Genomic DNA, 57,671 nt, shown 5'->3' with positions numbered 1-57,671 from the left:
GAAGGCCCGCTGGGCTATCCGGTGGTGGGTATCGAGGTGACGCTGGTCGACGGGCAGACCCACGTCAAGGACTCCTCGGACATGGCCTTCCATCGCGCCGGCAGCGAGGCGGTGAAAGCGGCGCTGGCCCAAGCGGGCACGCAGCTGCTGGAGCCGGTGATGGAGATCGCCATCCACGCGCCGTCGGGCAATGTCGGCGATGTGGTGGGTGACCTCAACCGTCGCAGCGGACGGGTGGCCTCGATCGAGGACCAGGATGGGCAGGCGGAAGTGCTCGGCTATGCGCCGCTGGCGCGACTGGGTGGCTATACCACCTCGCTGCGTTCGCTGACCCAGGGGCGCGCGTCCAGCGACATGCGCTTGAATGGGTATGAGGCGGCGCAGACGGCCTGACCGTCGATGTGGAACGAGAAGAGGGCCGGGCAACCGGTCCTCTTTCTCCGTGTCAGCGTTGGTAGTCCGCACAGCGCCGGATGCCCGCCCGCAGCTAGAATGTCTGCCGCAATGTCGCACGCAGCCAACGGCCGCAGCGACCGGATTTCTCCTTGGAGTACGGCCATGAGCAACACGCATTTTTATCCGATCGGCACCCCCGGCCAGCCGTGGGGCGATGCCGAACGGGCCCAGTGGCGCGCCAATCAGCAGCGCCAGCGCAGCTACCACGACGATGTGGTGGCCGCGCTCGAGCGCCTGGGCGAGCGTTTCGATGTGGTGCAGTACGGCCAGCTGGACTACGCGCCGGATCATTACCCGCTGTTTGCGGTGGTCAGCCATGCGTGGGATCCGGCACTGCCGACCGCGCTGGTGACCGGCGGCGTGCATGGCTATGAAACCAGCGGCGTGCATGGCGCGCTGCAGTTCCTGGATCAGCGTGCCGAGGCGTATGCGGGCCGTATCAATCTGATCGTCGCGCCCTGCGTCAGCCCGTGGGGCTATGAGCGCATCCAGCGCTGGAATCCCGATACGATCGATCCCAACCGCAGCTTCCGCGGTGAGGGCCAGATCGAAGAAGCGGCCTCGTTGATGCGCTGGATGGCCGCGCGTGGCGATGATCTGCTGGTGCACCTGGACCTGCATGAAACGACCGACAGCGATCTGCATGAGTTCGATCCGGCGCGCTGCGCCCGCGATGGCATCGCCCTGGTGCCGGACATCATTCCCGATGGCTTCTACGTGATCGGCAACAGCGAAGATCCGCAGCCGGCGTTCCAGCAGGCGTTGATCGCCGCGGTGGAGAAGATCACGCACATCGCCCCCGCCGACGCCAATGGCGAGCTGATCGGCATGCCGCTGCAGTCACCGGGCGTGGTCTGGGGCGAATCGCGTTCGATCGGCGCCTGCGCCGGGTTCACCGACGCGCTGTACGCCACCACCACCGAGGTGTACCCGGACAGCCCGCGGACCTCGCCGCAGGAATGCAACGATGCACAGGTCGCGGCGGTATGCGCTGGCCTGGACTTCGCCCTGGCCCATCCGCGCGCCTGATCGCCCCCCGTTCCCGCCCCCCGCCGGCGCGCTGGTGCCAAGGCGCCCGTGCGCTATCATCGGCCATCAGGGACGGGGGCGTCTGGCCGGAGAGGCTGGCGTCTTGGGAGCGGGGATGATGAGTGGCGATGTCACGCAGTGGCTGCACCGGTGGCGGCGCGGGGATCCGCAGGCGCAGGCGCATCTGTTTGATCTGATCTATCCCGCGCTGCGCGAGATGGCAGCAGCCCGTATCGGCCAGCGCCATGCCGACGTGACCCTGCGGCCGACCGCGTTGATGCATGAAGCGCTGTTGCGGGTGATGGGCTCGGACGTGGAGTTCGTGGATCGCGCGCACTTCCTCGCGCTGGCGGCCTTGAAGATGCGCGCGGTGCTGGTGGATTTTGCGCGCAGTGGCGCGGCAGCCAAGCGCGGGGCCGGGGCGTGGAACCTGACCTTGTCGCATGCTGATCAGGACGTGCCCTATGCGCCGACCTGCGACTACGAGGTCCTGGCGCTGCACCAGGCGTTGATCCAGCTCGCCGGGCACGATGAGCGCGCCGCACGTGCGGTGGAATACATGTATTTCGGCGGGATGGACCGCCAGGAAATCGCGGTCGTGCTGGAGGTGTCGGTGCCGACGGTCGACCGCGATCTGCGCTTTGCGAAGGCTTGGCTCAATCAGCGCCTGGCCTAATCGGGGGCGTTATCGTGACAGGGGGATGGGGCAATGACGGATGACCGCTGGCAGCAGCTGCGCACGATGTTCGATGCGGCGTGCGAACTGCCGCCGACCGCGTGGCGCACCGAGCTGGGGCGGATGACCAACGATCCGGCCCTGCTGGATGAGGTGATCGAGCTGCTGGAAGCGCAGACCATGGCGCTGGACAGCGCGCAGCGCCCCCTGCGCGAGTTGATTGTCCAGCTTGCCGAGCCGGATGTGCAGGTAAGTGAACGGATCGGTCCTTGGCGGCTCACCCGGCGCGTGGCCAGTGGCGGCATGGGAGCGGTGTTCCTCGCCGAGCGCGCTGACGAGACCTACCAGCAACGGGTGGCGATCAAGTTGCTTCGCGGCTTGGCGACGACCGAGATCAGCCAGCGCCTGGCCGCCGAGCGGCAGATGCTGGCCGGGCTGGAGCACCCCAACATCGCCCGGTTGTACGACGGTGGCAGCACCCCTTCCGGCCAACCCTATCTGGTGATGGAGTACGTGGACGGCGAGCCACTGGACCGCGCCTGCTGTGACCGTCCGCTCGATCTTTCCCAGCGCCTGCAGCTGTTCGTTCGGATCTGCCGTACGGTGCAGGCCGCGCACGCACGCCTGGTCGTGCACTGCGATCTCAAGCCCAGCAATATCCTGGTGCGCGCGGACAACGAGCCGGTGCTGCTGGATTTCGGCATCGCACGCTGGCTGGACAGCGCAGCCGAGTCCCGCGCCGACCGTTTCTACACGCCGGTCTACGCCAGCCCTGAACTGATTGCGGGCGAGCCGGTGGGTGTCACCACCGACGTGTACAGCCTCGGTGTGATCCTGGTCGAGATGCTGGCCGATCGCCGGCTTGGCCATGATGGGCAGCCGGCGGGTGCCGCGGTTCCGTTGCCCAGCCGCTGGGCGCGGCCATCGTGCGCGTGGCGAAAGCACCTGGAGGGAGACCTCGATGCGATCGCGGCCAAGGCCAGCGCACGTGACCCCGCCCAGCGCTATGGCTCGGTGGAGGCGCTGGCGGATGACATCGAGCGCTGGCGGACGCATCACCCGGTGCGGGCGCGAGGCGGGCGAGCGGGCTACCGCACGCACCGGTGGCTGCGTCGGCACTGGCAGGCGGCCGGCGTGGCCGTCGCGGTGACGGCCATGGCGGGCGGCTTCGTCTGGCGATTGAGCGAATCCAGTGCGCGCGCTCAGGAAGAAGCGGCGATCGCCGAGCAGGTCAGCGAGTTCCTGGTCGCCGCCTTCGATGCCGCCGATCCGCGCGAGCGCGGTGCACGCGGCACCGAAGATGTCAGTGCACGCGCAGTGCTCGATGCCAGCGCGGCGCAGGTCGATGCGGAGCTGGCCGATTCGCCGGCGTTGCGGGCGCGCCTGCAGAGCGTGCTGGGGCGCGCGTACCAGAACATCGGCCTGCCCAAGCAGGCCGAGACGCTGCTGCGCAGCGCGGCTGAAGGCCTGGCATCGCCGTCGGTCGATCGCGCGCGCCTGGCGGCGCAGACCTACAGCGATCTGTCGGTGGAGATGAGCAACGGCAAGCGGGGCGAAGAAGGCCTGAAGTACGCCGAACGTGCGCTGCAGCTGCTTGATCGCGAAGACGATGCACGCACGCGCGCACATGTGCTGAACTCGCTGGGCCTGGCCTACAGCCAGCTGGAACGCTATCCCGAGAGCGAGGCGGCGTTCCAGCAGTCGCTGGCAATGCGCAGCACCGTCCGCGAGCCGGGCACGGAAGGCGGCACCGCCACGGTGATGCAGAACATGGGGCTGATGTACCGCAACCGCGGTGAGCTGGACAAGTCCGAGCAGCTGCTGCGCGACTCGCTGGAGATCAAACGGCGCCGCAGTGAGACCAGTGCCGATTACCAGCACGGACTGCACGCACTGGCCATGACCCTGCAGGAAGGCGGCAAGCCGAACGAGGCTGCACCGCTGCTGCTGCAGTCGCGCGATCTCAGCCTGCAGCTGTATGGACAGGACAGTTCCCGCACGGCCCTGGCGTACTGCGAGTTGGCCTTGCTGCACATGGATCTCGGTCGTTACACGGAGAGTGCGGAGGGCTTTGATACCTGTCTGCGCATCAGTGCGCTCACCAGTGGCGAAGACAGCATCGACCACGCGATCAACCTCAACAACTACGCCAACCTGGAAGAAGCCCGCGGCGATATGGGCAAGGCGGAGCAGCTGTACCGGCGCTCGCTGGCGATCCGCCGCCAGGTCCTGGGGCCGGACAAGCCTTCCAGCCTGCGGGCAGAGATGAACCTGGCGCGGCTGCTGATGCGCAGCGGTCGTGCCGACCAGGCCGGCCCGCTGATCCAGCGCGTGTTGCCGATCTGGCAGCGGATCAGCCCGGCCGACGCGCCGGATCTGCGCATTTCGCACCTGGGCGAGATCGAGTGGATGATCCACCGCGGGCAATCGGCGCAGGCAGAGCAGGCGCTGCTGGCGATGGCGCCGATCGTACCGTCGATGTCGCCGCCGTTGCAGCTGCGCTACCAGCAGATGCAGGCCGAAGCGGCGCTGCGTGCCGGGCAGGCCGCCTTGGCGGCGACCCGCTGGCGCGCGGTGCTGGAGGGCAATGTTGCGTTGTTCGGGGCAGAAGCGCCGTCCGTGGCACGCTACCGCGTACCGCTGGCCGAGGCGCTGCAGGCCAACGGCGAGCGGGAGGCTGCGCGCCGGCAGATCGCGCAGGCCAAGCCACTGCTGGAGGCAGAGCTGGTGCCCGGCGCACCCTATCTGCAGCGACTGCATGCGCTGGAGGAGCGCCTCAAGGGTTAGGCGACGCCCCGCATCAGCTTTTCAGCCACCCCTGGCAGCCCGCACTGCCGTCGTCCGAGGTGGCCGCCTTTGCGCACGTTGCGGTCATCCGCGCCTGCAGCCGGCTGAGGCTCTCCGCGCCGTGATGCTCGCGGCTCCACGCCTGCAATGCGGTACCGAGCCGTTCGAAGCGCTGGCGGGTGCGCTGGTGGTAGCCGGCCGGCTGCACGGCGAGATCGGCGATCACCTCGCCTGTGGCGGTCTCGATCGCCGCCGCATCATCCGGGCTCAGGCGCAGCAGGCCCTCCACGTACAGCACGCCCCACTGCACGCGGGTGGCCGGCCCCTGTGCGCCCTGGTAGGCCTTGTGCAGCCAGGCGATGGCCGAAGCCTTGTCGCCGCGTTCTTCGGCAAGGTCGGCCAATTCAGGCATGTAGTAGTACGGCGTCTCACTCCGATCAAGCTCGGCGAGCAGCAGTTTCTCTGCCGCAGCGTCGTCGTTGATCTGGCGCAGCACGTACACCGCGGTGCTGATCGTCGCTTGGCGCTCGTGCAGCGTGGTCGCGGCCGCATCGGCGGCCGCGACGCGTTGCGTCGCCCTTGTCTTCAGCGCGGCCGGAATGGCCTGGTCGGGGTGCTGCTGGCGCTGCAGGGCGAGTTCGGTGATCACCGTGCCCAGCCGCGCATCGGCCTTGTCGCCGAGTGCGTGGTCGGCGGCATCCAGCGCCTTGAGCAGCTGCACTCCCAGCTGCTGCGCCTGTTCCGGCGTGGCACTGGCCAGCGCCACCAGGGCAGGGCCTTGGTAGCCGAGCAGGTCACGATTGGCCCGGACCTCCGCGGGTGCTGCAAGAACGGCATCGAGCAGGGTGCGGGTGCGGGTGCGTTGCGCCGGTGTGGGTGTCTTGTCCGGCTTGCCGGCGCCGAGCGCCAGTAACGCGAACCGCCGCTGCAGCGCAGGCTCGGGCGCCGCCTTGGCCAGTTGCTGCAGCAATGACGCTGCATCACGATCACCGGCGAGGCGATTGGCATCCACTTCCCAGCCGTAATCGCCGAGCACGCGCCAGTCGTCGGCGCTGACGTCCCCGGGTGTGCTCAGGGCGTGCTGCAGCACCTCGCTGACGGCCGTGCGGCGGCCGGCGGCCAGGGTGAGTGCGCGGGTCAGCGCTTCACTGTCGTTGCCACCGGCCAGGCGGGTGAGCTCGTTGCGCTCGGGGTCGAGCACGATCAGCGTCGGGTAGCCGCGCACGCCGAAGCGCTCGCCCCAGGCCTGCGCGCCTTCTTCGTCGCCATCCAGATAGACGGGCACGTACTGCCGGGTCAGCGCGATGAAGGCCGGATCCTTGAACAGCGTGGCCTTGAGCTGGTTGCAGGGCGGGCACCACACCGCGCCCCAGTACAGCAGCACCGGTTTGCCGCTGTCGCGCGCCTCGGCGAAGGCGTCGTCCACGTCGCCGTGGCGCCAGGCAATTTCCGCAGGCGCCTGCCCGGTCGCAGCAGGCGTGGCGGTGGCAGCGGGGGCGGGGGCAGGGGTGCAGGCAGGTAGCAGGGTGACCACACCCAGCAGACCAAGGGACAGAGCAAGGCGCATTGAGGAATCCAGAAGGGGAGGCAGGGCAGGAGGCGTGCCTGATTGTAGGAAGCGTGGGCAGCTCCGGCCGCATCCCCTTGATTCGGATTGCTTATGACGGCAGGCCTTGCCGTGATAAGGCGCGTGCAGCCAGCCTGCGCGCTTCGCCTGCGTAGCGTTGCCATGCCGCTCGCGCGGTGACGAATGTCATGGTTGGGTCGCACGCGATATCGCCATCGGCGAACACGACATAACGCCTGCGCATTTCTGCATTGGGGCAGGAGCGGGATTAATGAAATCGCTTCCCCCACTACCGATTGCCCCACGATGACAATAGCTCGTTCTTCCCTGCGCCCGCACCTGCTGGCAGTGGCGGTGTTGCTCGCCACCGCATCTCCCTTGGTACATGCACAGTCCACCACCGGCGCGATCGCCGGTCAGGCGCCTGCATCGGCGCAGCGCATGTTCGTTCGCAGCGACACCGGCCTTACCCGTGAAGTGACGGTGGACGCGCGCGGTCGTTACACCATCCCCCAGCTGCCGCTTGGTCGTTACTCGGTGGAGGCGCGTGATGCCGACGGCAACGTGCTGCAGACCCGGCAGAACGTCGCGCTCACCGTCGGCACCAGCACCGAGGTCTCCTTCGCCGAGGTCACCCGGCTGGATGGCGTCCAGGTCAGCGCCGACCGCGCCGCGGCGGCCATCGATGTCAGCAGCGTGGATTCGCGCACCGTGATCACGGCCGAGCAGCTGCAACGGCTGCCGCTGGGCCGCTCGGCCGAGGCCATTGCCCAGCTCGCGCCCGGCGTGATCGGCAACAGCGGCAACGGCACGTATGCCGGCCCGACCGGCGCCCAGCTGGTGAGCTTCGGCGGTTCGTCTGCCGCAGAGAACGCGTACTACATCAACGGCTTCAACAGCACCGACCCACTGCGCGGCCTGGGCGGCCTGACATTGCCCTACGGCAGCATCGACCAGCAGGAAATCTATACCGGCGGCTACAGCGCCAAGTACGGCCGCTCCGATGGCGGCGTGATCAATGCGGTCGGCAAGCGCGGCACCAACGCGTGGCACTTCGGTGGCCAGGCGACCTGGGAACCGGCGTCAGCGCGTTCGGACAAAGATGACGTGCGGTATCCGGGTGACGGTGCGCTGTATGCGCCGGAGAGCAAGGACCGCGAGTGGGTCAGCACGCAGAGCATCTACGCTGGAGGCCCGCTGATCGAAGACCGGCTGTTCTTCTTTGGCTCCTACGAGCTGGAGCGCCGCGAGGGCACCGACGTCAAGAATGTCGAGGCCACCAATGCGTATTCCAATTACGAGTACGAGCGCCCGCGCTGGTACGCCAAGGTGGATTGGAACATCACCGACAACCACCTGCTCGAAGTGACCGGCGCCTCCAGTCGCAACGTCTTCCGGGGCGACATCTTCGCCTACGACTACGACACGCTCACCCGTGGCGCCCAGCGCGGCAAGGAAGACACCACCAAGACCGGTGGCGACCTGTGGACGGCCAAGTACACCGGGTACCTCACCGATCGGCTCACTGTCAGCGCGCAGTACGGCGAAATGCGCACGGATGACTACATCGGCAACCCGGCCTACGACGGCAGCCTGACGTACATCAACAGCCCCACGCTGCAGAACCCGGCCCTGACCGGTGGTGTGCCGATCACCAATGCGCAGACCACCTCGCTGCTGGTCAACCCGGACCGGGGCAACCGCAGCAACAACCTGCGGCTGGATGCCAACTACGTGTGGGGCGACCACAGCATCACCGTCGGCATCGACAACCAGAACGCCCGTGCCTTGAACCGTGGCTCGGTCGCCTCGGCCGATGGCTACTACTGGATCTACGGGCAGTCCAACCCGAACGTGCCGATCAACACCGGCCTGGGCGTGCCGGCCACCGGCGGCATCCGCAATGGCGAAGACGGCTACTACGTGCGGCAGTACATCTACAGTGCGCTGGCCTCGGTGCGTGCGTCGCAGCGGGCGCAGTACATCGAAGACAACTGGCAGGTGACCGATCGCCTGCTGCTCAACCTCGGCCTGCGCCTGGATCAGTTCACCAACTTCAACCGCGATGGCGATGCCTACATCAAGCAGACCAGCGGTCAGTGGGCGCCACGTCTTGGGTTCAGCTGGGACGTCGATGGCGATGGGCGGTTCAAGGTGTTCGGCAACGTGGGGCGCTACTACCTCGCACTGCCGCTGAACCCGGCCTTCAATGCGGCGGGTGCGACGCTTGCCACCTCGACGTACTACACCTACGGCGGCATCGACAGCAACGGCTACCCGACCGACCTCACCCAGTTCTCCGGCGCGGTGTCGGCCAACAACAACTACGGCCTGCTGCCGGATGCGAAGACGGTGGCGACCTCCGGCATCGAGCCGTCCTACCAGGACGAGTTCATCCTCGGCTTCAGCAAGGCACTGGGCCAGAACTGGGTGTACGGCGCCAAGGCGACCTACCGCGTGCTGCGCAGCGGCGTGGACGACTACTGCGATATCGATGCGGTGCTCGGCAAGGCCAGCAGCCTGGGCTACAACGTGACCAAGGACAGCAACCCGGTCAGCTGCTGGCTGATCAACCCCGGGCGCGCCAACACCTTCAATCTGGTCGACACCGGCGGCAATTACGTGACCGTCCCGCTGAGCAACGCGGAAATGGGCTTCCCGCAGTTCAAGCGTAACTACTACGCGGTGAACCTCTCGCTGGAGCATCCGTTTGATGGCCGCTGGTATGCCCGCGGCGACTACACCTGGTCGCGCAGCTACGGCACCACCGAAGGGCAGCTGCTCTCCGGCATCGGCCAGACCGCCGTGTCCACTACCCAGGCATGGGATTACGCCCAGCTGATGGAGCACACCAACGGACCGCAGAGCAACGATCACACCCATCAGTTCAAGCTGCACGGCTATTACCAGCTGACGCCGGAGTGGCTGCTCTCGGCCAATCTCAAGGTGCTCTCCGGCTCGCCGTTCAGTGCGCTGGGCTCGTATGGGCCGGACTACGAAGACCCTTCCGGCTATGGCATCGCGTATCACTTCTACAATGGGCAGCCGGCGCCTCCGGGCAGCCAGGGGCGCCTGCCGTGGCTGAAGCAGTTGGACCTGGGGGTGTCCTACCGCCCCGCGGTGGCCGAGGGGCGGCTGGGCTTCAATCTGGATGTCTTCAACGTGTTCAACAGTCAGGTGGCGCTGTGGGAGTCGCCGTACTCCGAGCTGGATCCGGGCCAGCCCGATCCGCTGTATGGCGCAGCGACCATCAGGCAGGCGCCGCGATCGCTGCGGGTCAGCGTGAGCTATGACTACTGAGCGGTGCCTCGCGAGCGGCGGTATGGCATGACGTTCACGGATCGCGAGGCAGTCTGGGGCCATTGTCAGGGGAGCCCCTTATGCAAAAGCAGATCCGGAACAGCGCAGGGTGGATGGCGGTCGGTTTGACGGCCCTGCTGTGTGCCTGTTCGCCGCAGGGCGAAGGCGTTGCCACAGCCGTGGTGCAGCCCAGCGGTGCGGACCCGGGGGCGGCGAAGGCCGCTGATCCGGGTCCCGCCGCGGCCACTGCCGGGCGCCCGTCACCGGTGTATCAGGACGCGGCGCCCGGCATAGCGGTTGGCCCGGTCGTCGGTACCCGGGTCGCCCGCGATTTCCAGCGCGATTACCTGGCGTCCCCGACCTGGAAGCTGTTCGCGCCGCCGGACAGCGTGGGCATGCCCTTGGTGGCGCTGGTGCTGGAAGGCTCGGATCGGGTCACTGCCGGGGAGTTGCGGATCGGACGCAGCGACAACGCCGCATCGGTCCGCACCTGCCTGGATACGCCAGCAGAAGCGAGCGGTCCTGCCGCCTCGGCACCGGTGGATATCGGCGGCGTCCCGTTCACGCACTTCACCGTGGGCGATGCGGCGATGAGCCACTACGTGTCGGCCGAGAGCTATCGTGCGGTTCACCACGGCAGCTGCTATGCGATCGACCTGGTCGTGGCTGGCACGCGCCCGGAGGTCTACGATCCGCCACGCGCGCCGCCGTTTACGCAGCAGGAGGCCGCGACACGGCTGGCCGACGCACTCACGGCGGTGTACTGGGTGCCGTGAAGGCGGTCATCCGCGTTGCTCAGGGAAGGCGAGCATGACCTTGGCGCCGCCCAGTGGCGATGTGCCGATGGACAGCGTGGCGCCGTGCCTGCCGGCGATCTCGGCGACGATCGCCAGGCCCAGCCCGCAACCATCGCCGCTGGCGTCCCCCCGCCAGAAGCGTTCGGTAACGCGGCCGCGCAGGGTGGGATCGATGCCGGGGCCGTTGTCATTGACGCTGATACGGATCTCGCCCTGGATCGTTTCCACGCTCACCGTGATCACGCCTTCAAGCGCGCCGTAACGCATCGCGTTGTCGACCAGGTTGCTGATCGCTTCGCGCAACAACTGCGGTTCTCCGATCAGTATCACACCGGCATCCGGCCCTTCGTACCCCAGGTCGACGCCTGCGATCACGGCGCCATCCATGAGGCGCTCCAATGCTTCGCGCGCCAGCTCGGCAATGTCCACCGGCCGCATCGCCAGCATCGCGCCGGCGCTGTCTTCGGAACGGCTCAAGATGAGCAGTTGATGGGTGAGGTGGCGCAGGCGCGTCAGCCCCCGCAGCAGGCCTGCCAGTGCGTCCCGCTGTGCGGCCGGATCCTGTTCGCGCAGCGCGCTCTCCAGCTCGATCTGCAGCCCGGCCAGCGGTGTGCGCAACTGGTGTGCCGCGTTGCTGATGAAGCGCTGCTGGGCATCCTGCATCGCCGAAAGCCGGCTCACGAGCTGGTTGAAGGCATCCACGGCGGGCCACAGCTCGCGCGGCGCGGCGTCCTGTGGGTCCAGGGGCATCAACGCATCAAGCGGAGCACTGGCCAGCCGCCGTGCGGCACCGTTGGTATGCCGCGCTGCGGCGCCGGTACCTGACCAGGCCAGCCACGCGGCAAGCAGCAGGATCGTGCCCTGCAGCGGAATGCTCGCCAGCAGCAGGCGATGCTCCAATCGAAGGCGTTTGGTACGGGTCTCGGCCACGCGGATCACAATCGGGGTGGCCGAGCCCGGCGGGGTCATCGCGACCTGCACGACGCGCACGTCGCGGCCGTCGATCACCGCGTCATAGTAGCTGCGCGCCGGGCTGTCATCGGCGTCCTCGGCCAGCACGGCGGTGGCCCTCGGCAGCGCGCCGGTACCGTAGAGTCGCGTGCCATCGGCGCGGGTCACGTCGCCATATATCCGATCCACCGTGTCCCAGGTGAACATGCGCGAGACGGCGGGGGAAATCTCCATGTGGACGGTGTCGCCGCGCACCTCGATCAACTGTGCCAGCGCCATCGCCGAATCCAGCAGCCAGCGGTCGTACACCTGTTCGGCGTAGTGCCGCGCCAACACGAACGAGCCCACCGCACTGGCCAGCAGCAGCACCAGCAGTGGCAGCCACAGGCGCCGCAGCAGGACGCCGCGCAGGCTGTACGGTGCCTCAGCCATCACTGGCCTCCAGGCGGTAGCCAAGACCACGGAGCATACGGATGCCGACTTTGGCATCGGCCAGTTGCAGCTTGCGGCGCAGGCGGCTGATGTGGACTTCGATCACCGACAGGCTGGCCTCGTGATCCCAGCTGTAGACCGCATCGAACAGGCGCTGCTTGGCCACGATGCGCCCCGGCTGCTGCAGCAGGATCTCCATCAGGGCCAGCTCGCGTGCAGTAAGTTCCAGCGGTTGATCGCCAACACGCAGTTCGCGGGTGCCGGTATCCAGGCGCAGGGCGCCCAGCTGGCGCAGGGCAGGGGCCGTGGACTGGCGACGGGCGAGCGCACGCAGGCGCGCTTCGAGTTCGCCGAGGGCGAAGGGCTTGGCGAGGTAGTCATCGCCGCCACTATCCAACCCGCGGATACGGTCCTCCACGCCATCGCGTGCGGTGAGAATCAGTACGGGGACGGAAAAGCCCTCCTGCCGTAACCGAGCCAGCAGATCCAATCCATCGATGTCGGGCAGGGAAAGATCCAGCACCACCAGGTCGTAGCTGACGCTGGCCAGCGCCGACGGCGCGGCCAGGCCACGGGCGAGATGATCGCAGGCATGACCGGCGCGGGTGAGTGCGCGCACCAGGCCATCGGCCAGCGCGGCATCGTCTTCAATCAGCAGAATGCGCATTGCAAGGTTGACGCAAGGTTCGGGAAAGTTTGACGAAAGCGCTGCACCTTACCGTGTCCGCAATGAATACCACCACCCGCTGTGCCGCCCTGATGGCCGCACTTCTGATTGTGCCGGGCACCGCTTCGGCACTGACGCTGGCCCAGGCGGAACAGGCCATGGCAGCGCATAACCCGGATCTGCTCGCGGCAGCGATCGCGCTGCGCGGCACGCAGGGCGATGCCGTGAGTGCATCGCGACGCCCCAGCCCGGAGCTGAGCGTGGGCACCTCCAAGATCAGCCGGCAGGAGGGCATCGGCCCGGGCCGATGGAAAGACAAGCGCGTGGATTCCACCCTCGGCCTGGGTTGGACCTGGGAGCGTGGTGGCAAGCGCGGTTGGCGCATGCGTCAGGCCGACGCCTTGGTCGAGGCGGCCAACCTCAGCCTGCTCGACGGGCGACGCCAACAGCAGGTGGCGCTCACCGAGGCGTACTTCGGGTTGAAGGCTGCGCAGGAACTGCAACGCATCGCGGCGGAGGACCGCCGTGCGTCGGCGGAGAGCCTGGCTGCAGCGGACAAGCAGGTGGCGACCGGCGCCCTGGCCCCGATCGAGCGCGCACGGTTGGCGGTGGATGACCTCAAGGTGGCCGATGCCGCCCGTGAGGCCGAGCGTGGCCTTCGCGAGGCACGCCATGTGCTTGCGCTGCTGTTGGGCAACGACATCGATGCTGCGCTCAGCGCCGACGATGCGTGGCCGCGCGCGGGCGCGACCGCGACACCCGCGACACCCGCACCGACCGCGTTGGAGGAGCGCGTTGATCTGCGTGCCGCCGAGGCGCGGGTGATCGCGGCGGACGCAGCACGTGCACTGGTCCGCAGTGAACGCCGGCGTGATGTGCAGTTCGGCCTCGAAGCCGAGCGCGAGCCAGCCGATATCGGCGGGGTGACCTGGGGCGTCTCGATGAGCGTGCCGCTGGGCGGTGCCAAGCGCTGGCGGGGCGAGCAGCAGCGAGCGGAGGCGGACTACGACGCCGCTGTCCTGGAACGGCAGCAGTTGCGGCGCGCAGCGACCGCCGAACTGGATCAGTTGCAGCACGCACTGGCCGCCGCCGCACAGCGCCGCACCGAGTACGAACAGCTGCAGGGACCGGCGGCAAGGCAGAGCCTGGACGGCCTGGAACTGGCCTATCGCCGAGGTGCCGCCACGTTGACGGATCTGCTGGATGCAAGGCGCAGCTGGCGCGAGTTCGAATCCGATCTGATCGATGCGCGGTTGGCGCATGTCTCCGCCCTGACGCGCTGGAATGCCGCCGTTACTGCTTCCGAAGGACACCCCCGATGATGTATTCCCGCACCGCCGGCTCGGCCCGGCTGCTTTCGTTGCTCGTGGCCGCCGTGCTGGCCGGTGGCTGCGCGCGCGATGCCGGACCTGTGGCCGTGCCGGCCCCGACGGTCGACGGCGCCACCATCCGCTTCGCTGCCGACAGCCCGCAACTGAAGGTGTTGCGAAGCGAAGCCGTGACCGATGGCTCGGCCTCGGTCCTGCAGCTGCCGGCGCGCATCACCTGGGATGACACGCGTTCCAGCCAGCTGCGCTCACCGCTGCCGGGCCAGGTGGCGCGTATCGAGGCGGCGCCCGGCGAGAAGATCAAGGCGGGTCAGGTGCTGGCGTGGGTGACCTCGCCTGAGTTCGGGCAGGTGCAGGCCGAGGGCGCCCGTGGCGCCGCCGAGCTTCGCCAGGCACGCAACGAACTGGCCCGCGTCCGCGAACTGCATGAGGCCGGCGTCGCCTCGGGGCGCGAACTGGACGAAGCCGAATCCGCACTGGCGGCCAACGAGGCCGAGCATGCCCGCCTGCGGGCGCTGACCCGCGGTTTCGGCAGCAGCCGCAGCATCGACCAGCGCATGCCGCTGCGTTCGCCCATCGACGGCATCCTGGTCGAGCGCCGGATGAGCCCGGGCATGAACGTGTCGCCGGATGCCGAGCTGCCGTTGGCGGTGGTGAGCGATCCGGACCGCCTATGGTTGATCGTCGATGTTCCCGAGGCGCTTGCGGGTCGCCTCAAGCCCGGGATGGCCGTCAGCCTCACGCCCGGCCAAGGCGAGGCAGCGCACGCCGTACTCGGCCATGTGGATGACTACATCGACACCGAGCGCCACGTGGTGCAGGCGCGTGCAGAGCTGGACAACCGTGAGCGCCGCTTCAAGGCGGGTCAGTACGTACGGGCTGCGATCACGGTGCCGATGGACGGTGGCGTATCGCTGCCGGAGGGGGCAGTGCTGCTGCTCGGGCGTGAGCAGGTGGTGTTCGTCGACGAGGGCAAGGGCCGGTTCGCGCGGCGCTCCGTGCAGGCCGAGGAGTTGGGCCAAGGGCGCTTGTGGGTGGGGCAGGGGCTGGCCGCCGGCGCGCGCGTGGTTGTGGACGGCGGTCTGCTGCTGCAGCAGGTGCTCGATCAAAACGTTGGCAGCGCTGAGTCACCCGCCGGTGGTGCGGCGGCAGCCAAGGCTGCCCCATGATCGATCGTCTGATTGCGTACTGCCTGCGTCAGCCGTTGATGGTGATGCTGGCGCTGCTGATCTTCATCGGCGCCTCGTTCGCCGCGTTCCGCGAGCTGCCGGTGGAAGCCTTCCCGGACGTCTCCGATACCCAGGTCACCGTGGTGACGCTGCACCCTGGGCGCGCGGCCGAAGAAGTTGAGCGCGAAGTCACGATGCCGCTGGAGGTGGCGCTGTCCGGTATCCCGCACTCGGTGCGCGTGTTCTCGCACACCCAGTTCGGGCTGTCGATGATCATCCTGACCTTCGATGACGGCGCCGACGACTATTTCGCGCGCGCCCAGGTAATGGAGCGCCTGCAGGGGGGTGGACCTGCCCGACGGTGTGCAGCCGGAGATGGAGGCGATGAGTTCGGCGGTGGGCGAGATCTACCGCTATGTCCTGCACGCGCCACACATGAGCTCCACTGAGCTGCGCACCGTGCAGGAATGGGTCATGGAGCGGCGCCTGCGTACGGTGCCGGGCGTGGCCGACGTGGTCAGTTTTGGCGGCTATGCACGGACCTTCCAGGTGGAGCCGGACCTGGGCAAGCTGCGTGACCGCGGGATCAGCCTGGAGGAATTTGCCGAGGCGCTGGAGCGGGGTAGTGCGAACGCCGGCGGCGGCTATGTAGAACGTGGGCAGCAGCAGTATCTGATCCGTGGTGTTGGGCTGATGCGTTCGCCGGCCGATATCGGCACCGTTGTGGTGGGGGAGCGGCAAGGCACACCGGTGCTGGTGCGCGACCTCGCCCGCATCGTCGATACCGGCCTGCCGCGGCAGGGCCTGGTTGGCCAGGATGACAACGACGACGCCGTGTTCGGCATGGTGCTGATGCGCAAGGGCGAGAACCCGTCCCTGGTGCTGGATGCGTTGCATGCGCGCGTGGCCGAGATCGAGGCCACTCACCTGCCGGACGGGGTCACGCTTGAACCGTTCTACGACCGTTCCTGGCTGGTCTCGACCACCCTGAAGACGGTGTTCCGCAACCTGGTGGAGGGTGCGGTGCTGGTGTTCCTGGTGCTGTGGCTGTTCCTCTACAACGCCCGTGCGGCGTTGATCGTGGCAGCGATGATGCCGCTGGCCTTGCTGTCGACCTTCCTCGGCCTGCACCTGTGGGGCGTGCCGGCCAATCTGCTCTCACTGGGCGCGATGGACTTCGGCATCATCATCGATGGTGCGGTGATCGTGACCGAGCACATCGTCTCGCGCATGTCGAAGATGCCGCCCGGCAGCACCCGGCGCGAGCGCATGGCGACGGTGTTGTCAGCCGCGTCGGAGGTGGGGCGGCCGACCTTCTTCTCGATGCTGATCATCATCGCCGCGCACATCCCGATCTTCACCCTGCAGCGCCAGGAAGGCCGGATGTTCGCCCCCATGGCCTATTCGGTGACGTCGGCGCTGATCGGCGCACTGATCCTTGCCCTGACCGTGGTGCCGCTGCTGTGCTTCTGGTGGCTGCGGCGCGAGCGGTTGAAAGGCGAGAACCCGGTGATGAACCGGCTGGTCGGCTGGTACCGCCCGTGGCTGGAGGGGGCGATGGCGCGGCCCCGTGCGGTGGTGCTTGCGGCAGTGGCCATGTTGGTGGTGACGCTGGCGTTGGGCACGCGGTTGGGGTCGGAATTCCTGCCCGAACTGGACGAAGGCTCGATCTGGCTGACCGCCACACTCGACCCCAGCACCAGCCTGGCCGAGGCGCAGGCCCAATCCCGGCGCATCCGTGACCTGGTGCGGACCCTGCCCGAGGTTTCGACGGTGGTGGCCAAGCTGGGTCGCCCCGAGGATGGCTCCGATGCCAAGGGCGCCAACCAGATCGAAGCGCTGGTTGCGCTCAGGCCCGAGTCCGAGTGGACCCGAAAGATCGACAAGCGCGAGCTGGTGGCGCAGATGCAGCGCATTCTGGAAGCGCGTATTCCCGGCCCCGAGTTCTCGATCTTCCAGCCGGTGCGCGACAACATCCTGGAGAGTATTTCCCAAATCAAGGGCCAGGTGGTGATCAAGGTCAGTGGCGAGGATCTGGACGTGCTGACCGGCCAGGCCCAGGCGATCCTGGCGCAGGTGAAGGGCGTGGACGGCGTGGAGAGCGCTTTCATCGACCGCGACGGCAGCCTGCCGCAGCTGCGCATCGATATCGATCGCGACCGCGCGGCGCGCTACGGCCTCAACGTGCAGGATATCGATGCCGTGATCGAGACCGCCATCGGCGGCCGCGAGGTCGGCCAACTGTGGGAGGGCGAGCGCCAGTTCCCGATCAGCCTGCGCCTGTCCGATGCCGACCGCGATCTGCAGCGCCTGCGCACCGTGCCGGTGGGGACGGCCTCAGGCCAGACAGTGACGCTGGGCGATGTAGCGGACTTCAACATGGCCAGCGGCGCGATCAACATCTCGCGTGAGAACGCCCAGCGCGTCAAAGCCGTGAGCATCTTCATCGCCGGCCGCGACATGGGCAGCGTCGTTGCCGATATGCGCAAGCAGGTGGATGCCACCATTCAATTGCCAGAAGGCTACCGCATCGACTGGTCCGGCGAGTTCGAGAACCAGCAGCGCGCCATGGCTCGCCTGGGCTGGGTGGTGCCCCTGTCGGTGCTGATCATCTTCGTGCTGCTGTTTGATGCCTTCAAGGACGTCACCAGCGCCGCGCTGATCCTGGCCAACGTTCCGCTGGCGATGATCGGCGGCATCCTGGCGCTGCTGCTGACCGGGACTCCGTTGTCGGTGTCGGCGGCGATCGGCTTCATTGCGTTGTTCGGGCAAGCGGTGCTCAACGGCGTGATCATGCTGACGCGCTTCGGGCAATTGCGCGAGCAGGGCATGGTGCTCTACGACGCCGTGGTGCAGGGCGCACTGCAGCGCCTGCGCACGGTGCTGATGACGGCGCTGTTGGCGATGTTCGGGTTGCTGCCGATGGCGACGTCGCATGCGATTGGCGCTGAGACCCAGAAGCCGCTGGCGGTGGTGGTGATTGGCGGGCTGCTCTCGGCGATGTTGCTAACCCTGCTGGTACTGCCGACGCTGTACTACTGGGTGCATCGGCGGCGGGAGCAGCGGCGGGGCGGGGTGGGGGCGGAGGCCGAAGCGGTGTAAAAGGCGCTGGCCGGCTGGCTGGGTAGGGCGCGGAGGCGTCGTTGCCCGGCCGGCGGTATGATCTGCGATCGCACGGAGAGCGGAGCTGATCAGGAATGGAGATGACCACGAACGCCGCAGCGCCTGGCGCACCTGAACCACGCGAAGCTTCTGCCCCTGGAATGGAGCTCAGTTTCTCCTGGTTACACGACAACGTTGCGGCCTACGTTGCCCGTAGCCGGGAGGCGAAGCCGTCGCGCGTGGAGCGCGCCTCCCTCTGGATCGGCTTGGGTGCGGCAGGCGTGGGGCTGCTCGCCGCTGCGTTGAGCCCACGCTTCATCGCTCCGCAGCCAGCGGCAATCACGTCATCCATCTGTCTGGTGGTGGAGCTGGCGGGGTTTGCCGTCCATCTGATCCTCACGGCAAAGCGTGAACTACCCCAGCTTCTCAGACTGCGGCGCTCGCACGCAGTAGAAATGGATGTCGATTTCGCCTACTGGCGCCGCCTTGTGGGTCAACTTCGGGCGTTCCCGAGCGAGCACTGCGAGGAAATGCTGCGATTCTCGAGTGGACTGCGCCAGCGCATGGATGAGCGCATGGGGTTTGCGTTTGGAGGTATTCAACGTCTCGGCATCTTCCCGGTCCTGGTTGCGCTCTATCTACAGTTCCGCAACTGGACCTGGGGAGACTGGGCTACAGCGTTCGATGTGAATCCAGTTGCGGGCCTGATCATCTGGATGATGGTGCTGCTTTACGCGGCTGGCTGGATGTTGATCGGGCTTCGAACCCGGCTGGATACGTACGTCAGCCTGCTTGAAGCTGCACTGCAGAAGCGGTGACGAAGCCATCACTCTCCTGGCTCGCCCGGCGGCACGCTTTCATCGCGTTCGTGCCATGGCGGCAACTCCAGCCCATGGCCCTTGAGCATGGCCTGTATACACGCACGCGCATGGTCCCTCTCCGCATTCGCGCATTGGTCGAGAATCTCGCCAGTCAGCTGTTCAAACTGCGGCCAGAACTGCGCCGGGTGGCGCACGCGCGCCACCCAGTGGTCCAGCTTGTCGGCCAGGGCATCGAGCTGCACCTGTATGTCGGGACGAACGTTCATCCCGGAGGTGCACCCAGATCAAGCGCGACACGGTAGTAATGACCGTCGTCGCGGAGCAGGACGTTGAGGTCCGGCTGCAGGACGTCATCCACATGCAGCGTCGGCTGGCCCTGCGCCGTGCGGGTCACCACGAACTCATACAGGCTGCGCCCGAAGCGGTAGCTCAGTTCGAAGGACGGCCAGTGATCGGGCAGGCACGGTTCAAGCGACAGACGATCGCCGTCGCGACGGATGCCGAGCAGGGATTCCACCAGCAGGCGATACATCCAGCCGGCCGAGCCGGTGTACCACGTCCAGCCGCCACGCCCGACATGCGGCGACACGGCGTAGACATCGGCGGCCAACACATAGGGTTCGACGCGGTAGGTCTGGACCGCCGCCGGGTCCAGTGCGTGGTTGAGGGGGTTGATCATGCCGGCCAGCTCCCAGGCACGTACCGCATCGCCCTGCTGTGCGAATGCCATCGCCGCCCACACCGCCGCGTGGGTGTACTGGCCGCCATTCTCGCGCACGCCGGGTACGTAACCCCGAATGTAACCGGGGTCCTCCGTGGTCTGGTCGAAGGGCGGGTCGAGGAGCTGGATCAGCTTGGCGTCCTTTCGCACCAGATGCGTGTACAGCGAATCCAGTGCTTGGCTGGCACGCTCAGGCGCGGCAACGCCCGACAGCACCGACCAGCTCTGGGAGATCGAGTCGATGCGGCATTCCTGGTTTTGTGACGAGCCCAACATGGCGCCGTTGTCGAACCAGGCACGGCGATACCATGCCCCGTCCCAGGCATGCTGCTCCAGGTTCTGACGCAGGCGTTCGGCCTGTTCTTCGCACCATTGCGCACGGGCGGCATCGCCGCGCGCGTTGGCCAGCCCGACGAAGCGGCGAAGCGTGTCATGCAGGAAGAACCCGAGCCAGACACTTTCACCGCGCTGTTGGTCGCCGACGCGGTTCATGCCGTCGTTCCAATCGCCGCTGCCCATCAACGGAAGCCCGCGTTCGCCGAGCAGCCGGCACCCGCGTTCCAGCGCGACGACGCAGTGCGCATAGAGTGTGCCGCGCTGTGCCGAAAGGGTGGGCATGTCGTAGTAGCCTTCCTCTTCCGTGGTCACCGCGCGCCCCTCGATGTAGCCGACCACTTCGTTCAGCACGCTGGCGTCGCCGGTGACCTCCAGGTAGCGGCATGCGCCCTGGGGCAACCACAGATAATCGTCCGAGCAGCGGGTGCGCACGCCGCGACCTTGCGGCGGGTGCCACCAGTGCATCACATCGCCTTCGGTGAACTGGTGTGCCGCGCAGAGCAGCAGGTGTTCGCGGGTCAGGTCCGGGCGCGCGTGTACGAGGGCGAGCGCGTCCTGCAGCTGGTCACGGAAGCCGAACGCGCCGCCGGATTGATAGTAGCCACTGCGTGCCAGGTAGCGGCAGCCCAAGGTCTGGTAGACCAGCCAGCCATTGGCCAGTGCGTCGAACGCCGGGTCCGGCGTGCGGACCTGCACCGTGGCCAGGACGTTGCGCCAGTGGATGCGCACGGCGTCCAGCGCATCGATGGCTTCCTGGTTGCCCTGGCGGCTTCGTGCCAACGCCAGCGTTTCCTCGCGGTCGCGCCCCGCGCCAAGGCGGAACGTGGTTTCACTGCGGTCGCCCGGCGCCAGCTCCAGCGGCACCTGGATCGCCGCGCAGGGATCCATGCCCGCACCGGCCCGTGCATCCAGACGCTCGCGACGCAGCGCCGCAGGTGCGTGCAGGCCACCGTTGCGGCCGATGAACTCCAGGCGATCACAGGTCCAGCCGCAGCCCTCGGCATCGGTGTCGAAGAAGGCCATCCGGCCGCCGAACTCGGTGCTGTAACTGTTGCGCGCCATCAGCGCCCCGGTCTGCGGGTCGCGTTCGGTGACCACATGCATGCGCGACTTCGGGCGCAGGTCACCCATGACCCATTCCACGTAGCCGATGGCCGACAGCCGCCGTGGCCGGCCCGAGAGGTTGTGCAACCGCAGGACCGAGAACTTCAGCGGGGCGGTGACGTCGACGAACACCCACAACTCACTGACGATGCCGTCATCGATGTGCTCGTAGACGGTGTAGCCGAATCCATGGCGCGTCCGGTACGCCCCGGTGCCCCGGCACGGCAGCGGCATCGGCGACCAGACACGGCCAGTGTCCTCGTCGCGCACGTAGAAGGCTTCGCCGCCGGTGTCGGACACCGGATCGTTGAGCCAGGGCGTCAAGCGGAATTCATGTGCATTTTCGAACCACGTATAGCCCGGTGCGCTCTCGCTGACGACCGTGCCCAGACGGGCGTTCGCGATCACGTTCGCCCACGGCGCCGGGGTCGGGGCACCCTCGCGCACCACCACCACGTATTCGCGGCCGTCCTCGCTGAAACTGCCGGTGCCGTTGTCGAACAGGCCGGCGCCGCGGTACGGAAGGAACGGCCACGGGTCGTCCACCACTTCGTCGTGCTCAACGCCCGGGGGCAGTCCGGGTTCGGGCCCGGGGTCGGCGACGATGGCCAGCCCGGGCGTCTCTTCCATAGCCAGGGCCAGCTCCTGCTGCTCCGCCTGCGGCACCAGGGCCGGAATCCGTCGCACAGGCAGCGGCTGGCGCCCCACCTGCGCCGCCAGCGTGCCGTCCTCGTCGCTGAGCACCACCCGTGCCACGGCCTGCAGCAGAACGCGGTCCTCGTGGCTCATGTTCTGCACCGGCCGCACGAAAATGCCGCCGGGGCGATCGAGCAGGCCGGTCTCCGAACTGGCCGCCACCATGCCCAGGATCTGGTCCTGCAGTTCCTGCCGATAGCCGGCCTTGCTGTCGTTCCAGATGACCAGGTCGGTGTTGAGTCCCTTCTGGCGCCAATACGCATGCGCCTGCACCAGCTGCCTGACCAGTTCTATGTTCTCCGCGTCGGTGACTTTGAGCAGGACGATGGGGAGGTCGCCCGAGATGGCATGGCCCCACAGCCCGGATTGTCCGCGCTGGTTCTGCTGCAGGACGGCGTCGCCCGCGCGCAGCAGCGGATTGGCATACAGCACGTGGCTGGCCAGGCGCTCGTACAACGATGCCTCGGCCTGGCTGGCGTTGATCTGCCGGCGCACCACCTGGCTGTGTGTCCAGGACAGGTCGAAGACACGGTCCGCCAGGCGACGATCACGGTATTTGTCGACCATCGCCTCGCACCCGGAGCGGTCGGCGCCAATGCCATACACCATGTCCAGCTGCACGGTCTGCTCGGGCTCCAGCACCACCCGCACGCGGATGGCCACGATCGGGTCGAGCACCGAGCCGTCCGTGCCGGAGAGGTCGGTATCGGTGGTCAACGCCTGTGGCGTCCGCGGCGTGTTGCCACGGCCCAGGAAGCGCGCACGGTCGGTTTCGTACGAGATCGATACCACCTCGGCGTCATGCACGGCGACCAGATGGAACATCCACGGTGGCACTTCGTCGTGCGAACGTGGCCGGCGCGTGCAGAGCACGGCCTGCTTGGCTGCCAGGATCTCGCTCTGCACGAAGAGGTTGCTGAAGGCCGGGTGCGCATCGTCGGAGGCTGCGGGCGCCAGCACCACTTCGGCATAGGTGGTGATCTCCACCGTGCGCTGGCGACGGCCGCGGTTGGTCAGGCGCAGGCGCCTGAGCTCGATGTCGTCCTCGGCGGAAATGGCGACCTGCAGATGACTCTCGCAGCCGCGGCGGGCACCACGGAACTCTGCCTTGGCGTCGGAGAAGATCGCCTCGTAATGGTCCAGCGGCACGCAGGTGGGCTGGTAGGCGGCAGACCAGAACTCGCCGCTGTCCACGTCGCGCAGGTAGCAGAACGTGCCCCAGGCATCGGTGGTGCCGTCTTCGCGCCAGCGGGTGAGTGACAGGTCGCCGTGGCGGCTGTACCCGCCGCCGGCATGGGTCAGCATCCCGTGGTAGCGCCCATTGGAGAGCAACTGCACTTCCGGGCGCGGGCCAGCCGGGTCGCGCAGGACGCGCAGGGAGGTCTCGTGCTCGGCCATGGCCGAGTGCTCGCCCAGGGCTTCGACCTCATGCGGATGGAACACGCCGATGCGCGGGATGCGTTCCTGCAGCAGCAGCAAGGTGGCCTGGAACTCGGTATCGGCAACGAAACGGCGCTGCATCGGCTGGTCGCGCAACAGGTAATCCAGCGACAGCAGGCCCATACCCTGGTGGTGGGCCATGAACGAGCGCAGCAGCACGTGATCCTGCCCCGGCGGTAGCCGGGCGGGGGTGTAGTCGATCGCTTCGTACATGCCAAAGCGCCCGGAGAACCCCAACCCTTCGAGTGCCTGGAGGTTCTGGCACGCCGCCTCTGGCGCCACCATCAGCGCCATCATGCTGGCATAGGGCGCGATGACCCGATCCTGACCGAGGCCGCGCTTGAGCCCCAACCCGGGCACGCCGAACGCGCGGTACTGGTAGTTCAGGCGGGCATCGACCGCGTTATAGCCGGACTCGGACACGCCCCACGGCAGGTTCAAGGTACGGCCGTAGACGATCTGTGCCTCGACCGCATGCCGCGCAGTCTGGTCGAGCAGCGTATCCGGATAGCTGGGCATCACCAGCTGCGGCATGAGGTACTCGAACATCGAGCCACTCCACGACAACAGCGTCGGGGTGCCGTTGACCTCGGTGAGCATCCGCCCGAGCGCGAACCAGCTCTCCTGTGACAACTGGCCCTGGGCGATGGCGACGAAGGCGCACAGCCGCGCTTCGGACGCCAGCAAGTCGTAGAAGCTGTTGTCGAGGCGATGGTCGTCGACGTTGTAGCCGATCGAGAGCAGGTTGCGGGTGCGGTAGAACAGGAACCCGTATTCCATCAGCGAGAACTGCCCGGCGCGGTGCGCCAGCGCCTGCAGCTGCTCGATGCGCGCGCGCGCGTCCGCACCGGCGGAACCGGGCAGGGCGGCCAGCTGGCGCAGGCTGGGCACCGGCGCCTCATCGTCCGCGCCGGCATCGGCCGGGAGGTTGGCAAGTGTTGCGTGGGCGGCATGGCATTCGGCAGCGAACAGGGCCGGCCAGTGCAGCGCACCTTCCTCGGGCGACTCCGGTGCCGGCCATTGCGCCAGTACGGCGTCGGCCAGACCGGCCAGCTCCTGCAACCGGGCGAGCAGCTGCGCCGTGCCACGGGGTGGATCGGTACGCGTTGAGGCCAGGCGCTGGCGAAGGTGGTTGAGTGCCTCGCCCAGTGGCGCGTCAGCAGGGCGATAGCGCTGCCGTTCTTCTTCCAGCACGCCGAGCGTATCGGCCAGGCCGTCGAAGGTATGTGGCGCCAGCACTGGCGCATCCACCAGCGCGAGGAGGCCTTGGCGCAGCGTCAGCAGGTGGCCGGCCAGGTTGCCGCTGTCCACGGTGGAGACGTAGCGCGGCTGCAGCGGCGCCAGGGTTTCGGTGTCGTACCAGTTCAGGAAGTGGCCGCGGTGTCGCGGCAGCTGGTCCAGCGTATCGAACGTGAGCGCGGTACGTTCCGCGACTGCGCCCTGCTGCAGCCAGCCGAAATCCCACGCAGACAGATTGGCCAGCAGCGACAGGCCGATGTTGGTCGGCGAGGTGCGCCGCGCCACCATCAGGGTTGGATGCTCCTGGATGTTATCTGGCGGCAGCCAATGATCCTGCTCGCGCACCCACGCCTGGAAGAACGACCAGGTGCGCCGCGCCAGCCGGCCCAGGAATGCCCGATGTGTCACGGAAAGTTCGGCCACGCTTGCGGCCGGCGGCCGGCCCAGCCACGCCATCAAGGCGGGGGCGAAGACCCACGCCAACAGCAGGGGCAGGGCGACAGGCAGCGCCTGCGGAGCCACGCTGGCCACAACGGCCGCCAGCGCAATTGCCAGCAACGATGCCGGCGCCATCACCCGCCATTCCGCGCCGCGGTCGCTGCCGAGGCGGCGTTCGACTTCGCTGGAGGGGTTCCATTGCAGCAGGTGGCGGCGGGTGACGGTCATGCGCCAGAGCGTGCGCAGCACCGCCCCACCGGCCAGCAACGCTTCGTAGGGCAGACACGCGACCTGGGTGGCCGCGCGCAGCAACGACTGCAGCGTGCCGCGCCCGACCATGATGTAGTGCGCTTCCAGCGGGGTGTCGTCCGGAACGCTCAGCGCATCGCGCAGCATGCCGATCAACGGCGGCGCGAACCACAGTGCCAGCACCCATGCCGTCCACGCAGCCGGGCTTTCGGCATACAGCCAACCCGCCACCAGCAAGGCCAAGGCAGCGATCGGCACCAGGCTCCGGCGCAGGTTGTCCAGCAACTTGCCGCGCGACAGCAGGCTGAGCCGGTTGCGTTCCCAGCCCGATCCCGGGCGCGGTGTCCACGGCATCAACCAGGGCAGCAGCTGCCAGTCGCCGCGGATCCAACGCGCACGGCGCTTGGCATCGGCGGCGTAGCGTTCGGGATAGTCCTCGTACAGGCGCACATCGCTGACCAGGCCGGCGCGTGCATAGCAGCCTTCCAGCAGATCGTGGCTGAGGATGCGGTTCTCGGGCAGGCGGCCTTCGAGCGCATGCTCGAACGCTTCGACGTCATAAATGCCCTTGCCGACGAACGAGCCTTCGTCGAACAGGTCCTGGTAGACATCCGAGACCATGCGGGAGTACGGATCGATGCCGGGCTCGCTGCCGAACATCCTGGCAAACCGCGAGGTGCGGCGCGTGCCGAGACTGGTGCCGACGCTGGGCTGCAGGATGCCGTAGCCCTCCACCACGCGTTGCAGCGCCGGATCGAAGCGCGGGCGGTTGAGCGGGTGCGCGAGGGTGGCGACGAAGGCGCGTGCGGCATCCCGCGGAAGCTGCGTGTCCGAATCCAGGGTGATGACGTAGAGGACGCCGATCAGGGCCGCCGTGTCACCGACGGTGCGCATGAACGCGGCCGCATTGCCCTGGCGGAGCAGGGCATTGAGGGCTGCCAGCTTGCCGCGCTTGCGCTCGTGCCCCATCCACACCCCTTCACCCGGGTTCCATTGCCTGGGGCGGTGCAGCAGGTAGAAGCGATCGCCGCGCTCAGCCGCATAGCGACTGTTCAATTCCTCGATCCGCTCCACGGCGTGCGCGAGCAGGGTGTCGTCCGTCGGCGTCTCGGCTGCCGCGGCATCGAGAAAGTCCGTCAGCAGCACAAAGCGCAGCTGAGGATCGCGGTTGGCCAGGAAGCGGACCTCCAGCGCTTCGGTCAGGACATCGATGCCGTCGATACTGGACAGCATCGAGGGGACCGCGACCACGGTGGAGCAGGCCGCAGGGATGCCTTCGCTGAAATCGAGCTTGGGCAGCGGCCTGGGCGTGACCAGTACCGTCGCCGTCCAGTTCACCAGGACGATGCCCAGCTCGCTGAACACCAGCAGCCCGAACAGCGCGGCCAGCCAGGCGGGTACCGAGCCACTACCCGAGGCCAGCAGGCCAGCGGTGGCCACCACCGCCAGCAGGGCGATCGGCAGCAGGTACAGGGCAAGGGGCACGCGATGCGCCAGTCGCCTGGCCTTGCGGTGGCGCGGTGCCGCCTCGGCCACCGCGGCCACGGTGGCGTCCACGCCTTCGCCCACGAGCCAATAGCCCACGTGCGTACGTGGCCCATCAAGCGGCGCAGCCGCCCGCGCCAGATCCATCGCGATGGTCGCAACGCGTTCTTCCGCAACGCGGCTGCCGCGCGCGATCTTCTCCACGACATGGCGATAGGCGTCGCGGGTGCCGAAATCCATCTGCGGATAGACGGCCATCGGGTCTTCCCGCAGCCGCTGTTCGACCACACTCATGTCTTCGACAAAGGTGCGCCAATCCATGGTGGAGAGGAATCGCAGGCTGCCGATGCTGTTGCCGATGGAGACCTGATCGGCCGCCTGCTGCTGCCCCTCTGCGGCGACCAGTTCGTCGATGCGCTGCCCGGCCGCGGCGGCCCACTGTTCCAGCCAGGCGATGGGCATGGCCCACGCACCGCCGCGCCCCTGCAGCGACCGGGTCAGCTCGGCGATGAAGGCGCCAGTCAAGGGTGGCTCGGAGCGTGCCATGTCCGCCACCACGAGCACGACATCGGTCGGGGTGTCGGACGCCGCGCGATTGAGACTGTCCGCCCATTGGGCAGCCAGGCCACGGTCCGTCCCGTCGCGCATCACCCGCGCCGCCATGCGCCGCAGATTCTCCAGCAGGGCCAGGCGCAGCATGATCGGAACGGCCCACAGTTCGCCCAGGCTCAGCGGCGCGAGCGACTGGTACGAGGCGATGAAGCGGCCCAGCGTATCCCCATCAATGCGGCCATCGCCGTGCGCGATCGCCTGCATCGACAGCTCATACACGCGCGGCAACCCGGCCGAGGGGCCGGCGACCAGCGAAGGCAACTGCCGGCTGTAGCCGCGCGGCAGGTGGCGTCGCGCGGTCTGGATCTGTTCTTCGATCAGGTAGTAGTTGTCGAGCAGCCATTCCCCGGCCGGGGTCACCGGCCGCTGTTCGCGCACTACGTTGCTGAGCAACGTGTTGGCATCTTCCAGGACACGTTCGTTGGCCTGCAGGCGATCGAGCAGGCGCTCTGCGCCAGGTCGCATCCGCACCCGATGCTGGCGCGCCAGTGCGCGGCCGTACACCTCCATCTGTTCAACGCTGTACAGCGCGGCACGCAGGGGGACCTCGGTGGCTTCAATGGCCGGAACCGAGGCCTGGCGCTCACGCCAGCGCCAACGGACAAGACGACGCAGGCGGAGCCAACGACCAAAAAGACGGCGAAAGTGGGGCATAGGTTACCGAGGAGGCAGGTCGCGTCCTTGCATAGTTGCATTCGGGGTGGCGTGGTAACTGTGAAGGCGGGGAGAGGTCGAGCGGCCCGGGTGGCCTGGGTGGCCGTGGCGCAACCTCAGGCCGTCGGTACAGTGCGGCCGGCAATCGTCAGCGGCCTGTAGGTTCGAGGGCAGGGCAGTGCCGACTACCCACCACAACGAGGGGCGTGAATGGGATTTACGCTGTATCCAAGGACTTCAACTGGTCAGTCAACAGGCGAGTCAGGCTACGGCGCGCAAAGTACCCCTGCAGCTGGCGTGCTTTGATGGTTCTTGCCCTCAGTCGAGCGTTGCCACCGGCGCGTTGCTCGATGCGGTAGCAGCGCGAAGCGCCACACAGCTCTGCCTGGCTCGCCGTGACCGTCACCACGGTGACTTCCAGACTGGTGAAGGCGTTCTCGGCGGCGATGTCGGGGTTCTCCATGCTGGCGCGCTCGATCAAGGTCCGGAATCGCCCCAGGTCTCGTTCGCCGCCGCTGCTGAGCGCACCCACGTTGGTCGCACGGCGGACATCGTCGTCGTCGCCGGGAATCGCTTGGCTCCAACGCTCTGTGCGTTCGGGAATGATCGCGCGGACCACCTTCCCAGTAGGCTCAATCAGGTCGATGACCACATCCAGCAGGTAGACCGGTTCAAGCCCCAGATTGGTCACGAAGCAGTGCGCATCCAGGTCCTTGCCCGCGCCCGACGTGATCAGGATGGAAGGACGCTGCTGGCGGCGGTAGCTGCGCAGGAAGAAATTCAGGTAGACGACCCAGATCAACGCCGTCACGCAGGTCATGGCTGCGGTTATCAGTGGGGCGAAATGAAGCAGGTTCTGAAGCACGTTGAGGCTGATCCGGTCGAGTCGACGCATGTAATCACGCTGATACTCATCATCGCCCTTGAACCGCTTGCGTCCTGTGAAGCGCCTGGCAGCAGCCTTGCAGCTCGGTTCGATGTGACCGGTCACAGCCGCGGGAGCTATGATGCCCTCAGCTATAGGGGGCTACATGGACGTGAGAGCTATTCTGTTGCTGGCCGCTATGGCTGCCGGCCCGGCATCTGCACAGCAGGTGCATAAGTGCGTTGAAGGTGGGAAGACCAGTTACCAATCTGCACCGTGCGCCAACAGCGCGCCCCAAAAGACGTGGGATGCCACGCCGCAATACGACGCATACGAAAACCAGCTGCGCCTGGAGCGTATACGGCAGGACATGCGTCAGCGTGATCAACGGCAGTCTTACCAGGCATCGTCTGGTGGTGGTGTCAGGGGTGTCGTGGTAAGCCAGTACAAAGAGCCTGATCGCTGCCAAGCGGCCAAAGATCATCGGGACGCGGTTTACCGTGCAGCTGGCATCAAGCGTTCGTTTGAGCTTAGTCGGCAGATGGACGACAAGGTGTACGCCGCCTGCAAGTAACGGCGTGTAGGGGTGACGCCTATGGCGATCAAGGTGGGGCCGGTCAGGTCGTGGACCGTGCATCAATGCTGGTTTTTCCGTGGAGCCTCGATGAGGCTAGAGCGACGCCAGTAGGAGCTTGAGCAGGCCCACGAGGTACCTCACTGCGGCCGCCGGTCGCTTTACATAATATACATTATGCGAAATGGACTTTGGCAGGCTGAAACTGGTCTGGCTGTGGATCAAGTCTTTCCTCCCTGCTGACGGGACAACTAAATTTGTACTTTTGCGCCAACTATATTTGTACTTTGTCCGGCGTAAGTACGTTTTTTGACGCCACAGATCGCTCAGGGGTCAAGCCGACGATGCGGATCGTACTCACGCCTCGACAAGGTCTCCTCCCGGCGCAATAGATCTGACTCCACGCAGTGAGCAGCTCGATCAACCGGCGCCACGGACTGTCCGCGGGTATCGCACCCGAACCAGCCGGCCGGACCGATGAATCATCTTCAATACGATGGTCACAGACGCCTCCTTCTCCGTGGAAGGCCATGACGCCGATGGCAATCCATTCCTTCAAAAGATCGACTGCGTCTGGCTCATCGTTGGGTACTTTGCACTACTCCGGATGTGCTGCAGTTGGTCACTATCATTTGCAGCGAACTACAACGGCACCGACTTCAACACAGCCTGTGCAAACAGCCTTCGGCAATGGGAACCCCAGGGAACTGGTCTCCCCTCGCATGAGGTACGTCTCGGGCAGCGGGATTGGCGCTGCACCTGTGCTTGGTTCTGTAGCAACCGGAGCCATCACGAGCCTCGATAATGCGATGGCACACCGTCTCGGCGTCAACTGCGAGCGCATGGCGTCGGAATTAAGAGGAGTCATCCACCTCGGAGCAAGCGGGGTTCCGGAAACCCGAGGGCTTCTTGAGGCGTGGAACAAGCGCAGGGAAGAGACTGCGATCCGCTGGTTGCCTGGCGCCTTTCGACCCCAAGGCGAGGCAGCGGAGAAGAGCCAAACCAGTGGCAGCGATCCGGATGACTATCCGCTGCAGCCGTAAGCTCCCCCGTCAAGCAGACATTTCTAAAGTAGAGCTTCTGGCGTGAGCGGTACGGTACTCGACGGGGCTCATGCCGCTGAGCGAGTCATGTGGACGAATCTCGCTGTAATCGATCATCCACCAATGCGCTGCCTCGCGTACGTCCTCAAGGCGTGCGAAGAGGTGCTGGTCCAGCACCTCCTCACGGAACGTGCGGTTGAAGCGTTCGATGAAAGCGTTCTGGTTGGGCTTGCCAGGTTGGATGTATCGCAGCGCCACGCCGCTGAGTTTGGCCCACTGGGTAAATGCTTCGTCCAGGAACTCAGGGCCATTGTCCGGCCGTAGAACCTGCGGTAATCCGTGATCACGTTTGAGCTGCTCGAACACGCGCACCAAGCGACCAGAGTTGAGTGATGTATCCACCTCAATATGCAGCACCTCGAGGTTGAAGTCGTCGACCACATTGAACGTTCGGAATCGTTTGCCACAGGCCAACGCGTCACTCATGAAGTCCATGGACCAGACGGTATCTGGATGCCCGAGAACATACAGCGGCACCCGCTTGCGCTTGGGCAGACGGCGCTTGGCCGCCCTTCTCAGGTTGAGCTTCATCGCCTTGTATACCCGATAGATCCGCTTCGGATTCCAGTCCGGTCGCTTCTTGCGTAGTTGACCGCTGCACTTCCAGAAACCTCGACTGGGCCGCTCGTCGACCAGCCTGGCCAATGCCGAGATCAACTCCGCATCGCGCACGGTCCAGTCCAGTGGCGGCGCATACCAGGCCGCACGAGACAAACCCACGTAACCGCAGGACCGGCTCAGGGGGCGCGCGTGCACCTCGGTGAGGAAACGCACTGCCTCACGCTTCTGACCCGGCCCTGCAGTTTTTTTGCGATCAGGTCCTTCAGTGCCGCGTTATCCAGCGCCATTTCCGCATACATGCGTTTGAGCTTGGCGTTCTCAGCTTCGAGGTCCTTGACTCGACGAAGCTCGGACGCCTCAAGCCCGCCGTACTTGCTCTTCCACTGGTAATACGTCGCCGTGCTGATGCCGGCCTGGCGACATAGATCCTTCACCGCAAGCCCGGCATCGCCCTGCTTAAGGATCGTGATGATCTGCGTCTCGGTGAATTTTGATGTGCGCATGCAACCTCCTGGCTGGTTAAAGATGCCAAAAAGTTCTACTTATCGGGTGTCTGGCTGCCGGGGGAGCTTACGAGTGGTCATAGCGAATGGACAAGGATCCTGGTAACAGATCAACGCTGCTGAAGTGAGCAGTAGCAGCCAGGGCACGGATCATCTGACGCCAGTACGGTCAGCCGATCCACTCGTTGAGCTAGGTCAGCCCGATCTTCCCCAGAGCCGAGGGGACCCCAAACCAGACTTGAAGAACTATGCCAGTCTGGCACAGTAGTTAGGACCGATGACGGTCTACTGTGCGTCTTGATCAACGGTCGGAAACTGGGAGAGTGATATGAAAGACGTCATCCGTCAGGTTGGTATCCTCCTTGACGAGATTGGAGGCGGCTGATCGGAAGGCCATCATTTGTCCATTAGCGGAAATGGCGGGCTGGAAACTGTTTCCATTCCCTGGCAACGCATCATGCCCGCGGCTGACCAGGATGGTGTCGCCGGTGCTTAGGTCGTGACGATATATCTGGCGTTTACCGTTTGATCGCTTCCCGGCGAGCACGGAAGACGGGCTCAGGAATGCAACATACCTGCCATCGGCCGATATCCGCGGCTGCCCCGAGAAGGTCTCTGCTGCCTTACCCTTGCTAGACACACTGGCGAGCCGCGTTGTGGAATTGCTGAGATCACGTACAAACACCGCGTATTCGCCGTTCATAGCACGGCGATCTAGGTTTCCAGCTCGGGACAGGAATGCGATGTTCGTTCCATCCCCCGAGATGGAAGGGTCACTACTCTCCCCTTCGGCCTGGGCACCATCGGCACCCACGCTGACCCGCCGCAATGTTGCTTCACCCACACTGTAAACGAACACATCATCAACGCCGTTGGTATCACCAGCCACCAAATTAGTCGCTGCGGACCGGAAGGCAACAAACATCCCATCGGCCGATATCACGGGCTGAAGGCTTGCCCCGTCGGCAGGCTGGCCGTCCTTGCCAACACTGAGGCAACGTGTGGTACCGGTGGCGCGGTCGCGCAGGTAGATGGCCGAGAACCGTTCGCTGCAGCCCGGCGCCAGATTTTCGGCAACTGCCACAAAGGCGACGCGGCGGCCATTAAACGACAAAGACGGGGTGACACTCTGTCCTGTTGACACGTCGCCGTCATCGTTGCGGCTCACAACATCTCTCTCATCGCCTTCTACTAGGACTATCTGGCGCGCCGACGTGTGGAACCCGATGCCCACCGTCGACGCCAGCGCCACCACCTTCCCGTTGCCGGAAATGGTCGGATCCGTGTCAACCGCACCAATTGCTCCAGCGTCACGATAAGCGAGACGCGTGGTCTCAAGACCTACGTCACGAACGTAGATATTCAAGCCTGGGCGCGCGTCCGTCACAAGGTTGCTTGCCATCGAGATGAACGCCACTACTTGGCCGTCAGCCGAGATCTCCGGGCGCACACTGAACGCGTTCCCCTGCCTGCCATCGTCCCCCAGACTCAACAGCGATGGGCTTGGCTGGCGGTTGGCCGGGGCTGCGCTGACGGAAATGGCCACCATCAGGATGACCCAGGGAATGAGAGGGCTGCTGAAAGGAACTCGCCTGTTTCGCCTCTTCATGCTGTTATCTGCCCACTTTCGGTGGCGACAACGTCCATGTCGCCAATAGTTATCACGACATCTGCGTCGTCAATGACTTGCTGACGATGCGCTGCATGGACGACAGTGATGCCCATGGAGCGGATCTGACGGAGAATCCTGGCCTCGGTGGCGGCATCGAGGTTTGCCGTTCCCTCGTCCATGATAAGCAAACTAGGCCGCCTATAGAGCGCCCGCGCAATCAGCAGGCGTTGCATCTGGCCGCCTGAAAGGCCGCCTCCACGATCGCCCAATGCCGTTTCGTACCCCATAGGCAGCGCCTGAATCTCTCCATCGATGCATGCCGCGCGCGCCGCCTCTCGGACCCGGTCATCTGCGATAGAGGAACTCCCAAACGCAATGTTTTCGCGAATGCTACCGCTGAAGAGACCGTCCCCCTGAAGCACCACGCCAATGTGGAATAGCCACTTCTCTCGTGGGACCGTTCTGAGATCGGTGCTTCCCAGCCAGAGCGACCCCTCTTGAGGATCGGCAATACGAAGCAGTAGCTTCAACAACGTTGACTTTCCGACACCGGAATTGCCTCTGATCACATACCGTCTTCCCGCTTGGAGGCACGTGGAAAGGCCCCGAAGAATAGGCTGATCGGAGCCTGGGTAGGAGAATGTGATGCCTTTCAGGTGGATAGGCTGAGAAAAGTCCAGCTCGTGCGCGTCGCTGTGATCCGGTTTCAAGGGGACAGGCTGCCTTGGTGCTAGATCGATGAGATTATCAAGGTGAATACGCACAGCACGGATGCGGAAAGAAACTTCTACCAAGCCCATGGCGCTGACGGTGAACAGGCGCTTGTAGGTGAGGAATGCGATGAGCATGCCAAGCGTCATTGAGCCATCCATCACCATCATCAACGCGAGGTAGCCGATGACAAGCGTGTCAATGCCGGCAATGCTGTCACCGTTGCGCCACGTCATTCGGCATAGGTGTAGCGTCTGCGACGCTGCTGGATGGACCCGCGCCAACCTCCTTAAGCAATTTGGAGACGATCGCAGGGTCCGGCGAAAAAAGCTTAACCACACCATTGTAGTGCTGTGCCTCAAGCGTGCCGTCCCCTGTTCGTGCAGAGGATACTTCCGTGTATTCCATCCCCATCCCCTCCTGTTTTCCCCGGATTGATTGATATCACCAGCGCAACTTCAGTGTCAATGTTCTGTGAGGCCCATCGGCTGCGATGGGGCTCCTTGTTGGCGGAATCGAGGTGCGCCGGCGCGTGGCTATGGAACTTTTGAGACCTGTGTCCCAATACGCGCCCGGCCGAGTGCTTTGCTCGCGCAACGCGCCCAGGGATTCCCGCCTATGCAGAGATTGGTCTGCGCCGCCAAATGGCCGAGATCGGCCAGCAGTAAAGTAGGACGTCCACTTACGGAGGGCGCGAGGGCGGCCGGGTGGCGCCTCCGAGCGTTCCCGGCCAGTCATGAGCCTAATCAGATTGCGCCAAGATCATGCGGAGCCAAGCGATTCAGTGTGGTCGATATGACCCGTGGTCCGAGGTTGCGCCGGTGCGTGTAAGGCGCTTCCATAGGAAGCGCCCCCCTACCCCCGGCTACTGCTCCCGGCAACGCTGCCAGCCACCTGCCTGAGCATGGATTTGCTCCCACCCATTCGGTAATTTTCGGAACGCTTGACCGCCGATACAAGCCATTCCCGAACGCTTCGAGGCGCCTGACCCCAAGGGAGGCAGGTTGATAACGTTGTCCGAAGGGCCGGGACGCCCGGCGCGTTGGGCCTCAGCTGACAGAGTACGGGCCTCAACGCGATCGCAGTACGCCTTCATACTCGGGTGAGGGTGATTCGGCCATGCCAATTCCTGGCAGTTGAAGGGCGTTGTGCTCTTCGACATCGAGTTGTGGGCAGCCTTGGGGGTCGGAGGCAACGGCTTGGGTCTAGGGCCCGTTGCAGACTGCAATTGAGCGTGCGAAGAGCACGCAAGCGAAAAAAGCAGCAATCCTGCTGAAATCCTTTTGAGCATAAGCTTCCCCTTGTAGCTCGGGGAAGCTTACCGTCTCAAACCTGCAACTGGCGAGAGTCGGCCAGGCTTTATATTGGTGATGATGTCTAATGGCCATCGATGCCCTATCCATCCGCGGCCAGGCCACTGTGCTGAAATCAAGCCGACGCCGCAGCCGCAATCTTGATCGACTTGACGTTCACAAACTCCTTCAGACCTTCCGGACCGTGCTCGCGACCATAGCCCGACGCCTTCACCCCACCGAACGGAAGCGTTGGCGATGCCACGTCGAAGGTGTTGATGAAGATCATGCCGGTGTCGAAGTACTTGCTGGCCAGCTCCCGGGCGCGCTGCACGTCACGGCTGAAGATGCCCCCGCCCAGGCCGTAGCGGCTGTCGTTGGCGATGCGCATGGCATCCTCATCGTCCTCGGCGCGGATGATGGCCGCTGCAGGACCGAACAGCTCATCTTCGTAGGCCACCTGCCCCGGCGCCACATCCGCCAGCACCGTGGCCGGGTAGAACCAGCCGGTGCGGTCCGGCACTTCACCGCCCACCAGAAGACGGGCCCCTTGCGAGACGCTCTTGGTCACCTGTTCGTGCAGCTTGTCGCGCTGCGCCTTGGAGACCATGGGGCCGAGCTGGGTGTCGTCGGCATTCGGGTCGCCCATCCGGATCGCTTCGAACGCCTTTGCATAGCCGCTGACGAAGGCGTCATAGTTCTTCTTTGTCACGATGAAGCGCTTGGCGTTGACGCAGGTCTGGCCGTTGTTGAACAGGCGGCCCTTGACGCAGGTCGCCACCGCCAGATCCAGGTCGGCATCGTCCAGCACCAGATAGGCGTCGTTGGAGCCCAGTTCAAGCACGGTCTTCTTGAGGGCCGCACCGGCCTTGGCTGCCACGGTGCGCCCTGCCGTCTCGCTCCCGGTCAGTGTCACCGCGCGTACCAGATCGTTTTCCACGATGTCATTGGATTGATCGTGGCTGATCAACAGCACCCCGAACAGCCCCTTGGGCAGCCCGGCACTTTCGTAGATGTCACGCAAAAGCAGCCCACTGCCGGTGCAGCTCTCGGCATGCTTGAGCAGTACGCCATTGCCTGCCATCAGGCTGGCGATGGAATAGCGGATCGCCTGGTAGGCCGGGAAGTTCCACGGCTGAATGCCGTAAACCACGCCGATGGGCGCGTGGGTCACGATGCCTGTGGCACCGTCCACATCGCGCTCCTCATCGGCCAGCACGACCGGCCCCTGCTTGGCGGTGTAGTCACAGATACCGGCACACAGCTCGATCTCGGTGCGGCTGTCTTCAATGAGCTTGCCGACCTCGTCGGTCATCAGCTGTGCGAACTCTTCCTTACGCTCGCGGAGTCCTTTTGCGATGCCAGCGATCACGGTTGCGCGCTCATCCAGGCTGCGCAGACGCCATTGCAGAAACGCTTCATGACTTGCCTTCACGACGGCGGCGGCTTCGGCATCGGACATGTAGGAATAGGTGGCGACCACTTCCTCGGTCAGCGGATTGATCGTGGTGAGTTGCTTGTTGGGCATGGAAAGAGACTCTTCGGTTCAAAAGCAGGTCCGTAGAGGGTCGCCGTCGTGCAGTTCCTCTGCCGTGAATTCTTCGGCGCTGCGCATCACTGGAGGTTCACTGGACCCCATTGCTACAGTGCGCCTTCGGCTTACCCTGACGAACTCCCTACATGCGCTCCTGGTTGCGAACGGTCTCCATCACCCTGGCTGCCTCCTTGGCTACCGCCGCTGTGGCCAGCCTGATGCAGACCCAGATCAATCTGCATGCGCTTACCCAGCTGGGCCTTGAGGTCAGCTGGCAGGCCCGGGCTGCCGTTACCGTGGAGGATCTGGCCCGGTTCGGACCTGTGATGGTTGGTTTTTCGCTGGCCGGCGGCGTCCTCGCGCTAGGTCTGCAGGCGGGCCTGCGGCGGTTGGGGTTGAGCGCCCTGCCCTGCGCGCTGCTCGCCAGTCTGGTTGGGTTGGCCATCGTGCTGGCGCTGCTGCGCAGCGTGATCCCGATGCCGGCGATCGCTGCGATCCGGGAGATGCCAGGCTTGGCCGTGCTCAGCTTGTGTGGGCTGGTGGGAGGATACGTGAGCCACACGCTGACGGCGCGTGCCGTGCGCGGGCCACGTCTGCACCGTGGCCTTGCTTACCTGCTGTCTGCCTGCCTGGTGTTGCTGCCGCTTGCGTCGTTCCTGTTGATGCACCCGAAGCCGGAACGGTCACAGCCGCCTGCGGCGTCGGGATACCAAGCGACCATCGTCGCCGACGGCCTCCAATGGCCCTGGTCGTTGGCGGAACTGCCGGACGGAAGACTGCTCGTCACCGAAATGGCTGGCCAGCTTAAGGTGATTGACCGGGCCGGCGACCGTGTGGGCGTCAACCTTTCCAAGATACCCGCCGGATATCAGCAGGAGCGCGTGATCGGTCTGATGGACATCGCCCTTTCACCCGATTTCGAGAAGGACCACCGCATCTATCTGACGCAGGGCTACCGTGATCCTCGCGGCGTGGGCGTCCGTTTGATACGTAGTGCGCTCAACTTCGCCGGCGGTGAGTGGTCGATAGATCAGGTGGAAATTCTATTCGAATCCACGCCAAAGCCCAGCGACGGCAACAACGGCGGGCGCTTGGCGTTTCTCGACACGCACACCCTGCTGATGACGGTGGGCGATGGGAGTGCACGCCGGGAGGAAGCCCAGAACCAAAGCAACTCGCTGGGCAAAGTGATGCGCATTTCGCTCGCCCCGAGTGCAAACGGCGCGGCCATATACACCTCAGGCCACCGCAACCCGCAAGGCATCGTGCGTGACCCCTTCACCGGCGCCGTGTATGTGAGCGAACACGGACCGCGCGGCGGCGATGAGCTCAACCGGCTTCGACCGGGTGGCAATTACGGCTGGCCGCTGGTCAGTCACGGAATCGATTACCCGTTTGCCCGGGTGAGCCCGTTTACGCATCACCAGGGGTTCGAGGACCCGGAGGTGATCTGGTCGCCGTCCATCGCACCCTCTGGCTTGGCCGTCTATCAAGGCGCCCTTTTCCAGGGATGGCAGGGCGATTTCCTGGTGCCGGCATTGCGTGAGCGGAGTGTCCGCCGCCTTGTTCGCGATGGTGACCGTGTAGTGCGCCAGGAGCTGTTGCTCGGTGAACTCGGCGAACGTATTCGTGACGTCAAGGTCGCTGGAGATGGTTCCATCTACGCGCTCACCGACGGGGTGGACGGGAAGCTGCTGCGGATGGTGCCAAGGGACCCCTTGAGCACGCCGCTCAAGTGACGCCGGCCGCGACGCTTGCGGTGTCGCGAGCGCTGGAACTATCGGGAATTCATGCCCACTAGCTGCCGTGATCGGCCAACGCATCGTGAAAGTCGAGCTCGTGGACGATGACAACCCGAGATCCTGCTTTACGCAGCTTAATGGCATTCTCGACCTTGCGTCCGTAGCACGCAAACGCCCAGCACGGATTCCCTTCTGCACCAATGACCAGGTAGTGGACTTTCTTTGAAGGCGATGAATGGGCCGATCCCCCAAGCCTCTTAACGACGCCTTCGAATTCGGCGCGGGTGAAGCGCGACGATGCGCCTGTAAAGCAGAAGCCCCTTTCCATGAAGCTGATCTCTGGATCCACCGCGCATAAGCCAACGATCTGCCGCCCTTCCAACACGCGCGGACTGGTGATTGTGCGGTCGTCAAGCAAGGGCGTGAACTCTGCGAAGAAAGCTTGGAGCATCGCGTGTTCCTTCGCGTCTATCTGTTTGTCGGCAAGCACCCCTGTGATCAGGCTGCCCACCTCGTCGAAGGGCCAGCATGTTTTCAGGTGCTCGTGATCTGCCATCCAATCGGACAGGGCGCGCAGCTCTTCCACGGAGATATGCGTGTCCGCGACGATGCCCCCCATGATGGCGTGCAACCGCTGCAGGTCGGCAGTCACGTCGTCGTAGAACTCAGTCGAGCGCAGGCGTTCACACAGCCACACGATGTCTGCGTGTTCTTCCTCGGTCAGGATGCCGTCGGCTACCGCGGCAGTGACAACCGGCACGAGCTCGTTGAAGGGGTGCTGGTCACGCACGGCGTCGTGCTCGGCCAGCCACAGATTGAGGTAGTCGAGCTCGAGGGCGTTGATCTGGCCGTCGATCACGATACCTTCGACGATGCCGATGAGCGCGTTGACGGACTTGTCCAGCCGGGCTTTCGAGGTGAACTTGAAATAGTTGCGGTGATCCGAGTGCATTGCGTTACGTCCCTGTTCAACGCCGTCCAGTGGCGTGTTGTGGAAACTTACCGCCTTATCGCCATCAGGCGCTAGAGCCGAGATTACACCCGCCCGGGACCGGTCACGGGCATTCTGGCAGCGTGCCCGCGCGTCCACGCGCTATGTGCAGGTTCTTGGGGGGTACCGGCTGGTAGAGGCAATGTCGCGTTTCGCTCCATCCCATGCTGCGCTGTCCCGCGTCATTCCGCGCGTGGGGTAGTTACATTGCCCCAACGCAGCTCGAACCTCAGTTCCAGCGTCTGCCCCGACTCCAGCCGCTTCGGCGCCAGCGTGAACCCATCAGGCGGCCCAGTCTGAGGCTCCACACAGGTCGCGTGCGCAGTCCCGTCATACACCACCCAGTGATCCGAGTCCGCCCGCAGCTCCAGCCGCTGCGCCCCAGACACCAGCACCACCTCAGCCTGGTTGATGAAACAGTCATCCCACGGCCCGGTCGCGGGCGCGGGCGCGACACAAGGCAATGTAGCGATGCCCTCCCCGTCCCGTGGATACATCGCACTCGGCGAGAACAGCAGCTGATCCGGCTTCCGGAACCACGGGTGCCAGCCAAGTACCGCCGGCATCGCCTGGTCGCCGGCTTGCACCGCCAGCCTCAGCTTCAGACGGTCGGGCAGCACATGGATCGCCTGCGTCGCACGCCCCCCGAAAGGCCAATGCCCATCCTCAGGAAGCGCCAGTGACAGCGTCGCGGTATCCGCCCCAAGATTTTCAATCCGCCACGGCCGCGAGAACCCTACGCCATGGATGGCATGCGCCCCAAGGTTCGGTGGGAGCTCAAACGCCTTGCCATCAAACACAAAGCGCCCCTGCCGAATCCGGCCCGCCCAAGGCACCATCGGATAGCACCCCCATCCAATGGCGGCCGCCCCACCCTCGTCCTCGCCCACCAGCCAGTCCACCCCGTCGTACCGCATCTGGGCGATACGGCCACCGGCGTCCGGTGCAAGCGCGACCTCCAGCCTGCCCGCGCGCAACCAGTACAGGCGCCCACCATGCAGGGGCGCCTGCGCATCATCCTTGGGTGACGCCGCTTCAAACGCCATACGGATCGATCGTCCGGATGCTGCCGTCCGCCTCCATGTGCAGCGGCGTGCACCTGACTGAGCGCAGATGGGTCACGCCGCCGGACAACAAGGCGTCGTGATAGAAGAGATACCACTGGCCCTCGAACGCGCAGATGGAGTGGTGCGTGGTCCAGCCCACCACGGGCTTCAGGATCACGCCGCCATAGGTGAACGGTCCGTACGGACTGTCGCCGATGGCGTAACACAGCAGGTGCGTATCACCGGTCGAGTACGACAGGTAATACCGCCCATCGTACTTGTGCAGCCACGGCCCTTCGAAGAACCGGCGCGCGTGGTCATCAGCCCGCAGCGGCTGTCCGTGCTCGTCCAGGATGACGATCTCGCGCGTGGGCTCCGCCAGTCGGGTCATGCCCGCGTCCAGCCGCGCTACACGCGGCCCCAGTGCAGGCGCATCGCCGGTGGGCTCCTCATGTTCCGCATCAAAGCGATTGTCCCGGTACTTCTGCAGTTGGCCGCCCCAGATGCCGCCGAAGTAAAGGTAATGCGCGCCGTCGTCGTCCTCGTACACGGCCGGATCGATGGAGTACGTGCCCTCGATCGGCTCGGGCTCGGCGGTGAACGGGCCTTCGGGACGATCCGCCACGGCGACGCCGATGCGGAACATGCCCTGCCCGTCCTTGGCCGGGAAATAGAGGTAGTAGCGGCCGTCGCGGTGGGCCGCATCCGGCGCCCACATCTGCTGCGCGGCCCAGGGCACGTCGCGCAGATGCAGCGCTAGGCCGCAGTCGGTGGCCTCACCTTCGGGGGAGTCCATCCGCAGCACGTGGTAATCCTCCATGCGGAAGTGGCCACCCTCGTCGTCGAAGGACGCGCCGCCGTCGATATCGTGCGACGGATAGAGGTACAGGCGCCCTTCGAACACATGGGCCGAGGGGTCGGCCGTGTAGATGTGGGTCACCAGCGGCGGGGAGATGGCATGCGCCGCGAGCCGATCAAGGGTGCTTCCCTGCCGACGCAGGTGCAGGTCCTGCTCGATGCGCGTCTCCATCCCTTTGTCGATCTTGTAGAGGAAGAGCAGTGCAACGGCGACCAGGAAGGGAATGGAGCAGTAGAGGCTCACCGTCAGGCGGATGCCGTCCACCACCGCCTGCGGCTGTTGTTCCGCGCCGGTCTGATAGCCGTGGTGCGCAAGAATGCCGGCGACCAGCGCACCGCCGATGCTGAGCCCGATCTTCAACCCGCATAGCATCGCGGAGAAGATGATCGCGGTGGCGCGGCGATGGTTCTTCCATTCGGAATAGTCGGCCACATCGGCGATCATCGCCCACAGCAGCGGGATGGTGATGCCGTAGCAGAACCCGTGCAGCATGAAGGCGCCGAAGGCCACGCCGACCCCCGTGGGCGGAAACAGGTAGAACGCCAGCAGGAACACGGTGGACGCCAGCAGTGCGCCACCGAATACGTCACGTTTGCCGAAGCGGTCGGCCAGGCGCCGGGAGACCCCGATGCCCAGGATCATGCACAGGATGCCGCAGGCGTTGAACAGGCTGAACGCCGAGGTCGCCGGGTCCTCCGGCCAGGTGAAGCCGGACAGGCCCCACCCGTTGAGTGTCGCGTTCAATCCGCCGATGAAGCGGTTGAAGCCGGTGGTGTCGAGGAAGCCCGCCAGCGCGGCCTCGCTCATGTAGTACTGGAAGTAGTAGATGTAGGTGCCGCCCTTCAGGGCCAGGTTGATGAAGACCAGCACCGTCAGGGCCAGCATCACCTTCCACGGCCGGTTGTGCAGCAGGTCGGACAGGTCCTGCATCACCCCGCCGGTCTGTTCCTTGGCCGGCACGATGCGCTCGCGCGTGGTGGCGAAGGTGACCAGGAAGAACAGCGTGCCCACCACCGCGAACACCGTCATCACCCGCTCGAAGCCCTGCACCCGATCCCCGTCGCCCAGGATCAGCACCAGCGGCAACAGCAGGACCTGGATGATGAACTGCGCGATCATCACCGCCACGAAGCGGTAGGCAGAGAGGCTGTTGCGCTGGGCCATGCTGCCGGTGAGCACGCCGCTGAGCGCGGAGTACGGCAGGTTGTTGGCCGCGTACACGAACATCAGCAGGCCATAGGTCACCAGCGCATAGAGAACCTTGCCCTGCGCACCCAGGTCCGGCGTGCTGAAGGCGAGCAGCGACAGCACGCCGAACGGGATCGCCGTCCACAGGATCCAGGGCCGGAACTTTCCCCACCGGCTGACGGTGCGGTCGGCGGCAATGCCGATCAGCGGGGTGAACACGAAGGCACCCAGCAGGCCGATCACGAAGATGATCGTGGCCGCCGTGGCGGGCGGCAACCGGTACACATCGGTATAGAAGAACGCCAGATAGGTGATCAGCGTCTGGAAGATCAGGTTGGCCGCAAGGTCGCCCAGGCTGTAGCCCAGCTTCTCCCGGACCGACAGCGTGTGCTCGGGGGTATCCCTGTGGGGGGCTTCAGTCACGATTCGCCTCCACCGTGAAGCGGCTCCGCACGCGGGCGTCGGCGCTTGAGCCGCCTATCCGCACCTCATACGCCCCGGCCGGAACGACATAGGTGCCGCGCGCGTCGTCGTACTCGCGCAGCGCCTGCTGCGCGTCCAGCTCGAAGGTCACGGTGCGCCGCTCTCCCGGCGTCAGGTGAACGCGCTGGAAGCCGCGCAACGTCTGTTGCGCATCGCCTGCACCCGCTGCAAGCCGCCGCACATACAGCTGCACCACTTCATCGCCCGCCCGCTTGCCGGTGTTGGCCACCTCCACCTGCACCTTGAGCGTGCCGTGGTCGGCCATACGGGGCGCATCGAGGCTTGGCTTGCCGTAGTCGAAACGGGTATAGGACAGGCCGTAGCCGAAGGGATACAGCGGCGTGCCGCGGAAATAGCGGTAGGTGCGGCCCTCCATCGCGTAATCATCGAACGCGGGCATTGCCTGGTCTGCGCGGTAGAACGTCACCGGCAGCCGCCCGCCCGGATTGACGTCGCCGAACAGCGCCTCGCCCACGGCGGTGCCGCCGCGTTGCCCGGGATACCAGCTCATCAGGATCGCGGACAGATTCGCCTGGGCCCACTCCACCGCCAGCGCCGATCCTCCCGTCAGCACCATCACCACGGGCTTGCCCGTGGCGTGCAGCGCTTCCAGCAGGGCGCGCTGGGTGGCGGGCAGGCGCAGGTCGGTGCGGTCGCCGCCGGCGAAGCCCGGATAGTTGACCGTCATCTCTTCGCCTTCCACGTCGCCGGTCAGGCCGCCGACGAACACCACCACGTCCGCACTCCGGGCGGCATCGACGGCTTCTTCGAACGGCGGCTTCGCCCCGGGCATGCGCCAGCCCAGCCGCACGCCGGCGTCGCGCTCGGCATCGTAGTACTCCAGCGTCAGCGCATAGGCACGGCCCGCCTGCAGGTCCAGATCGACACCGTCGCTGCGCAGGCGATCACTGTTGGCCCAGTGGTCCAGCACCCGCTTGCCATCCACGTAGAGGCGGAAGCCGTCGTCGGCCGCCGCCTCGATCCGGTAGCGGCCCGATACCGGCGGCAGCAGCTGGCCACGCCAGCGGATGCTGAAGCCATCGTTGGGAATGCCCTGCCCCGGCGCCGCTTCGCCGCGGGCCAGCAGGTTGTCGGTCGGCGAGCCGCGGTCCCAGCGGAACCCGATCTGGGCATCGGTGCGCACCAGCGCCGGCGTCCCTGACAGATCGGGCGTACGGAAGTACTCACCGCGCAGCCCACGTTCCGGGGAGTCGGCCGAGGGCCGCAGATACGCCGCCTCGATCAGCGGCGTCGCGCTGGGATCGTCGCGCCCTTCGACCAGGTCCACACCACGCGCATAGCGCACCTCGATGCCCTTCGCCGCATCGCGGATGCCCTGCAGGATCGTCACCGGTGCCGCCGGTGTGCCGAAGTAATTGCCGAGCAGTGCCATCGTGTCATCGGCCGTGGGGCCGACCACTGCGATGCGCTTGAGGTTGCGTGACAGCGGCAGCACGCCATCGTTCTTCAGCAGCACCAGTGATGCCTGCGCGGCCTTCAGGGCCAGCGCATCGTGCGCCGGGGCCTGGTTCACCGAGGCCGGAATCCGTGCCCAGCGCACGCGCTCGGGCGGATCGAACATGCCCAGCCGCATCCGCGCGGTGAACAGGCGCGTCACCGCATCGTCGATCTCGGCTTCGCTGATCAGGCCTTGGCGTACGGCGGCCGGCAGCGTGGCGTACTCCTGGCCGCACTCCAGCTCGGTGCCGTTCTTGACCGCCAGTGCCGCCGCAGCTTCGCGGGTGGGGACGATGTTGTGATGCTTCCAGATATCCACGATGGCCCAGCAATCCGACACCACGTAGCCCTTGAACCCCCACTCGCGGCGCAGCACGTCGCGCAGCAGGAACTGGCTGGCGCTGGCGGATTCGCCGTATACCCGGTTGTAGGCCCCCATCACCGCATCCACCTGGCCCTCCTTCACCAGCGCCTCGAACGCCGGCAGGTAGGTGTCGTACAGATCGCGCTTGCTGGGGCGGGCATCGAAGTGGTGGCGATCGGCCTCGGGACCGCTGTGCACGGCAAGGTGCTTGGCCGTGGCGTCCAGCTTGCGGTACACCGGGTCATCGCCCTGCAGGCCCTGCACGAAGGCGACGCCCATCCGCGCGGTGAGGTACGGGTCCTCACCGTAGGTTTCCTGGCCGCGTCCCCAGCGCGGGTCGCGGAAGATGTTGATGTTCGGCGACCAGTAGGTCAGGCCCTGATAGCGGCCATGCGCCCCCTCGCGCACGAACTGGTGATGCTTGGCTCGCGCCTCGTCGCTGATGGTGGTGGCCACCCGCCCCATCAACGGCACGTCGAACGTGGCGGCCAGCCCGATGGCCTGCGGGAACACTGTCGCCTGCCCTGCCCGCGCGACGCCGTGCAGGCCTTCGTTCCACCAGTCGTAGGCCGGAACGCCCAGGCGCTCGATGGCGGGCGCGGCATTCTGCATCTGGGCGGCCTTTTCTTCCAGGGTCATCTGCCCCACCAGCGCGGCGGCGCGGGTTTCAAAGCTGGCCGATGTATCCAGCCACGGCTGGGCCTCGGCGGCGTGACCGGTGCTCGCCACTGTCATGGCAGCGCACAGCGCCAGCGTGCGGAAGATGGGGCCGCGACGGCCGCGGTGGAGGGAAGACGTACGCGTCATCAGTTGCTCCTCAAAGCGCGCTCATCGCGCGCGAATGGTCCCAGCAGGGCGCCGACGAAGCCGCCTGCGCGATCCGTACTCAATACCGTTCCGTCCACGTCGCCCGCGAGGGTCTGCCAGCCACGCCCGTCGTCCGTATCGAACGCGAAGGCATAGCGCCCCTCGTCACCGGCGATCTTCAGGCGCAGCGACGTGGACGCCATCGCGGTGCGCGTGGCCAGGGTGCGGGTCGCCCCGCTGCCATCGCGCCCTTCCAGGAAGATCGCCACGCGATCCCCGCCGAGGCTGCGCACGCCCAGGAAGTACCAGTAACTCTCGCTCTGGAACGCAGCAAGGCCCGCCGCCACACCCGTCGCCGGCCGCGTCATGTCGGTGCTGGCCTCGAAGCGCAGATGCTGCTGACGGCGGCCAAGGAAGGCAGGGTTACGCAGCGTGTCGAGGTTCTCCGGCAGCGGATGCACGGCCAAGCTGCCCGGACGCCGGCCCAGGTCTGCCCATGACTGTTTGGGGACGCGCACCTGCACCCATCCGGTGCCAAGCGTGGGTGCATCGAAGTCGTCGCGATCGACGAAGTTGCCGGTTGATGGGGCCTGCGAGGCATCGCCCTGCATCCACGATGGCGCCTTGACCACGTACGGAATGACCTGGTCGGCAGGCAGGATCACCGGCCAGCCATCCCGCCACTGCACGGGCAGCAGATACGTCTCCCGCCCTGTGTTGTAGTGGCGCGTCTGGTAATTGCGACTGGCCAGGAACACCGCCCACCAGGCGCCGTCCGGACCTTCCACCAAGTCGGCGTGCCCGGCGTTGGTGATCGGCAGCGGCCGGTCGTCCGGCAGGTCGCGCTGGGTGAGAATCGGATTGCCCGCATACGGGAGGTACGGCCCCCAGACCTCGCGGCTGCGCAGGACCACCTGGGAATGCTGCGGCCCGGTGCCACCCTCGGCGTCGGAGAGGTAGTACCAGCCATCGCGCTTGAAGACATGCGGCCCCTCGATCCAGATCGGGTTCTTCGCCGGCTCCACCCCGCCGTCGATGAGCACCCTGCGCGGCCCTATCGGCTTGAACGCGGTCAGATCGATCTGCTGCATCCAGATGGCGCGGTGGCCTTCGTAGCGCTGCGGACCGGGCGGCACATCGTTGTTGACCAGGTAGACGGCGCCGTCGTCGTCGAAGAACAGCGACGGGTCGATGCCCTCCACGCTGGGCAGCCAGTGTGGGTCGGACCAGGGGCCGGCAGGGTCGCGCGCGGTCGCGATGAAGTTGCCGCCACTGTCGACGGCCGTGGTGACCACATAGAACATGCCGTCGTGGTACTCGATCGCCGGCGCGAAGATGCCACGGGAGACGTTCAGGCCATCGAAGTCCAGCTGCGTGGGGCGATCGATCACGTTGCCGATCTGCTTCCAGTGCACCAGATCGATGCTTTCGAATACCGGAATACCCGGGAAGTAGGTGAAGCTGGAAGTGACCAGATAGAACCGGTCATTGGCGCGGACGATGCTCGGGTCCGCATGGAAGCCGGCCAGGATCGGGTTGCGGTAGTGACCGGCGGGCAGCGGAGTCTCGAAGGCCGCGTCGTGACCGGCATATTCGAACCAATCGAAGTAGACCGGCGGCGCCGGCGTGGCACCGAGCGATGGCGCAGCAGGCAGCAGCAGGAGCAGCGTGGCAATCAGCAGGCGCATCAGGGGACCTCCGCGGCGGTGAGGGAAATCTCGAAGGGGCCGGCCGGCGCATCGCTGCTGTCGCGCAGCGTGCAGACGGGACCGTCCGCCCAGCAATAGCGCACACGCAACGCGCCGCTCCGGTAGTGCCGGCCGCTGGCCGGCTCCACGCAATCCATGCAATCCAACACAACCTCACGCCCCTCCAGCACGGCCTCGGCATAGTCGCAATGCCGCGCATCGGCATCACAGAGCTCGAATCCTATGGGGCCGTTCGCACCGGTCGTGGCCAGGGTGCCGGTGACGTTGTCGAACGCGAGCCTTGTTTCGCCCTGCGCGCGCGACGCCGTGCGAACCGTCGGGCCGGAAGGTGCCAGCGCCCGTTCGCCGTAGACCACGTGACGCGCCACCCGGGCGAGGCGCCGGCCCAGCTCCTGTTTGTTGGGCGGGTGGATGTCGTACGCGTCGCCGATGTCGATCGCCACCGCGAGCCCGGTATGCGGGTCTTCCGCCGCGACGCGGCGCTGCGCCTCGCGCACCTGTGCCCAGCCACTCTCGCCCGGGGCTTGAGGCGGCTGCCCATAGCCGGCCAACTGCACCACCAGCAGCGGCATCCGCGCACCGAACCGGCTGCGCCAGTCATCGCGCAGGCTGCGCAGCCGGTTGGCATAAGCGGCGCCGTCACCCGTGTTGGACTCGCCTTGGTACCAGAGCATTCCACGCAGGCCATAGCCGCCGAGCGGCGCGATCATGCCGTTGTACAGCGTCGACAGACCCGTGGCGGCATGCCAGGGCGCCAGCGGCGGTGCCTGTGCACCGGCCGCCACCCGGTAGTGCCACGGCGCGTCCAGGACGATGCGCGTGCCGTCGTCCAGCTCCACCGCATGGGCGTCGGCCGGTCCCGACAGCCCACCCTCGCCGTAGGTATCCAGCACGTTGATCACCACCGTGTTCTCGCCGGCGTTCAAGAGACCGGCGGGAAGGGTATAACGCCGCGCCTCCGCTGCACCGTACTGGCTGCCCACCGCCACGCCGTTGACCCAGGTCATGTCCGTCTCATCGACGGCGCCCAGCGCAAGCCGTGCGCCCTGCGCCGCCTGCGCGGCGGTCAGCGTGACCTGGGTGCGGTACCAGACCATGCCGTTGTAGTCGGCAAGCGCCGGCACGCCCCAGCGCTCCCATGCGCCCAGCGCGGCGGGGGCCGTGTGCCATGCCGTGTTGTCTTCGCCCGGCTGCCAGGGAGTGTCGCCTTGCAAGGCTCCGTCGCGCATCGACCACCACTGCTGCCATACCTCGCCCCAGCCCGCGGTTGCCGCCGCAGGGTTGCTTGCGTAGACCGTGAGCAGGTCAAGCGCGGGGTCCATGCCGCCCTGCATACGCAGCGCGTCGGCGCTGGTCCACGCCTCGATCCGCGAGCCGCCCCACGCCGCCTGGATCAGCCCCATCGGGACGTCGACGGTCTTCTGCAGTTCACGCGCGAAGTAGAAGCAGGCGGCGGAAAAGTCGCGCACCGCGGCTGGCGACGCCGGCTTCCACGCGGTCGGCGCCGGGAACGTGCTCTGCGGCGTAACGGCTGCCGCCTTGGGCACGGTGAACAGGCGGATCGTCGGGTGCGTGGCGGAGGCGATCTCACTGTCTGCGTCGAGCGCGCGCCACACCGGCAGTTCCATGTTCGACTGCCCGGAACACAACCAGACATCGCCCATCTGTACGTCATGCACGTTCTGGGTGGCCGTCCCTGCGCGGACGGTCATGTCGTGAGGGCCGCCGGCGGGAATGGGTTTCAGCGTTGCATGCCACTGGCCGCCGGCGTCCGCGCGCGTGGTGACGGTTTGTCGCGCGAAGACCACGGAGACCGGGGTGCCGGGCGCAGCATGGCCCCAGACCGGAATCGGCTGGTCGCGCTGCAGCACGGCGTGATCCTGGAACAGCGGATGCAGCAGCGGTGTTGCCGGTTCCTGTGCCACGGCCGTCATGGCAGCGCATGCCACGGCGGTCGCCAGCATCCAGACGATCACCCGTGTCCGACTCATCGCCCATCTCCCGGCGCGGAAGGAAACTGCAGGCGCTGGTACCACGCCAGCGCGTGTGGCGGCGCGGTTTCGCCCGCAGGCAAGGGCCTGCCGCTGACCGACTGGAAGTACGCGACACTGGCATCGCGCCACCACTGCGCTTCGCGCCGCTGGATGCCGAGGAAGGCGGCGACCTGCGCATGCCGCTGCGCATCCACCCTGCCCTGCAGGCCTGCCCAGGTGGCCTGCATGCCCTCTACCTGGCGTACACCCAGGGAGTAACGCCCCACCAGTTCGTCCCACAGCGGTCGTCCTGAGGCCGTGCGGTGATCCCACGGGACATGGTGGAACCACAACAGCAGCGGCTCCGGCACCCGTGCCAGGTCGCCGTACACGGCGGCCACCTCGGGGGAGTACTGGGCCACCGCGTTGCTGCCGCGCGCGGTGCGATCGAAGCCGATGCCATCGCGGTCGGCGCGGTGGTAGTACACGGCGGTCCAGTCCGCGCGCGGACCGCCGTCCACCCAGGGGCCCGGCCCGTAATGGTGCCCGCGCGCCATCAGGTGGTGCAGGCCCAGCGGCGTCATGTAGTTCACCGCGGTCTCGCGCGAGGCCATCATCATGTCGACGATGGGCGCCACCACCTCGGGATCCGGCGCAAACGTCATCGCTGCCCAGTCCGCCGCGATGTCGCGGGCGGACTGGTCCGGATTCCAGGCAAGACGGCCGAAGGCGTACCAGTTGGCCTGGTCGAAGTGCGACCCACTCCAGGTGCGATCGCTGCCGATGTTGGCAACGCCGGCGATCCCGGTCAGGAGCTGCGCGACCGTGGCGCCCGCGCTGCCTGCATGGGTATCGGACTGCAGCACCTCCTCGTACAGCGGCCCCAGGTACACCAGATGTGTGGCGAAGCCGAGATACTCCTTGGTGATCTGGACCTCCATCATCAGCGGCGTGCGTGGCATGGCCCCGAACAGGGGATGAAACGGCTCCCGCGGCTGGAAGTCGATGGGCCCGTTCTTTACTTGCACGATCACGTTCGGGCGGAAGTCACCGTCCAGGCCGGCAAATTCGGTGTAGGCCTGCGTGGCGCGGTCCTCGGGCACCTCATGCGCGTAGACGAAGGCGCGCCACATCACCACGCCGCCATGCGGTGCCAGCGCGTCAGCCAGCAGATTGGCGCCGTCCGCATGCGAGCGGCCATAGTCCTGCGGTCCGGGCTGTCCTTCCGAATTGGCCTTGACCAGAAAGCCGCCGAAATCCGGAATGCGTGCGTAGATCTCGTCGGCCTTGTCGCGCCACCAACGCTGCACGGCCGGGTCGAGCGGATCGGCGGTTTTCAGCCCGCCCAGCTCGATGGGGGCGCTGAAGCGCGCGCTCAGGTACACGCGGATGCCGTACGGCCGGAACATGTCCGCCAGCGCGGCCGCTTTGATGAGATATGCCGGAGCAAGGCTCTGCGCGCTCGCGTTTACATTGTTCAGTACGGTGCCGTTGATGCCGAGCGAGGCGTTGGCACGCGCATAGTCCGTATAGCGTGGGTCCCGCCACTCCGGCAGGGTCTGCCAGTCCCACAGCGAGCGGCCCGCATAGCCGCGCTCCACGTAGCCGTCCAGGTTGTCCCAGTGGTCGAGCACGCGCAGCCCGAGCCGTGGCGATTCGCGAACCTCGAGGTCATCGAGTGACGCACCGGTCTGCAGCAGTCGCAGCAGATGGAACACGCCATACAGCACCCCGATATCCTGGCGTGCGGCCAACAGCAGCGCCTCGCGCCCGCCGATGTGCGCACGCCTGAGCAGGTAGCCGTCGTCGCCGAGTGATTCCATCTCCTTGCGGAGCGGCGCGATCACGGCCGACGAATCGGGGGTGCCCAGCACCACGCTGGCCTCCGCGCTGGGCGCGATCTGCATCCGCGGCGCGCGACCCAGCAGGCCGGTGAGGCCACGTACAAGCTCCTCGCGCGCGGCACGCTGCGTCGGGGTCTGATCGGGGGCCACGACCCCGCCCAGCCGTGTCCGGTAGTCGGTCGCGAGGGCAGGTTCCAGCGGTGCGTAGCGCAGCCAGAGGGCGTAGCCGTCCTCTGCGCGCACGCTGCCCGCGCAGGCGAAAAGTGCCAGGGCGACACCCAACATCCAGTGACACCGCTCGACATTCCAGCGGAGCAGCAGCATTGCCAGCAAACCTTGTAAGCTGCGGACGTGCCCGCCTTGCGGCAGCGTCACAAAGAAGAAAGGCAACGCGTATTGGACAAGCCGAAGAAATCGGTCCGCCGCAAAACCAGCGGTGTGACGATCGACGAGGTGGCGGCGCTGGCCGGGGTATCGCCGATGACCGTGTCGCGCGCGATCAACCAGGGCAAGGTGCGCGATGTCACCCGCGAGCGCGTGATGCGCGCGGTGCGCGAGCTGGGTTATGCGCCCAACCTGGCGGCGAGTTCGCTGGCCGCCGCGCAGCACACGCGCATTGCGCTGATCTACACCAATCCCAGCGGTGCCTACCTGCGGGAGCTGTTGGTCGGCCTGCTGCGGGTTGCCTCCAACGCCGCCATCCAGCTGGTCATCCACTACTGGGACAACTTCGATCCCGACGCCGAGCGCAAGGCCGCACGTGCCTTGGGCGGACGCGTGGATGGCGTCATCCTGCCGCCGCCATTGTGCGAATCGCAGGCTGCCGTGACCGAGCTGGTCAAGGCAGGCATCCCGGTGGTCGCGATCGCATCGGGTCACCTCAGCAACGATATTTCCTGCGTGCGCATCGACGATTTCCACGCGGGCAAGCAGATGGCCGAGCACCTCATCCAGCACGGTCACAGCCGTATCGGTTTCATCTGTGGCCGCACCGATCTCAGCGCGAGCGCGCGGCGCTACGATGGGTTTGTCAGCGCCCTGCATGACGCAGGCCTGCAGGTGGAACCCGGCCTCATCCAGCAGGGGGACTACACCTACCGTTCGGGGCTTGCCGCGACAGAGAAGCTGCTGTCCCACCGCCGGCCGCCGACCGCGATCTTCGCCAGCAACGACGACATGGGCGCGGCGGTGATCTCCGTCGCACACCGGCGCGGCCTGGAGGTGCCGCGCGACCTGTCGGTGGTGGGCTTCGATGACACCTCGGCCGCAACCACCGTCTGGCCGGAACTCACCACCATTCATCAGCCGATCGCCTCGATGGCCGATGCAGCCATCGATATCCTGCTGCGCACCATCCGCCGCAGGACGGATGATAGCCGCGTGTTGACCGACCACGTCGTGCCACACCGGCTGGTGATGCGCGATTCGGTCGCGAGCCCACCCAAGCGCCGATGACGCAGGGCGCATTGTCACGCGCCCGGGCATGCGATGGTGGTCTCGGCTTCATTCAAGGCACCCAGCGCGACGCGTGACACCGAGACGGTCATGGTTCCCGACGTTGCCAGCGACCAGGGGCGATCCAGCTTGCCGACCTCCGCGCCGGCCGCCGCCAGGCATTTCAACGGCACCCCCACGCGCGTCCATTTGCCTGCGGGCAGGCTCGCCAGTGCCGGTCCGATCGCAATGCGCGCCGAGCAGCCCGTGCCGCAACCGACCGCCAACCAGGCCTCGCCATGCGGGGCGGCGTCAACGCGCAGCGTGGTCAACAGCATCAGATCGCCGTTGCTCTCGCGCTGCAGGTCCAGCGGCGTGTGCGATTGCAGCGCGACGATCGCCTCCCCCTTGCCCGACCACGCAAGCCGACGGCCATCTTCCTGCGCCAGGTGATCCACGCCGGTGACCTTCAGCAGATCGCCCTCGAGCGATTCGGGCACCTGGGTGACGGTCACCCCCTGCCCTGTGCTGTCCTCCAGCCGCAGGGCCATGCCGGAGCCGGCATCCCCGCGCGCAAAGAACACACCGGCCGCCCCTTCGTTGCCGGTGACGCCCGACGCTTCCGGCAGCGCGGCCAGATCGCCATTGTCGGCATAGGTCAGGCCGAAGCCGAAGGCGAACTGCGGGTTGTAGTCCTTCTGCCCGACATTGTTGGCGTACTGCGTTGCCGTGCGCGGCCAGCTGAAGCTCAGCTTTCCCTTGAAGTCGTGCTGCACGCTGCCGTCCGGTCTGCGCAGCAGCACATCGGCAATACTGGCGCCTTCCGAGCCGGGCAGCCATGCCGCTACGAAGGCATCGGCGGCGTTGATCTCACGGTTCACCCACAGTGGCCGCCCGCTGAGGAACACCGCCACCACCGGAATGCCGTCGGCCTTGAGCCGCTTGAGCATCGCAAGATCCGTGTCATCTCCCGGCTTGTACGCCAGCGTGGGCAGATCGCCCTGGAACTCGGCATAGGGGTTCTCGCCGAACACCACCACGGCCACATCCGGCTTCGTCGTGTATCTGCCATCCACCGCAAACAGCGCCTCGCCGCCGGCGGCCTTCGCCTGCTGTGCAATGCCTTCGTAAATCGTATCGGCATTCGGGAAGTCGTTGCGGGTGGTGCCGGTGCCCTGCCAGTTCAGCGTCCAGCCGCCGGACTGCTTGCCGACATCGTTGGCGCCATCGCCGGCCACCAGGATGCGTTGCTTCGGCGACAGCGGCAGTACGCCGCCCTGGTTTTTCAGCAGTACCAGCGATTCGCGCACCGCCTGGCGTGCAACCTCGCGATGGGCCGGCGCACCGATCAGCGCGAACTGGCCGCCGACCGCGCGCGACGACGGTTTGCCCGCTTCGAACAAGCCGAGTCTCATCTTGACCCGCAGGATCCGGCGCACGGCGTCATCCAGGCGCTCCTGGGTGATGGTGCCGGCCTTGACCGCCGCCAGTGTGGTTTCGTAGAAGCCCTTCCAGCTGTCCGACGCCATGGCCATGTCCAGGCCGGCGTTGATGGTGGCCGGGCAATCGGTGGTGGTGCAGCCTTTGACCTGCCCGTGGCCATTCCAGTCGCCCACCACGAAACCACCGAAATTCATGCGGCCCTTCAGCGCGTCCGTCAGGTACCCGGTGTGCCCGTGCATCTTTTCGCCGTTGACGCTGTTGAACGAGGCCATGACCGTCTGTGCGCCAGCCGCGATCGCTGGCGGGTAGCCGGCGGCATGGATGCGGACCAGCTCGGCCTCGCTGATCCGGGTATCGCCCTGGTCCTTGCCATCGGTGGTGCCGCCGTCACCGAGGAAGTGTTTGACCGAGGCGATGACATGACGGCCGTCAAGGAAGGCTGGCGAGCCCACCTTGCCCTGCAGGCCCTCGACCATCGCACCGGCATAGCTGGCCACCACCTCGGGCGATTCGGAATACCCTTCGTAGGTACGTCCCCAGCGATCGTCCTGCGGTACCGCCACGGTGGGCGCGAACGCCCACTCCATCCCGGTCGCGCGGGTTTCCAGGGCGGTGATCTCACCGATGCGGCGCAGCAGTTCCGGGTTGCGGGTCGCGCCCAGGCCGATGTTGTGCGGGAACAGGGTCGCGCCGATGATGTTGCTCTGGCCATGCACCGCGTCGATACCGAACAGCACTGGAATCGCCTTGCCGCCGTGCGAGGTATCCATCGAAGCGGCATGGAACGCATCGGCCAGCGCCAGCCATTCGGCAGGCGAGGCATCGTAGCGGCCGCCGGGGTCGGAGTTGCCCCCGGCCAGGACCGAGCCCAGCCGGTACCGGCGCAGGTCCTCCGGCGTGATGCTGGCAATATCCCCCTGCACCAGCTGGCCCACCTTATCCTCCACCGTCATGGTGTCCATGAGGTCGGTGATCCGCCTTTCCAGTGCGGCATCGGGCGGCAGCGGCCAGGTCACCGCCGGCCATGGGTTGGCCGGGGCCTGGGCCTGGGGAGGTGCCGCGGCCTTGTCCTCGCCCTTGCAGGCGGCAAGCGCAAGCAGCAGCACCGACACCAGAAAACCGGTGCGGCACGTGGGGTGGTGGTGGGTCATGGTGCTCTCCATGCCGCCGCGCTCAGCGCAGCAGGTACTGGTTGATCAGGTTTTCGTAGCGTTCCTGCTTGCCGCTGGTCTGCCGGGGCTCGCCACCCTTGGCACCCAGCGCGGCCAGATCGATGAGGCTGAGCCCGCCGCGCTCAAACTCCTTGCCGGCACCGCTGTCGAAGCTGGCATAACGCTCCTTGCGCCACTGCTCCCACGGCGATTCGTGCAGCAGGGCGTGGGCGACTTCCAGCCCGCGGGCGAACGCATCCATGCCGCCGATATGGGCAATGAACAGGTCGTCCAGGTCGGTCGATTCACGGCGGACCTTGGCGTCAAAGTTCAATCCGCCTTCCAGCCCACCCTGCCGCAGCACCACCAGCATGGCGCCCACGGTGTCGTACAGGTCGCTCGGGAACTGGTCGGTATCCCAGCCGTTCTCGGCATTGCCGCGGTTGGCGTCGATGCTGCCCAGCAGGCCGCTGTCCGAGGCGACCTGCAGATCGTGTTCGAAGGTGTGGCCGGAGAGCGTGGCGTGGTTCGCCTCGATGTTGAGCTTGAAGTCCTTGTCCAGGCCATGCGCCTTGAGGAAGCCCGCCACGGTCGCGCTGTCGAAATCGTACTGGTGCTTCATCGGCTCCATCGGCTTGGGCTCGATCAGGAAGTTCCCCTTCAGGCCGATGCTGCGGCCGTAGTCCCGCGCCATGGTGAGGAACCGTGCGAGGTGGTCGACCTCGCGCTTCATCTGCGTGTTCACGAGCGAGGCGTAGCCTTCGCGGCCACCCCAGAACACGTAATGCTCGCCACCCAGTTCAACCGTCGCCTCCAGGGCCGCCTTCACCTGCACCGCCGCCCGCGCCACCACCGCGAAATCGGGATTGGTCGAGGCACCGTTCATGTAGCGCGGGTGCGAGAACAGATTGGCGGTGCCCCACAGCAGTTTCATTCCAGTGGCGTCCTGGCGCGCTTTGGCCAGGCCCACCATGTGCTTGAGGTTCTTTTCGTACACGCCGACATCGTCGGCATCCGGCGCCAGGTCGATGTCGTGGAAGCACCAGTACGGCACGCCCAGCTTGGTGAAGAACTCGAAGGCCGCATCCACCTTGGCCTCGGCGGTCGCCATCGGCGAGCTGGCTTCCCAAGGGAAATGGCGGGTGCCTGGACCAAACGGATCATGCCCGGCGTTGCAGAAGGTGTGCCAGTAGCAGACCGCAAAGCGCAGGTGCTCCTGCATGGTCTTGCCGCCGATGATCTTGTTGGCGTCATAGACCTTGAAGGCGAGCGGGTTGTCCGAGTCCCGGCCTTCGAAGGGGATGCGGCCGATGCCGGGGAAGTATTCCTTGGCGCCGATGAAGGGCTGCGTGCTCATGGTGGCTCGTCCTGTCGTTGTGCGAGGGGTCGCGGAAAGGGGGATCAGCCGCGATACAGCGGCGTGAGGGCGTCGAGATGACGCAGGAAACGTGCATATGCGGTGGCATAGGCCTGGGCGCGCGCCGGATCCGGGCGCGCGGACAGCTGCGGCGCGAGCGCGACATGCTGGTCAGCGATAGCGGCGATGGAGGTGGCATCACCGCGTGCCTTGCCGAAGGCCCACAGGGCCTGCAATGCGGCGCCGAACGCCGCGCCTTCGGCGTGGATCGGCACATCCACCGGCAGGCCGAATACATCGGCCACCAGTTGCCGCCACTCGGTGCTGTTGCTGCCACCGCCGGTCAGCACGATGCGCTCGAACGACATGCCGGCGCGCACGAAGGCATCAAAGCCGTACTTCAGGCTGTACGTCGCCCCTTCCATGGCCGCGCGATAGAAATGCGCCGGGGTCATGTTGGTGGTGTCCAGCCCCGCCAGCACGCCCTTGCCGAGCGGCAGATCCGGCGTGCGCTCGCCGTTGAGGAACGGCAGCATCACCAGGCCGTCGGCGCCGGGCGACGTGGCGCGCAGGTGGCCATCGCCGTAGCGGGTGCTGAAGCCGAAGGCGTCGGCGACCTGTTCGGTCACCACCGTGCAGTTCATCGTGCAGATCAGGGGCAGCCAGCCGCCGGTGGAGGAGCAGAACGCGGCCCACGCCCCGTCGGGATCGACCACGGGCGTGTCGGAGCAGGCAAACAGGGTGCCCGAGGTGCCCAGGCTCATCGCCAGGCGGCCCGGTGCAACGCAGCCGGTACCGATGGCCGCCATCATGTTGTCACCGCCCCCAACGGCAACCTTCACGGTGTTGGGCAGCCCCAGTCTGGCCGCCGCGGCCGGATCGATGTCGAACAGCTCGTCGGGTGCGGCGATCCGCGGCAGGCAGAGCGCAAGGTCACGCTCCGGATCGGTCGCGCGCAGCAACTCGGCCGACCACGTGCGGGTGCGCACGTCCAGCCAGCCCGTGCCCGAC

32 protein-coding genes and 2 pseudogenes (2 of these 34 cut by a window edge) are annotated in these 57,671 nt (G+C 66.2%); 13 read left to right on the top strand and 21 right to left on the bottom strand.

Translation table 11 applies throughout. The features are described from left to right. The 4 genes from fusA to ACW6W5_RS13185 all read left to right on the top strand — a co-directional run. A protein-coding gene (fusA, locus tag ACW6W5_RS13200) for an elongation factor G (RefSeq protein WP_152153229.1) crosses the window boundary here: on the top strand, window positions 1-393 show its 3' end. The gene continues 1,650 nt to the left of window position 1, outside the view; only the last 393 of its 2,043 coding nucleotides appear in the window; its start codon lies beyond the left edge, outside the window; its stop codon occupies window positions 391-393. A 165-nt stretch (window positions 394-558) separates the two neighbouring features. After that, window positions 559-1,485: a M14 family metallopeptidase gene (locus ACW6W5_RS13195; RefSeq protein ID WP_152153227.1), complete on the top strand. Its 927-nt coding sequence runs from the start codon at window positions 559-561 to the stop codon at window positions 1,483-1,485. 118 nt (window positions 1,486-1,603) lie between these two features. Continuing rightward, entirely contained in the window at window positions 1,604-2,161 is a 558-nt protein-coding gene (locus tag ACW6W5_RS13190) for an ECF-type sigma factor (RefSeq protein ID WP_183073619.1), read from the top strand. 33 nt (window positions 2,162-2,194) lie between these two features. Further along, complete coding sequence (locus ACW6W5_RS13185; protein WP_152153225.1) at window positions 2,195-4,948, top strand: serine/threonine-protein kinase; 2,754 nt, start codon at window positions 2,195-2,197, stop codon at window positions 4,946-4,948. Between the two features lie 13 nt (window positions 4,949-4,961). On the opposite strand, the gene ACW6W5_RS13180 is transcribed toward ACW6W5_RS13185, so the two are convergent. After that, window positions 4,962-6,515: a thioredoxin family protein gene (locus ACW6W5_RS13180; RefSeq protein ID WP_152153223.1), complete on the bottom strand. Its 1,554-nt coding sequence runs from the start codon at window positions 6,513-6,515 to the stop codon at window positions 4,962-4,964. A 306-nt stretch (window positions 6,516-6,821) separates the two neighbouring features. Between ACW6W5_RS13180 and ACW6W5_RS13175 the strand changes: the two genes are divergently transcribed. After that, window positions 6,822-9,815 carry a TonB-dependent receptor gene (locus ACW6W5_RS13175; protein WP_152153221.1) on the top strand — a complete coding sequence of 998 codons (2,994 nt, stop codon included), beginning with the start codon at window positions 6,822-6,824 and terminating at the stop codon, window positions 9,813-9,815. A gap of 80 nt (window positions 9,816-9,895) precedes the next feature. After that, window positions 9,896-10,591, top strand: a complete 696-nt coding sequence (locus ACW6W5_RS13170) for a hypothetical protein (protein WP_152153219.1) — start codon at window positions 9,896-9,898, stop codon at window positions 10,589-10,591. Window positions 10,592-10,597: 6 nt separating this feature from the next. Here ACW6W5_RS13170 and ACW6W5_RS13165 read toward each other — a convergent pair whose 3' ends face one another. Together ACW6W5_RS13165 and ACW6W5_RS13160 are read right to left on the bottom strand one after the other, a co-directional pair. Beyond that, window positions 10,598-11,995, bottom strand: a complete 1,398-nt coding sequence (locus ACW6W5_RS13165) for a sensor histidine kinase (RefSeq protein ID WP_152153217.1) — start codon at window positions 11,993-11,995, stop codon at window positions 10,598-10,600. After that, window positions 11,988-12,662, bottom strand: coding sequence for a response regulator (locus ACW6W5_RS13160; protein WP_152153215.1), 675 nt, complete (start codon window positions 12,660-12,662; stop codon window positions 11,988-11,990). Before ACW6W5_RS13160 ends, ACW6W5_RS13165 begins: the two co-directional genes overlap by 8 nt. 62 nt (window positions 12,663-12,724) lie before the next feature. Here ACW6W5_RS13160 and ACW6W5_RS13155 point away from each other — a divergent pair, with 62 nt between their 5' ends. The 4 genes and pseudogenes from ACW6W5_RS13155 (at window position 12,725) to ACW6W5_RS13140 (ending at window position 19,079) form a co-directional block, all read left to right on the top strand. Next, window positions 12,725-13,984, top strand: a complete 1,260-nt coding sequence (locus ACW6W5_RS13155; RefSeq protein WP_152153213.1) for a TolC family protein — start codon at window positions 12,725-12,727, stop codon at window positions 13,982-13,984. After that, complete coding sequence (locus ACW6W5_RS13150; protein WP_152153211.1) at window positions 13,981-15,159, top strand: efflux RND transporter periplasmic adaptor subunit; 1,179 nt, start codon at window positions 13,981-13,983, stop codon at window positions 15,157-15,159. Before ACW6W5_RS13155 ends, ACW6W5_RS13150 begins: the two co-directional genes overlap by 4 nt. Continuing rightward, a pseudogene (locus ACW6W5_RS13145) lies at window positions 15,156-18,261 on the top strand (efflux RND transporter permease subunit). The gene ACW6W5_RS13150 and the pseudogene ACW6W5_RS13145 overlap by 4 nt, the downstream one beginning before the upstream one ends. 101 nt (window positions 18,262-18,362) lie before the next feature. Next, window positions 18,363-19,079: a hypothetical protein gene (locus tag ACW6W5_RS13140; protein WP_226956662.1), complete on the top strand. Its 717-nt coding sequence runs from the start codon at window positions 18,363-18,365 to the stop codon at window positions 19,077-19,079. Between the two features lie 8 nt (window positions 19,080-19,087). Here the strand turns inward: ACW6W5_RS13140 and ACW6W5_RS13135 are convergent, their stop codons facing one another. From ACW6W5_RS13135 to ACW6W5_RS13125, 3 genes are all read right to left on the bottom strand, one after another. Then, the gene (locus ACW6W5_RS13135) at window positions 19,088-19,348 is read right to left on the bottom strand and encodes a hypothetical protein (protein ID WP_121036810.1); all 261 of its coding nucleotides are present in this window, start codon (window positions 19,346-19,348) and stop codon (window positions 19,088-19,090) included. Then, complete coding sequence (locus ACW6W5_RS13130) at window positions 19,345-28,056, bottom strand: glycoside hydrolase family 94 protein (RefSeq protein WP_152153208.1); 8,712 nt, start codon at window positions 28,054-28,056, stop codon at window positions 19,345-19,347. The genes ACW6W5_RS13135 and ACW6W5_RS13130 overlap by 4 nt, the downstream gene beginning before the upstream one ends. 217 nt (window positions 28,057-28,273) lie before the next feature. Continuing rightward, window positions 28,274-29,047 (bottom strand): hypothetical protein, encoded by a 774-nt coding sequence (locus tag ACW6W5_RS13125; protein WP_152153206.1) that lies wholly within the window; start codon window positions 29,045-29,047, stop codon window positions 28,274-28,276. Between the two features lie 40 nt (window positions 29,048-29,087). Between ACW6W5_RS13125 and ACW6W5_RS13120 the strand changes: the two genes are divergently transcribed. After that, window positions 29,088-29,495: a hypothetical protein gene (locus ACW6W5_RS13120; protein ID WP_193222823.1), complete on the top strand. Its 408-nt coding sequence runs from the start codon at window positions 29,088-29,090 to the stop codon at window positions 29,493-29,495. A 1,052-nt stretch (window positions 29,496-30,547) separates the two neighbouring features. On the opposite strand, the gene ACW6W5_RS13115 is transcribed toward ACW6W5_RS13120, so the two are convergent. From ACW6W5_RS13115 to ACW6W5_RS13100, 4 genes are all read right to left on the bottom strand, one after another. Continuing rightward, window positions 30,548-31,662 (bottom strand): IS3 family transposase gene (locus ACW6W5_RS13115; RefSeq protein WP_193222822.1). Its coding sequence is split into 2 segments (ribosomal slippage): window positions 30,548-31,410 and window positions 31,410-31,662, totalling 1,116 coding nucleotides; the frame shifts between segments, so codons are not numbered across the junction. Between the two features lie 301 nt (window positions 31,663-31,963). Next, window positions 31,964-33,271, bottom strand: a complete 1,308-nt coding sequence (locus tag ACW6W5_RS13110) for a TolB-like translocation protein (RefSeq protein ID WP_152153202.1) — start codon at window positions 33,269-33,271, stop codon at window positions 31,964-31,966. Then, window positions 33,268-34,221 (bottom strand): ATP-binding cassette domain-containing protein, encoded by a 954-nt coding sequence (locus ACW6W5_RS13105; protein ID WP_193222821.1) that lies wholly within the window; start codon window positions 34,219-34,221, stop codon window positions 33,268-33,270. The genes ACW6W5_RS13110 and ACW6W5_RS13105 overlap by 4 nt, the downstream gene beginning before the upstream one ends. Window positions 34,222-35,413: 1,192 nt before the next feature. Continuing rightward, window positions 35,414-36,805: an aldehyde dehydrogenase family protein gene (locus ACW6W5_RS13100; protein WP_152153198.1), complete on the bottom strand. Its 1,392-nt coding sequence runs from the start codon at window positions 36,803-36,805 to the stop codon at window positions 35,414-35,416. Between the two features lie 152 nt (window positions 36,806-36,957). On the opposite strand from ACW6W5_RS13100, the gene ACW6W5_RS13095 reads away from it, so the two are divergent. Further along, complete coding sequence (locus ACW6W5_RS13095; RefSeq protein ID WP_152153196.1) at window positions 36,958-38,550, top strand: PQQ-dependent sugar dehydrogenase; 1,593 nt, start codon at window positions 36,958-36,960, stop codon at window positions 38,548-38,550. 58 nt (window positions 38,551-38,608) lie between these two features. On the opposite strand, the gene ACW6W5_RS13090 is transcribed toward ACW6W5_RS13095, so the two are convergent. The 8 genes and pseudogenes from ACW6W5_RS13090 to ACW6W5_RS13055 all read right to left on the bottom strand — a co-directional run bounded on the left by ACW6W5_RS13090 (window position 38,609) and on the right by ACW6W5_RS13055 (window position 51,599). After that, on the bottom strand, window positions 38,609-39,505 hold the full coding sequence (locus tag ACW6W5_RS13090) for a BRCT domain-containing protein (RefSeq protein WP_152153194.1): 897 nt from the start codon (window positions 39,503-39,505) through the stop codon (window positions 38,609-38,611). 221 nt (window positions 39,506-39,726) lie between these two features. Continuing rightward, complete coding sequence (locus tag ACW6W5_RS13085; protein WP_152153192.1) at window positions 39,727-40,590, bottom strand: aldose epimerase family protein; 864 nt, start codon at window positions 40,588-40,590, stop codon at window positions 39,727-39,729. Continuing rightward, window positions 40,580-41,545 (bottom strand): glycoside hydrolase family 43 protein, encoded by a 966-nt coding sequence (locus ACW6W5_RS13080; RefSeq protein ID WP_319020624.1) that lies wholly within the window; start codon window positions 41,543-41,545, stop codon window positions 40,580-40,582. The genes ACW6W5_RS13085 and ACW6W5_RS13080 overlap by 11 nt, the downstream gene beginning before the upstream one ends. Before the next feature lie 27 nt (window positions 41,546-41,572). Continuing rightward, window positions 41,573-43,060, bottom strand: a pseudogene (locus ACW6W5_RS13075) (MFS transporter); the annotation flags it as partial. After that, window positions 43,053-45,677, bottom strand: coding sequence for a glycoside hydrolase family 3 protein (locus ACW6W5_RS13070; protein ID WP_193222824.1), 2,625 nt, complete (start codon window positions 45,675-45,677; stop codon window positions 43,053-43,055). The pseudogene ACW6W5_RS13075 and the gene ACW6W5_RS13070, both read right to left, overlap by 8 nt. 71 nt (window positions 45,678-45,748) lie before the next feature. After that, the gene (locus ACW6W5_RS13065) at window positions 45,749-47,437 is read right to left on the bottom strand and encodes a glycoside hydrolase family 43 protein (RefSeq protein WP_152153188.1); all 1,689 of its coding nucleotides are present in this window, start codon (window positions 47,435-47,437) and stop codon (window positions 45,749-45,751) included. Next, window positions 47,437-49,449 carry a sialate O-acetylesterase gene (locus ACW6W5_RS13060; protein ID WP_193222820.1) on the bottom strand — a complete coding sequence of 671 codons (2,013 nt, stop codon included), beginning with the start codon at window positions 49,447-49,449 and terminating at the stop codon, window positions 47,437-47,439. Before ACW6W5_RS13060 ends, ACW6W5_RS13065 begins: the two co-directional genes overlap by 1 nt. Continuing rightward, window positions 49,446-51,599, bottom strand: coding sequence for an alpha-glucuronidase family glycosyl hydrolase (locus ACW6W5_RS13055; RefSeq protein ID WP_428999837.1), 2,154 nt, complete (start codon window positions 51,597-51,599; stop codon window positions 49,446-49,448). Before ACW6W5_RS13055 ends, ACW6W5_RS13060 begins: the two co-directional genes overlap by 4 nt. 72 nt (window positions 51,600-51,671) lie before the next feature. Here ACW6W5_RS13055 and ACW6W5_RS13050 point away from each other — a divergent pair, with 72 nt between their 5' ends. Then, window positions 51,672-52,730 carry a LacI family DNA-binding transcriptional regulator gene (locus ACW6W5_RS13050; protein WP_152153186.1) on the top strand — a complete coding sequence of 353 codons (1,059 nt, stop codon included), beginning with the start codon at window positions 51,672-51,674 and terminating at the stop codon, window positions 52,728-52,730. Between the two features lie 14 nt (window positions 52,731-52,744). Here the strand turns inward: ACW6W5_RS13050 and ACW6W5_RS13045 are convergent, their stop codons facing one another. The 3 genes in view from ACW6W5_RS13045 to xylB are tightly spaced (at most 44 nt apart) and all read right to left on the bottom strand, a layout consistent with a single transcriptional unit that may run on beyond the window. Next, window positions 52,745-55,303 (bottom strand): glycoside hydrolase family 3 protein, encoded by a 2,559-nt coding sequence (locus ACW6W5_RS13045; RefSeq protein ID WP_152153184.1) that lies wholly within the window; start codon window positions 55,301-55,303, stop codon window positions 52,745-52,747. A 22-nt stretch (window positions 55,304-55,325) separates the two neighbouring features. Beyond that, a complete protein-coding gene (xylA, locus tag ACW6W5_RS13040) occupies window positions 55,326-56,660 on the bottom strand; it encodes a xylose isomerase (protein WP_152153183.1) in 1,335 nt (444 codons plus the stop codon). Between the two features lie 44 nt (window positions 56,661-56,704). Further along, window positions 56,705-57,671, bottom strand: partial view of a xylulokinase gene (gene xylB, locus ACW6W5_RS13035; RefSeq protein ID WP_152153181.1) — the 3' portion only. The gene runs 527 nt beyond the window's last position; only the last 967 of its 1,494 coding nucleotides appear in the window; its start codon lies off the right edge, out of view — the gene reads right to left on this strand; it ends in the stop codon at window positions 56,705-56,707.

This window comes from Stenotrophomonas sp. IS26, from assembly GCF_054188265.1.
Note: the sequence above shows the minus strand (reverse complement) of the source record. Positions and strands in the feature narration are given on the sequence as shown.

What these genes read in the sequence shown, in the direction of transcription:
- ACW6W5_RS13195 (WP_152153227.1), top strand. Translation starts at nt 559, where the DNA reads ATGAGCAACACGCATTTTTATCCGATCGGCACCCCCGGCCAGCCGTGG.
- ACW6W5_RS13190 (WP_183073619.1), top strand. Translation starts at nt 1,604, where the DNA reads ATGAGTGGCGATGTCACGCAGTGGCTGCACCGGTGGCGGCGCGGGGAT.
- ACW6W5_RS13185 (WP_152153225.1), top strand. Translation starts at nt 2,195, where the DNA reads ATGACGGATGACCGCTGGCAGCAGCTGCGCACGATGTTCGATGCGGCG.
- ACW6W5_RS13180 (WP_152153223.1), bottom strand. Translation starts at nt 6,515, where the DNA reads ATGCGCCTTGCTCTGTCCCTTGGTCTGCTGGGTGTGGTCACCCTGCTA.
- ACW6W5_RS13175 (WP_152153221.1), top strand. Translation starts at nt 6,822, where the DNA reads ATGACAATAGCTCGTTCTTCCCTGCGCCCGCACCTGCTGGCAGTGGCG.
- ACW6W5_RS13170 (WP_152153219.1), top strand. Translation starts at nt 9,896, where the DNA reads ATGCAAAAGCAGATCCGGAACAGCGCAGGGTGGATGGCGGTCGGTTTG.
- ACW6W5_RS13165 (WP_152153217.1), bottom strand. Translation starts at nt 11,995, where the DNA reads ATGGCTGAGGCACCGTACAGCCTGCGCGGCGTCCTGCTGCGGCGCCTG.
- ACW6W5_RS13160 (WP_152153215.1), bottom strand. Translation starts at nt 12,662, where the DNA reads ATGCGCATTCTGCTGATTGAAGACGATGCCGCGCTGGCCGATGGCCTG.
- ACW6W5_RS13155 (WP_152153213.1), top strand. Translation starts at nt 12,725, where the DNA reads ATGAATACCACCACCCGCTGTGCCGCCCTGATGGCCGCACTTCTGATT.
- ACW6W5_RS13150 (WP_152153211.1), top strand. Translation starts at nt 13,981, where the DNA reads ATGATGTATTCCCGCACCGCCGGCTCGGCCCGGCTGCTTTCGTTGCTC.
- ACW6W5_RS13140 (WP_226956662.1), top strand. Translation starts at nt 18,363, where the DNA reads ATGACCACGAACGCCGCAGCGCCTGGCGCACCTGAACCACGCGAAGCT.
- ACW6W5_RS13135 (WP_121036810.1), bottom strand. Translation starts at nt 19,348, where the DNA reads ATGAACGTTCGTCCCGACATACAGGTGCAGCTCGATGCCCTGGCCGAC.
- ACW6W5_RS13130 (WP_152153208.1), bottom strand. Translation starts at nt 28,056, where the DNA reads ATGCCCCACTTTCGCCGTCTTTTTGGTCGTTGGCTCCGCCTGCGTCGT.
- ACW6W5_RS13120 (WP_193222823.1), top strand. Translation starts at nt 29,088, where the DNA reads ATGGACGTGAGAGCTATTCTGTTGCTGGCCGCTATGGCTGCCGGCCCG.
- ACW6W5_RS13110 (WP_152153202.1), bottom strand. Translation starts at nt 33,271, where the DNA reads ATGAAGAGGCGAAACAGGCGAGTTCCTTTCAGCAGCCCTCTCATTCCC.
- ACW6W5_RS13105 (WP_193222821.1), bottom strand. Translation starts at nt 34,221, where the DNA reads ATGACGTGGCGCAACGGTGACAGCATTGCCGGCATTGACACGCTTGTC.
- ACW6W5_RS13100 (WP_152153198.1), bottom strand. Translation starts at nt 36,805, where the DNA reads ATGCCCAACAAGCAACTCACCACGATCAATCCGCTGACCGAGGAAGTG.
- ACW6W5_RS13095 (WP_152153196.1), top strand. Translation starts at nt 36,958, where the DNA reads ATGCGCTCCTGGTTGCGAACGGTCTCCATCACCCTGGCTGCCTCCTTG.
- ACW6W5_RS13090 (WP_152153194.1), bottom strand. Translation starts at nt 39,505, where the DNA reads ATGCACTCGGATCACCGCAACTATTTCAAGTTCACCTCGAAAGCCCGG.
- ACW6W5_RS13085 (WP_152153192.1), bottom strand. Translation starts at nt 40,590, where the DNA reads ATGGCGTTTGAAGCGGCGTCACCCAAGGATGATGCGCAGGCGCCCCTG.
- ACW6W5_RS13070 (WP_193222824.1), bottom strand. Translation starts at nt 45,677, where the DNA reads ATGACAGTGGCGAGCACCGGTCACGCCGCCGAGGCCCAGCCGTGGCTG.
- ACW6W5_RS13065 (WP_152153188.1), bottom strand. Translation starts at nt 47,437, where the DNA reads ATGCGCCTGCTGATTGCCACGCTGCTCCTGCTGCTGCCTGCTGCGCCA.
- ACW6W5_RS13060 (WP_193222820.1), bottom strand. Translation starts at nt 49,449, where the DNA reads ATGAGTCGGACACGGGTGATCGTCTGGATGCTGGCGACCGCCGTGGCA.
- ACW6W5_RS13055 (WP_428999837.1), bottom strand. Translation starts at nt 51,599, where the DNA reads ATGCTGCTGCTCCGCTGGAATGTCGAGCGGTGTCACTGGATGTTGGGT.
- ACW6W5_RS13045 (WP_152153184.1), bottom strand. Translation starts at nt 55,303, where the DNA reads ATGACCCACCACCACCCCACGTGCCGCACCGGTTTTCTGGTGTCGGTG.
- xylA (WP_152153183.1), bottom strand. Translation starts at nt 56,660, where the DNA reads ATGAGCACGCAGCCCTTCATCGGCGCCAAGGAATACTTCCCCGGCATC.